This is a genomic window from Mesorhizobium sp. WSM4829 (genome assembly GCF_055811475.1).
Genome location: NZ_JBVVQJ010000024.1, coordinates 56,541 through 113,065, shown reverse-complemented (window position 1 = coordinate 113,065; position 56,525 = coordinate 56,541). Strand labels below are relative to the sequence as shown.

Genomic DNA, 56,525 nt, shown 5'->3' with positions numbered 1-56,525 from the left:
TCAAATCCTGTCCCCGCAACCAAATCCTCAAAACGGCCCGCTTCACGCGGGCCGTTTTGCGTTTGCAGCCTGGCGCGCACGCCTTCTCCGGCGCGGAAGCGATCAGGCGCTCGAGTTCAGGTCGCCAACGGAGCGGTTCGATTGCCGGAAGTGACGAAAGCGCCGCGATAGATGTTACCCATGGAACAATCATGCCTGCAGGCCGGGTCCGAAGGTTTGGTGGTAGATCGCCTCGATCCGCTCCGCCTCGTCATCCGTTAGAGCGGCGAATTCCCTTTCACGGGCGCGGTTCGAAAGGCGGCCGCCGTTCTGATGAAGCAAGCGAAAGAGCAGATCGGTTAGACGCTCGGGCATGTCGATGAAGGCATCGACCTGCTGCCGGAACTGATCGTAGCGGTGCAGGAAGGCGGTCTCGTCGGGAATATCCTTTTCTATCGTCCGCCGGACGCAGGCGTAGAGAAATTCGGCGTGGGGCGTCGCGTCGAAGAAGCGGTAGAAATCCCCAGTGTCGTTCAGGACGCGGACATTGAATTGCGGCGTCGGCTGCCATTCGATCAGCGGCAGCAGGCGCTGCGAATAACTCTCAAGCACGCCCCGGTACTCGTCGATTTTCTCCAGTATCGCGGCCGAAACAGGGGACACTACTCCTCGCGGGTTGAAGCCGCGCGCGGCAAGGACATGATGGATCAGGTAACGGTGAATGCGGCCGTTTCCATCTTCGAACGGGTGGATGTAGACGAATCCGAATGCGAGGATCGCCGCGACGATGACCGCATCGAGGCTCTGGGCGGGGCCGCGGTCGAACGCGACCATGCCGTCGATCAACGATTCCAGGTCCTCGGGCCGGGCGCTGATGTGATCGGGCAGCGGCATGCGGTTGTCGCGGTCATGCCCGCCGACGAAGCCGCCCTCCTGCCGAAAGCCGAGCTTCACGAAGCGGGCATCGCCGAGCACGATCCTTTGCAGGCGCAGCAGCTCATCGCGGTCAAGCGGCTGACGACCGGCCTCGCCGATGGCGCGGCCCCAGCGCTGGATGCGGTCCTGCGGCGGACGCTCGCCCTCTATCGCATAGCTTGATCGCGAGTCCTTGAGCAGAAGGAAAGTGGCCGTCCGAGCAAGCAGGTCGCGCGGCACGTTCGCGACGATCGCCTGCGCACGCCGACGCAGGTCGAGGCCGATGAATTCTTCAAGGGCTTTGGTGCGGAACACGAGCGGGCAGAAATACGGCGTGCCGGGCAGGTTGTCCTTCACGCGGTAGCGCGGAGCGGTCTTGTCCTGCGCCGCCCATTGCAGTTCGGGGTCGACAACAGGAACATAGCGTCCGGCGGTCGCGTCGGGGAGATCGAGGCGCGTGTCCGTCAGCCACTCATAGAGAAACCAGATCCGGCGGGCGTAGCTGCCGGTCGGGCTTTTGCGAACAAGCGCTTCAATCGGTGCGGTTCCGGTCGCCAGAAACAGCCGCTTGAGGATAGCCAGGTCCAGTCCTTCGTATTTGAGAGCGAAGGTCAGGTGGCCTTCAAGGGTTGAAGGCGGCGCATGCCGGGGCGTCATGATGCGCCAGCCGTCCCGCTCGGTGATGCGGTGATGCTCGCCGGTGGCGGAGAGAGTCCGCGGCAGAGGCACGGCAAGCCCATAGGCCCCGATCAGCGCGCTGTAGCCGGCAAGAGTCGCGGTTTCAGGAAGGCGCAGTTCCTGAAAAACGTTCACCGGCCCTGAAAATTGATGCTCCTGCGGAGCAGCCATGAAAACCGTACCTCGCACTCGAATTTTGGTACGATCCACCAAAATCCCTGAAAAATGATTCTAACTTATGAAAAATGATGCGTCAAATGCGTATCTCGCGAAAAGTGATTCTTAGGGTAGCTGAAAAACTGCTTGAAAATACTTTTTGCTGCGGGTGGGGTTCGTCTGTTCAGCCCGCGCCTCTACCGCAGGCCTTCCAACTCGCGGATGCGTTTGGCGCCGTCGGCCTCGAGCTGCCGGGTGACGGCGCCGATCAGCGTTTCGGCCACGACGAAAAGGGCCGCCGAAGAATCCCAGGCCGAGGGCACGGCGGTGCGCCCGGCGATGACATGGCGGGCAAAGCGGGCGATTGGCGACAGCCACTGGTCGGTGAACAGCACGATCTGCACGCCGCGCTGGTGTGCCGTCTCGGCGAAGCGGACCAGGCTGTCCTGGTAGCGCCTGATGTCGAAGATCACCAGCACGTCGCGCTTGCCCATGTCGATCAGCCGATCGCGCCAGACGCTTTCCTGTCCGGCGAGGTGAAAGACGTTGGGCTGGATGATGGCGAGGTGGGCGGCCATGTAGCGCGCCAGCGGATCGGTGAAGCGGCCGCCGATCAGGAAGGTTTTGCCGCGTCGGTCGGCAAGCTTTGCGACGATGTCGGCAAGCTGCTTGTCGGACAGGTGCCTGAACGTTTCGCGCATGTTGTCGAGCGTCGCCTCCAGCATCGGCGACCCCGCGCCGCCGTTCGGCGATGGCGGGTTGAGAGTGCGCGATGCCGGCGACTGCAGTTGCGCCGCCAGTTCGTCCTGCAGCGCCGACTGGAATTCCGGGTAGTTCTGGAAGCCGAGGCGGGCGACGAAACGCAGGATCGTCGGCGAGGAGACGCCAGCGGCAGCTGAGAATTCGGCGACCGTCTTCAGGCCGATCAGCGGATAGCTGGCGATCAGCGTCTGCGCTGCGCGGCGCTCGCCCGCCGGCATCGTGCCGATGCGGTCCGAGATCAGTTCGGCAATGCTCGAAATCATCTTTTCCCCATGCCCGGCCGTTTTGCCGAAATCGCATTTGACCCGAAATCGCGTTTGACAAAGCCGGACAAACTGTATGAAATCATCCACAGGGACGCAATGAGGCAAAATACGTAACATACGATACAGCGCTCCCCGGGGACGACAGGATAATGGAGACAGCACGGCCCGCCAGCCTTGCATCGCCTGAAACCGTAGGGGTGACGAACCCCGGCGGATCGAGCCCTTTCGTGCTGACCTGCGACCACGCCTCCAATTTCCTGCCGCCGGAATTCGGAACGCTCGGCCTTGCTGCCGAAGAGCTTTCCCGCCACATCGCCTGGGATCCCGGCGCGCTGCCGGTGGCCCGCCGCATGGCCGCGGCGCTTGACGCGACGCTGGTCGAGACCCGCATTTCGCGGCTTGTCATCGACTGCAACCGCCCGCTCGACGCACCCGATCTGGTGCCGCCGGTCAGCGAGACCACAACCATTCCGGGCAATGCCGGCCTGTCGCAAAAGCAGCGCGCCGCGCGCATCGCCCTGTCCTGGCAACCTTTTCACGATGCGGTCGCTGACATCATCGACACAAGGCTGGCGCGCGGGCTCGAGACGCGGCTGGTTTCAATCCATTCCTTCAACCCGGTCTACAACGGCAAGAGCCGGCCCTGGCACATCGGCGTCATCCATGACGAGGATCGTCGGCTGGCAGCGCCGCTCGTCGCCGCGCTGCAGCGGCTCGCCGGCGTCACAGTCGGCATCAACGAACCCTATTCGCCGGCCGACCGTGTCTATTTCACGCTGGAACGGCACGCGCGCCCGCAGGAGCTACCCTGCGCGATGATCGAAATCCGCAACGACGAAATATCCGACGAAGCCGGGCAGCGAAAATGGGCGGATCTGCTCACGGGGATTTTTTCCGATCTCGAGCCGTCATCCGGATCCCAGGGATCTGGCCGGCGCGGGCTCGGCCATCCGGTGGAACCGGTCAACTGACAAGAAGAAGGGGACTTTCAAATGGCAGGCGGTAATACGAAGCAAGTTGGCAGCGTCGCATACGCGAAGCGCGACAAATCTTATTTCGAGGACCGGCAACTGGTGCGTCACGCCAATGTCTGGCATCTGTGGGCGCTCGGCGTCGGCGCCGTCATATCTGGGCATTTTTCGGGCTGGAATTTCGGATTCGGGACAGGCGGCTGGGGCGGCATGCTGGTGGCCGGCATCATCATCGCCATCATGTATGTCGGCCTCGTCTTCTCGATTGCCGAGATGAGCCCGGCTTTGCCGCACACCGGCGCTGCCTACTCCTTCGCCCGGACGGCGATGGGGCCGTGGGGCGGCTTCATCACCGGGCTTTGCGAAAACGTCGAGTATGTGGTGACGCCCGCCGTCATCGCCTTCTTCATTGGCTCCTATATGGGAGGCATCTGGTCGGTCGCCTTTCCCGACTCCAGCGTCTGGCCGCCGCTCTGGTGGCTGGTGACCTATGGGCTGTTCCTGGCGTTGAATATTTTCGGCGTCGCGCTGTCCTTCCGCGTCACGCTGATCGTCACGCTGCTGTCGCTGGCCGTGCTGATTGTCTTCTGGATCAGCGCTATCCCGAGCATGGACTTTTCGCGCTGGGCGCTGAACATCGGCGTCGGCCCGGACGGAGCGGCGATGGAGCTTCCCGAAGGCAATGGCTCAATGTTCCCGTTCGGCTTCTCGGGCGTGCTGGCGACGCTGCCTTTTGCGGTTTGGCTGTTCCTGGCTATCGAGCAGCTTCCGCTGGCGGCGGAAGAATCGGTCGACCCCAAGCGCGACATGCCGCGCGGCATTATCGCCGGCATGCTGACGCTGATGGTCTCGGCCTTCATGATCGTGCTGCTCAACCCGTCGGTCATCGGAGTCGGTTCCTTCAAGCTCGCGACTTCCGGCGAGCCTTTGCTTGACGGCTTCCGGGCGATTTATGGCGACTCCGGTGCAGTGCTGCTTGGCGTCATCGCGCTGATTGGATTGATTGCAAGTTTCCACACCATCATCTTCGCCATGGGCCGGCAGGTCTATTCGCTGAGCCGCGCCGGCTATTTCCCGTCGGCGCTGTCGGTCACCCACAAATCCTACAAGACGCCGTATGTGGCGATGTTTGCGGGCGCTATCGTCGGCTTCGGCATCATGCTGATCATGTGGTTCGCGCTGGGCGGCGCTACGGCCGGTTCGCTCATCGGCTCGGTGTTGCTGAACATGGCGGTGTTCGGCGCCATGTTCTCCTACATCCTGCAGGCGGTGTCCTTTATCCTGCTGCGCCAGAACCAGCCGAACATGGAACGTCCCTATCGCAGTCCGCTCGGCGTCCCGGGCGCCGTGCTGACGATCATCATCGGCGTGGTCACCCTGCTCTATCAGATTCAGGACGCGAACTTCACCAAGGGCGTGGTCTGGGTGGCGCTGTGGTTCGCCATCGCGATCGTCTATTTCGGGCTGGTCGGCCGTCACAAGCTGATCCTGTCGCCGGAAGAAGAGTTCGCGCTGGAGCACGCGCAGAAAGCCTGACCTGTCTCGAACCCGAAACCTACCCGGCCGCTTCCCGCGGCCGGGTCCAGATTTGAACTCTCGAAGCGCCATAAGGGCGGCGGAGCTTGCAAGATGGCCGGAAATTTCTCGTTCGACCAGTTGAAGAAGGCGGTCTCCAGCGGTGAGGTCGACACCGTGCTGGCGTGCATTGTCGACATGCAGGGGCGGCTGGCGGGAAAGCGGTTCCTGGCACAGTATTTCGTCGATTCCGCCCATGACGAGACGCATGGCTGCAACTATCTGCTGGCCGCCGACATCGATATGGAACCGGTGCCCGGCTACAAGGCGGCGAGCTGGTCGAAAGGCTATGGCGACTTCGTCATGAAGCCGGATATGTCGACCTTGCGGCGCATTCCATGGCTGGAAAAGACGGCGCTGGTGATCTGCGACGTGCTCGACCATCACAGCCATGACGACTTGCCGCATTCGCCGCGCGCCATCCTGAAGAAGCAGGTCAAGCGGCTGACCGAGCGTGGCTATCTCGGCTATTTCGCCTCCGAGCTCGAATTCTATCTGTTCAGCGAAACCTACGATTCCGCCCGCAAGAAGCACTGGCAGGGCCTCGACACAGCCTCGCCCTATATCGGCGACTACCAGATCGGCATCACCACCAAGGAAGAAGGCGTCATGCGCCGGCTGCGCAACGAGATGCAGGCAGCCGGCATTCCGATTGAGAACTCCAAGGGCGAGTGGGGTCCGGGCCAGGAAGAAATCAATGTCCGCTATGCCGAGGCGCTCGAGATGGCCGACCGCCACGTCATCCTGAAGAACGGCGCCAAGGAAATCGCCGAGTCCGAAGGCAAGGCGGTCTCGTTCATGGCCAAGTACAATTACGGGCTGGCCGGCAATTCCAGCCATATCCACAACTCGCTGTGGAGCGCCGACGGCGAGACGCCGCTTTTTTACGACAGAAAGGCCGAATGGACACTGTCGACGCTCGGCCAGCAATGGGCGGCGGGCCAGCTCAAATATGCCAGGGAATTCACCTGGTTCCTGGCGCCCTACGTCAACTCCTACAAGCGCTTCCAGGCCGGCACCTTCGCGCCGACCAAGATCATGTGGAGCGAGGACAACCGCACCGCCGGTTTCCGCCTGTGCGGCGAGGGCACCAAGGGCATCCGCATGGAATGCCGCATCGGCGGCGCCGATCTCAACCCCTATCTCGCCTTCGCCGCGCTGATCGCGGCCGGCCTGGCTGGCATCGACGAAAAGCTTGAACTGCAAAAACCCTTCGTCGGCGATGCCTATCAAGCCTCTCAGCTGCCGGAAATTCCGAAGACCCTGCGTGATGCCACCGAGACGTTGGCAAAATCGGAGATGCTGAAGCAGGCGCTCGGCGACGGCGTGCTCGAGCATTATGTCCATACGGCGCACTGGGAGCAGTTCGAATACGACCGCCGCATTACCGATTGGGAACTGCACAGGGGGTTTGAGCGGTACTAAACTACGCCAGCGTCGCCGTTCAGCTTTGCTGCCGGACGGGCGGGCGGCTCAAAACCGAGATTGTCGTAAATTGCGAGGACTCAAGGAATGACCGAAACGGTCAAGATTAAATCTCCCGTCGATGGTTCGATCTATGCCGAGCGGCCCATCGCCACGGACCAGGCGATCAATGCCGCGGTCGAGCGTGCCAAGGCGGCGCAGGAGAAATGGGCTGAGACGCCGATCGTCGAGCGCGGCAAGTACATGCTTGCCATGCTGGAAGCGCTGGTCGCCATGACCGACGAGATCGTGCCGGAGATCGCCTGGCAGATGGGCCGCCCGGTCCGCTATGGCGGCGAGTTCGGCGGCGTCAGGGAACGCACCAGCTACATGGTCGAGATTGCGGAAGCGGCACTCAAGCCGGTGATGGCCTCCAATCCCAAGGACGGGTTTCGCCGCTATGTGAAGAAGGTGCCGCTCGGCGTGGTCCTGGTGATCGCGCCGTGGAACTATCCCTATCTCACCGCCGTCAACACCATCGTGCCGGCGCTGATGGCCGGCAGCGCCGTCATCCTCAAGCATGCGGCGCAGACGCTGCTGGTCGGCGAACGCTTTCAACAGGCGTTCGACAAGGCAGGCCTGCCCAAGGGTCTGTTCCAGAACCTCGTCATGAACCATGCGCAGACCGAAAAACTGCTCGGCTCGGGCAAGATCGACCATGTCAATTTCACCGGCTCGGTTGCCGGCGGCCGCGCCATCGAAAAGGCCGCAGCGGGCACCTTCATGACGCTCGGCTTTGAACTCGGCGGCAAGGATCCGGCCTATGTCCTGGCCGATGCCAAGATCGACCATGCCGTCGCCAACCTGGTCGACGGCGCCTTCTACAATTCCGGCCAGTGCTGCTGCGGCATCGAGCGCGTCTATGTCCACGAGAAGGTCTATAACGAATTCGTCGAAGGCTTCATCGCTGAAACCAGGAACTACGTCGTCGGCAACCCGCTCGACCAGGCGACGACAATGGGGCCGATGGCACAGGCGCGCTTTGCCGACCTGATCCGCGAGCAGAAGGCCGAGGCCCTGCGCAAGGGTGCCAAAGCGCATATCAACATGAGGGTGGCCAACGACGAGCAAGGCTCGCCCTATCTGGCGCCGGAAGTGCTGACCGAAGTCGATCACCAGATGAGCGTCATGCGCGAGGAGAGCTTTGGGCCGATCGTCGGCATCATGAAGGTGCGCAACGACGAAGAGGCGATCGCGCTGATGAACGACAGCCCCTACGGGCTGACGGCCTCGATCTGGACGCGCGACACCGAGCATGCGGCGGCGATCGGTGATCGCGTCGAGACCGGCACCGTGTTCATGAACCGCTGCGACTATCTCGATCCGGCGCTGGTCTGGACCGGCGTCAAGGACACCGGCAAGGGCGCGTCGCTGTCGGCCATCGGCTACGACAATCTGACGAGGCCGAAATCATATCATCTGCGTGAAGCCATCTGATTTTTTTGAAAGACAGAAATGACAAAATTGATTTCCAAATGGAACTATCCGACAACCGTGCGCTTCGGCGCGGGGCGCATCAAGGAATTGCCTGATGTGCTTGAAGCCACCGGCATCAAGCGGCCGCTGTTCGTCACCGATCCGGGGCTGGCCAAACTTCCGGTCGTCGCTTCGACGTTGAAGATCCTCGACGATGCCAAGGTACCCTATGGCGTGTTTTCCGAGGTCAAGCCGAATCCGGTGGACTCCAACCTGACCGCCGGCATTGCCGAGTTCAAGAAGGGCAAGCATGACGGCGTCATCGCCTTTGGCGGCGGCTCGGCGCTCGACCTCGGCAAGCTGATCGCTTTTCAGGCCGGCCAGACGCGGCCGGTCTGGGATTTCGAGGATATCGGCGACTGGTGGACGCGCGCCAACTCCGACGCGATCGCACCGATCATCGCCGTGCCGACCACGGCCGGCACCGGCTCGGAGGTCGGCCGCGCTGGCGTCATCACCAATGAAGCGACCCACACCAAGAAGGTGATCTTCCATCCGAAACTTTTGCCGGCCATCGTCATCGCCGATCCGGAACTGTCGGTCGGCATGCCCGGCTTCATCACCGCCGGCACCGGCATGGATGCGCTCGCCCATTGCCTCGAGGCTTATTGCGCGCCGGGCTATCATCCGATGGCCGACGGCATCGCCGTCGAAGGCGTGCGGCTCGTCTTCGAGAACCTGCCGAAGGCCTATACCAACGGCAAGGATCTCGTCGCCCGCGCCCACATGATGAGCGCGGCCGCCATGGGCGCCGCCGCCTTCCAGAAAGGGCTGGGCGCCATCCACTCGCTGTCGCATCCGATCGGCGCGCTCTACGACACCCATCACGGCATGACCAACGCCGTGTTCATGCCTTATGTGCTGGCCTTCAACCGCGACGCCATCGAGGCCCGCATCGCCCGGCTCGCGGCTTATTGCGGCATCAAGGGCGGCTTCGACGGCTTCGCCAAGGCCGTCACCAAGCTGCGCAAGGAATTGAAGGTGCCGCACGCGCTGCCGGGCCTGATCAAGGGGCTCGACATGGACAAGAAGCGCAAGGGCCTGATCGCCGACATGGCGGTGGTCGATCCGACCGCCGGCGGCAACCCGGTCAAGCTGACCAGGAAGGCGGCGCTGACGCTGCTCGACAATGCCATTGCCGGCACCGTCTGAGACAGTATTCGCGCCGGAAACTGATCCGGGAAATTAAGGGCAAAGAAAGGGGAAAGATGAAAGGTAAGACTGAAATTCATTAGCCGGAAAAATAGTCGCGAAGCGATTGCTACAGCCGGTTAAAAAGAGTTTACTTTTTCGTACTGCAGGGCATCGCTTTCACAAACCATTCATCGGGCTGTCATACGAAAACGATACCGCATCGCAGGCGTCCAACGGCGTCAGTTCAACGGAGAGAACACATGTTCAAATTCACGGGAAAAGTACTTTCCCTTACGGCCGTCGCCCTGATGGCGACCTCTGCCATCTCGTCGGCGCAGTCAATGGATGAACTGGTCGCCGCCGCCAAAGCGGAAGGCCAGCTCACCACCATCGCGCTGCCGCATGACTGGTGCGGCTATGGCGCGGTGATCGCCGGCTTCAAGGCGAAATATCCGGAAATCACCGTCAACGAGCTCAACCCCGATGCCGGCTCCGGCGACGAGATCGAGGCGATCAAGGCCAACAAGGACAATAAGGGCCCGCAGGCGCCCGACGTCATCGACGTCGGCCTGTCCTTCGGCCCGACCGCCAAGGCCGACGGCCTGATCCAACCCTACAAGGTGTCGACCTGGGACACGATCCCCGACAGCGCCAAGGATCCCGAAGGCTACTGGACCGGCGACTATTACGGCGTGCTGGCGATGATGGTGAACAAGGATCTGGTCAAGGAAGTGCCGACCGATTGGGCCGATCTTCTTAAGCCGGAATACGCCAACGCCGTCGCGCTTGCCGGTGATCCACGCGCCTCGAACCAGGCAATCCAGGCGGTCTACGCCGCTGGTCTTTCAGGCGGCGCCGCGGCCGGTGAAGCCGCAGGTACTGCCGGTCTCGAGTTCTTCAAGAAGCTCAATGCCGCCGGCAATTTCGTGCCGGTCATCGGCAAGCCGGCGACGCTTGCACAGGGTCAGACACCGATCCTGATCAACTGGGACTACAACGCGCTTGCCGGCCGCGACACGCTGAAAGGCAATCCGCCGGTCGACGTCGTCGTGCCGAAGACCGGTGTCGTCGCGGGCGTCTACGTGCAGGCGATCAGCGCCTACGCGCCGCATCCGAACGCTGCCAAGCTCTGGCTGGAATATCTCTATTCCGACGAAGGCCAGATCGGCTGGCTGAAGGGCTATTGCCACCCGATCCGCTTCAACGATCTCGCCAAGAACGGCAAAATCCCGGAGGACGTGATGGCCAAGCTGCCGCCGGCCGCATCCTATGAGGCCGCGGTGTTCCCGACGCTCGATGAGCAGGGCAAGGCCAAGGAAGTCATCACCAAGAACTGGGACGCCGTCGTCGGCGCCAACGTTCAGTAAGGTTGAAAACCGCCGGGCGGCTTCACCGCCGCCCGGTATTCCACTAGAGCGACGTGCGTCGGACGCACAAGGTACGCTCTAGAACTCAAATTTTCGCATCGTGCTTTCCGAAAATCGAGTTCGATTTTCGGGCCGATGCGATAAGACGGTAGCCGGCGCATGACCGATCTCTCGCTTTCCGATCACGCGATTGCCGGGAAGACGGCGCCGCCCAGCGAGGCGCGCGCGTTTCGGCTGCCGACGCAATGGCTGGGCGTGGCGCCGTTCTTCATCTTCGCCATCATGTTCCTGGTCCTGCCCACACTGTATCTGGTGCTCGGCGCCTTCCAGAACGCTGCCGGCACGTTCACCTTCGACAACATTGTCGGTATCTTCGACCCACCCAATCTGTCGAACTACATGCAGTGCCAATATGATTCCTGGATCTCCTGGGTCGACGGAAACTGCAGGCTGCCCACTATCCTTGCCGCCTACTGGATCTCGATCAAGATCAGCCTCGCTTCGTCGCTCATCGGGGCATTTGCCGGTCTGGCCATTGCCATTGCCATCGTGCGGGGCGGCCTGCCGAACTGGATACGTTCGGCGACGCTGACCTTTTCCGGCGTGGCTTCGAATTTCGCCGGCGTGCCGCTAGCCTTTGCCTTCCTCGCCACGCTCGGCCGGCTTGGCCTCGCGACGGTGATCCTGAACACCGTGTTCGGCCTCAACATCTACGCCCACGGCTTCAACATCCTGTCGTTCTGGGGCCTGACGCTGACCTATGTCTATTTCCAGATCCCGCTGATGGTGGTCATCATCACGCCGGCGATCGACGGACTGAAGAAGGAATGGGGCGAGGCGGCCGCGACGCTTGGCGCCACCACCGCGCAATACTGGCGCATGGTCGTCATCCCAGTGATATGGCCGAGTTTTCTTGGCACCGTCATCCTGCTGTTTGCCAACGCCTTCGGCGCTATCGCCACCGCCTATGCGCTGACCGGCTCGTCGCTCAACATCATTCCCATCGTGCTCTACGCACAGATCCGCGGCGACGTGCTGCACAACCCGCATCTCGGCTATGCCATTGCCTTCGGCATGATCGTCATCACCGGCCTCGCCAACGTCTTCTACATCTGGTTCCGGACGCGCAGCGAAAGGTGGCTCAAATGAAGAGCGGACGTTTCTGGGCCTGGGTCGTCTTCGCGCTGGGTGCGGCCTATTTCTTCATTCCGCTGATCGCGACCGTGGAATTCTCGATGCGCATGCGGCGCGGGGTCTATTCCTTCGACGCCTACGAGGTCGTGCTAGGCGACCCCCGCTTCCAGGCGACCTTCGGCTATTCGGTGCTTGCCGCCATCTTCACCATCATCCTCGGCGTGCTCATTGTTGTGCCCACCGCCTACTGGATCCGGCTACGGCTGCCGCAACTGAGACCGGTCGTCGAGTTCATCACTCTGCTGCCGCTGGTCATCCCGGCCATCGTCATCGTCTTCGGCTACATCAGAATGTACGGATCGAACTCGCCGCTGCCGTTCCTGGCGAGCGACACGGGCACCAACGCCTTGCTGGTCATCGGCTATGCGACGCTGGCGCTGCCCTATATGTACCGCGCCGTCGACACCGGGCTTCGCATTATCGACGTGCGCACGCTGACGGAAGCGGCGCAGATCCTCGGCGCCGGCTGGGGCACGATCATCGCCCGTGTCATTCTGCCCAATGTGCTGATCGCGGTATTGTCGGGCGCCTTCCTTACCTTCGCTATCGTCCTCGGCGAATTCACCATGGCCAGCCTGCTCAATCGGCCGGCCTTCGGTCCCTACCTGCAGAACATCGGCGCCAATCGCGCCTATGAGCCGGCGGCACTTGCCATCATCGCCTTCGCCATTACCTGGACGTGCATGTCGCTGATCCAGATCCTGTCGCGTTTTGCGCCGCGATCGGCGAACCGGCCAAACTGACCGAAAAGTACTGACCGAAAGAAAAAAAGCCATGGCCGAGCCATTCCTCTCCATCCAGCATGTGCGAAAATCCTTCGGCGCCACCACCGTCGTCCAGGATTTCAACCTCGACGTCGAGCCGGGCGAATTCGTCTCCTTCCTCGGGCCATCGGGCTGCGGCAAGACGACGGTGCTGCGTATGGTCGCCGGCTTCGAGGAGCCGAACGCCGGCAAGATCGTCGTCGCCGGCAAGGATATCACCCGGCTCAAGCCCAACCAGCGCAATGTCGGCATGGTGTTCCAGGCCTATGCGCTGTTTCCCAACCTGACCGTGGCGCAAAACATCGGCTTCGGGCTGAAGGTCGCGGGCATGCCCAAGGCCGATGCCGACAGGCGCGTTGCCGAGATGCTCGACCTCATCAAGCTGCCGCAGATGGGCGACCGCTATCCCTATCAGCTCTCCGGCGGCCAGCAGCAGCGCATCGCGCTGGCGCGGGCGATTGCGCCGAAGCCGAAGCTCCTGCTGCTCGACGAGCCGTTATCGGCGCTCGACGCCAAGGTGCGCGTGTCGCTGCGCGAGGAAATCCGCTCGATCCAGAAGAAGCTCGGCATCACCACCATCTTCGTCACCCACGACCAGGAAGAGGCGCTGTCGATCTCCGACCGCATCGCCGTCATGTATGGCGGCAAGGCCGAGCAGGTCGGCACGCCGTTCGAGATCTACAACCGGCCGGCGACCAAGTTCGTCGCCAATTTCGTCGGCACGCTGAACGTGCTCGAAGGCACCGTCACCGATGCAGCCTCGGGCAAGGTGCGCGTCAATTCGCAAGAGGTCTCGCTGCAGGGAAAGCTAAACGGCTCCAAGTCCGGCGACACGCTGTCGCTGGCGCTGCGGCCCGAGGCGATTTCGCTCGGCCGCCATCCCGGCCGCGACTCCAGTCTTTCGGGCGAGATCACCGAAGTGCACTTCCTCGGCTCGGTCATCCGGGTTCGCGTCGGCATCGGCGGCAGCACGGTGTCGCTCGACACGTTCAACAGCCCGGCCGCGCCGCCGCCCGCTGTCGGCGAGAAGGCCGAGATTTCGTTCTCGTCGGGCGACATGCTGGTGCTGCATTAGGGGAAGAGTGAATAGTGGATGGTGAATGGTGAATGGTGAATAGTGAATAGCAAGAAGGCGCTTTACGCGCCCGAGATTTCTCTGCAAGCGACCATTCACCATTCACCATTCACCATTCACCAGCCAAAGCCATCGCCGTTTTTTTGCCTGCCAATCGCCCGGCTTCGCCGCTACGATGAGGCATGGCGCTTTTCGAGCTGACCCTTGTTCTCCTGCTGATCGCCGTCGCGCTGACGGCGTTGTCGCGGCGTCTCCAGGTTCCCTATCCGTCGTTGCTGGCGTTGGCAGGCGCGGGCATCGCCTTTCTGCCGTTTGCGCCGACTATCGAGATCGATCCCGAGCTGGCGCTCGCCCTGTTCATCGCGCCGGTGCTTCTCGACGCGGCCTACGACACGTCGCTGCGCGATCTCAATCGCTACAGACTGCCGCTTGTCCTGCTGGCGCTTGGCGCCGTCGTTTTCACCACCGCTGCCGTGGCGCTCGTTGGATGGACGATGGCAGGCCTGCCGATCGCTGCGGCCATTGCGCTGGGCGCGATCGTGGCGCCGCCCGATGCCGTGGCGGCGTCGGCCGTGCTTGGACAGTTCAAGGTGCCGCACCGCGTCACCGCGATCCTGCAAGGCGAAAGCCTGCTCAACGACGCCACGGCACTGCTGATCTACCGCATGGCGGTTTCCGCAGCTGCCGGCTCCATCCTGGTGAGCAGCGCGGTTCCGATGATCCTGCTGTCGACGGTCGGCAGCCTTGCCGCTGGTTACGTGCTCGGCCGATTGTCTCTCGTCACCCTCAGCCGCATCAGAGATCCGGCAAGCGGCACGGTGGTGCAATTTGCCGGGACGTTCGGCGTCTGGATCCTGGCCGACAGGATCGGGCTCTCCGCCATTATAACAATCGTGGTCTATGCCATGACCATCGCACGTACCGCGCCGCGCCACATGCCGGCCAGAAATCGCGTCAGCTCCTATTCGGTCTGGGAGACGGCGGTGTTCGTGCTCAACGTGCTGGCCTTCGTCCTAATGGGACTTCAGGCACGATCGATCGTCGGCCGGCTTGCCGAGCAGGGGCAGGTCGAAGCGTTTGTCTTTGCCGCAGCCGTGCTGGCTGTCGTCATCGTCTCGCGTCTCGTCTGGGTGCTTGGATGCGGCGCGATCATGAGGTGGCTCGCCAGCTTCGGTGACGCGAAACGGCAGGCCGAGGCGCCGTCATTTCGTGGCGGCGTGCTGATCGGCTGGTGCGGCATGCGCGGCCTTGTCACGCTTGCAGCAGCATTTGCCTTGCCAGCTGACTTTCCCGGCCGCGACCCAATCGTGCTCGCCGCTTTCTCGGTCGTCCTCGGCACCCTGGTGCTGCAAGGCATCAGCCTGAAGCCGCTGCTGCGCCTGCTTCGTCTCGATCCGGACGGAACTGTCGACCGCGAGGTCGCGCAGGCACGCGTCGCCATCATGCAGGCCGCGCTGGATGTGTTGAGCGGCAAGACATCGAATGCCGCGGCCGTGGTCCGCGAGCAATTTGCCGCGCAGCGCACGATCGCTGAAAACCCGGAGGACGCCCAGGCAGCGACCGAGTACGACAGGCTGCGCCTCTATGCCATCAAGAGCCAGCGTGACGCGCTGGAGCAATTGCGTATCGACGGGACGATCGGCGACGAAGCGTATCATCGCCTGGAGGAGGAAATCGACTGGTCGGAACTGGCCGCTTCTCCGCCGGGACGATTCCAGCCGCTGACGACTTAGCTGCGCTATCTGGCCCAAGCTCTCTGCATCCGGCTGCACATTGCAACCAATCCGCCAAACCGCTACTGCCATCACGAAATTGAGCCGGTTAAGCAATGAAGCTGGTCAGCTACAACATCCAATACGGTTTCGGCAGCGACGGCCGCTACGATCTCGCGCGCTCCGCCGAGGTTGTCGCTGGCGCAGACATCATCGCGTTGCAGGAAGTGGAACGGCACTGGCTGCGCAGCAACGAGGATGACCAGCCGGAAATCCTTTCGCGACTGCTGCCCGAATACTATTGGGTTTATGGGCCGGCCTTCGACATGGACGCCAGCGAGCGGCGTGACGGCCGCATCGTCAACCGGCGGCGGCAATTCGGCACCATGGTCCTGTCCAAGCTGCCGATCGTCTGGTCGCGCCTGCACACGCTGCCGCTGCGCCGCACCGTGCGTCCGCTCAACACCCGCAACGCAGCGCTGGAATGCATGATCCACACCCCTGCCGGTCCGGTGCGGGTGCTGTCGCTGCATCTGGCGCATATCGCCGCCGAAGAGCGGCTGGAGCAGATCGACTATCTGCTCGCCGAGCATCGCCGCGCGCCGTCCGACGGCGGCCCGTGGAGCGGCGCCGACGATGAGCCCGTGCGCAACTGGAGCAATGGCGAGCCGGAGCCGGAAAACCCGCTGGCGGCGATCTGGCTGGGCGATTTCAACATGGAGCCGGGCAGCGCCGAGTACCGGCGCATCGTTGGCAGCACGCCGTACCATCGCGGTGCTGCCTATCTCAACGGTTTTGTCGATGCCGCCGCCGTCGCCAGCGACCCGACGGCGGATTTCCATACCCATGTGAAGACCATCGACGGCAAGCTGGCAAAGCGACGGCTCGACCATTGCTTCGTCGGCGGGATGTTGGCGGGACGGGTCCGCTCGGCCAGCGCCGATATCGACGAAATCGCCTCGGACCATTTTCCGCTGCGGGTCGAGATCGACCTGAAAACGCCGTTCGCGACGGGGGCCGAAGGCGCATGAGCCGCCGATGACCTTGTTCGTCTTCTTCGCGGTGCTTGCCGCCGCCGCCATGCACGCGATCTGGAACGCGCTGGTCAAGGTTCATCTCGACCGCTTTTTGTCGATCACGCTGATGACGGTCGGCATGGGCGCCGTGGCGCTTCTGGCGCTGCCTTTCGTCGAGGTGCCGAAAGCGGAAGCGTGGCCTTATGTCATCGCCTCGGTAATCTTCCACATGGGCTACAGGACGTTCCTGATCGCCGCCTACAGGGCCGGCGATTTCGCCCAGACCTATCCGCTGGCGCGCGGCACGGCGCCGCTGCTGGCTGCACTTGGCGGCATCGTGGTCGTCGCGGAAGTCCCGGCGCCGCTCGCCATCCTCGGCATTGTTCTCTTGTCGGCCGGGACGCTGTTGCTGTCGTTTCGCGGCGGCGCGCATCTGGAAAGGCTGAACCTGCGCGCCGTCGGCTTTGCGCTGGGCACCTCGATCTTCATCGCCGGCTATACGCTGTCCGACGGCAGCGGCGCGCGGCTGGCCGCGACGGCGTCGAGCTATGCCGCATGGCTGTTCGTCTGCGATGCGCTGTGGGCGCTGGTGCTGTGCCTGATCTTCCGCGGACCAAAGGCGCTGCCGGTCCTGGCGCGGGACTGGAAGGCGGGCGTGTACACCGGCGTGCTCAGCGGCGCCGCCTACTGGATCGTGATGTGGGCGATGACCAAGGCGCCGATCGCCTCGGTCGCGGCGCTGCGCGAAACCTCGATCCTGTTCGCCATGATGATCTCGGTGTTTGCGCTCGGCGAGAAGATGACGGCGTGGCGGGGTGCCGCCGTGCTCAGCATCGTTGCCGGCGTCGTCGCGCTGAGGCTTGGATAGGCTAAAGCGCGTCGCGTTCGACCGACCTCACGCGACGCGCTTTGGATTGTTGTTTTATGCATGTCGTTAACGCAAAACCGCTGCACACCCTCGGGTCAGTGCCCGAGGGCATGCTTTTGCGCGACATGCATTAAACGCCTATCTTGAGGTCGAACACCATCAGCCCGTCGGTTCCGCCTTCAAGCGCCGCGACCAGCCGAGCGCCGGCTCGGCTGTGAGCCTCATGCACCAGATAGGCGTCGCGTGCGGCGGCATCGCTGAAGTCGATGGTGAAGCCGTGCGTGAAGCCGCGCGCGAACGGTTCTGGGCTGACATTGGCGCTGAATTCGACCTTGGCCATGCCGTCGATCACCGACCGCAGCGCCTCAAGATCGGCATGGATTACCGCGCGCTCGTCGTCGGTGACGTCATTGCGGAATCGAGCGAAAACACAGTGCCTGATCATTCTTGGAATCTCATGCCGCTTGGTTGGTAGAAAACACGGCCGGCGGCAGCGGGTCGCGGCCAAGGATCAGATCGGCGCCCTTTTCGCCGACCATGATGGTTGGCGCATTGGTGTTGGAGGAGGGGATGCGCGGCATCACCGAAGCGTCGCAGACGCGCAAGCCCTCGATACCACGCAGCCTGAGATCGGGCGTCACCACGCTCATCGCATCATGGCCCATGCGGCAGGTGCCGACAGGGTGGTGGTCGGTCTTGGAACTGCGGCAGGCATAGTCGAACAGTTCGTCGTCGCTGGTGAGTGTCGGCCCCGGCAGCACCTCGCGCAGCACGTAGGGGGCCAGCGCTTTCTGCCGCATGATCTCGCGCGCCAGCCTGAGCCCCTTGATCGACATGTCGCGATCGTAGGGATCGGACCAGTAGTTCGGGTCGATCAGCGGGTGGTCGGCCGGGTCGGCGCTGTTCAGCCGCACCGTGCCGCGCGATCGAGGGCGCAGGAAGGCCGAGTTCAGCGTCACGCCCGGATTTTTCAGTTTTTCGACACCGGCCTCGATGCCGGAGCCGAGGCCGAGATGCAGCTGGATATCGGGCGAGGCGGCGGTCGGGTCGGCGTACCAGAAGCCGCCGGTCTCGAACAGGCTGGAGGCAACCGGGCCTTTTTTCAACAGCAGGTACTGCAGGCCGGCCCACACCGTCCGGTGCAGCTTGGCGTAGTTGTCGTAGGTGTGGTCGCCGGTGCATTCGGCAATGACGAACAGGTCGAGATGATCCTGCAGGTTGGAACCGACGCCGGGCAGGTCGTGCACCGGCGTCACGCCCACCGAATTCAGATGGTCGGCCGGGCCGATGCCCGACTGCATCAGCAGCTTCGGCGAGCCGATGGCGCCGGACGAGACGATGACTTCGCGCTCGGCGCGCAGGATTTTCTTCTCGCCGCCCGGCCTGTCGACGATCTCGACACCGACGGCGCGGCCCTTCTCGATGACGATGCGCGTCACCAGCACATCCGTCCTGACGGTCAGGTTTTTTCGCGCGCGGATCGGCCTGAGATAGGCGACCGAGGCAGAGGAGCGTCTCGCGTCCTTCTGCGTCAATTGGTAATAACCGACGCCTTCCTGGGCTACCCCGTTGAAGTCCGGATTGAAGGGAATGCCCATCTCCTGCCCAGCGCGGAAATAAGCCTCGCAGATCGGCAGCGGCGCAATCGGGTTCGACACGCCGAGCGGACCCTGGTCGCCGTGAAAATCATTGGCGTAGCGCTGGTTGTTCTCGGCCCGCTTGAAATAGGGCAGCACGTCGCGATAGCCCCAGCCGGCAAGGCCCTCTTCCTTCTCCCAGGCGTCGTAGTCGCGGGCATTGCCGCGTGTGTAGATCTGGGCGTTGATGGAGGAGCCGCCGCCGATCACCTTGGCCTGCGTGTATCGGAAGACCCGGTCCTTCATGTGCTTTTGCGACACGGTCGACCAGCCCCAGGCGGCGATGCCCTTGGTCATCTTGGCGAAACCGGCCGGCATATGGATCAGCGGGTGCCAGTCCTTGCCGCCCGCTTCGAGCAGCAGCACTGAATTCGATGGCTCTTCGCTCAGCCGGTTGGCCAGCACGCAGCCGGCCGGGCCGGCGCCGACGATGATATAGTCGGTCATGGCGTCACCTGTTCACAGCCTCGGCACCGACAGCGCACCGTCGACATTGATGATCGAGCCGGTCGAAAAGCCGAGCTTGCCGCCGGCGAGTGCCGCGACCGCGGCACCGACATCGGCGGCTTCGCCCCAGCGCTTGGCCGGCACCAGCCCGCCGTCGATCAGCGCGTCGTATTTGGCCATTACCCCTGCGGTCATGTCGGTGTGGATGATGCCCGGCCGCACCTCGAACACGCCGATATTTTCGGCGGCGAGGCGTAGCGCCAAGGTTTTCACCCACATCGAAAGTCCGGCCTTGGAGATGCAATAGTCGGCACGTTCCGGCGAGGCCATTTCGGCGCTGACCGAGGTGATGGTGATGATCGTTTTTGGAAAATCACCCGGCGCCGCAAGCATCGGCCTGGCAACGGCCTGGCTGAGGAAGACGGTGCCGCGCAGATTGATGGCGAGGATCCGGTCGAAGTTTTCCGGTTTCAATTCCAGCAGGTCGCCACGTACCACGGCGCCGATGCCGGCATTGTTGACCAGGCAGTCGATGCGGCCGAAGGCGCTTGTCGCGGCATCGACCAGTGCGGCATGGTCGTCGAGGTCGGCAATGTCACTGCTGTGGTAGGCGAATTTCGCGCCGCGGGCGGTGATGTCAGCGACAAGCCCGTCGCCGGCTTTTTCGGCAAGGTCCACGACAAGGATATCGAAGCCGGCATCGGCCAGCGCCTCGGCGCAGGCAAGGCCGATGCCGCGCGCGCCGCCGGTGATGATGGCTGCCGGACGGCTCATGTGAAGATGTTCCTTTGGACGTCAGCGCCGCCCCTCATCGCCCTGCCGGGCACTTCTCCCCGCATGGTGACGGGGAGAAGGACGCCTTCATCGCCTGCTTCGCCAATCGCCAGCGTTGCAAAAAAGGCGCCGAGGTTGCGGCCAGCGGGCTTCTCCCCGTTCACGGGGAGAAGGTGCCGGCAGGCGGATGAGGGGCGGCGCAGACCGATCATAGGACAAGCTCCGTCTTGCGGATGTGGTCGGCGACGCGCAGCGCTTGTGCGGCGATCGACAGCGCCGGATTGACCGCGGCCGAGTTCGGCAGGAAGCCAGCGTCGACGACAAACAGGTTCTTGTGGTCGAACGAGCGGCAGAACGGGTCGAGCGGCGAGGTTGCCGGATCGTCGCCCATCTTGACCGTGCCGCACTGGTGCGACGGCGTGCGCTTGTCGAAAGGCCGCGACAGGACGATCGGATAGCCACAGGCGCGGAAGTTCTCGCGCATCACCTTGGTCAGCCCGTCGAGCGACTGCATGTTGGAGCGCCGCCACTGCATGACGATGTCCTTGCCGTCGACCATGATGCGGCTTTCGGGGTCCGGCAGGTCCTCGCACATCAGGTACCAGTCGACGGCGTGGCCGGCCATGAAGTCCAGCGCGAATTTGGGCGCAAGCTTGACGTTGGCTCTCAGGATATGACCGTCGATCTTGCCGAGAAGCTGGACGTTGCCGAGCGGCCTGCCGCCCTTGCCGTCGGACAGGTAGTAGTCGTTGAGCATCAGCGTCTTCTGGTAGACGGAGGTGTTCCTGCGGCGTGGATCGATCGCCAGCATGGCGCTCGAATTGTGGTTCATGAAGTTGCGGCCGACCTGGTCGGAGCGGTTGGCAAGGCCGTTTCCGTTCGGGGACGGCGAACGCAGCAGGATGGCGGCGGAATTGACGGCGCCGGCCGAGAGGATGACCAGCTTCGGCGTCAATTTCTTCAGCGTGCCGTCCTGGCGATAGTGAACGGCGGCGATCGTTCTGGCATCCGATGAGGCTTCGAGACATTCGACATGGGCACCGGTCTCGATCTTGATGTTCTGGTCAGCCAGTGCCGCCGCGAGCGGCCCCGTTTGGGCGTCGACCTTGCCGGTCCCGGTGTTGGGAAACGCGTCCCAGCCCGTCTTGCCGTCCTTTAGCCAGGCATCGATGTCGACGCCGAGCGGCAGCGATGCCGGATGCAAGCCGAGGCCCATGAGTTCGGCGCGGGCGCGGGCGATCGGCGGCTCGTCCGGCACCGGCCCGAAGGGGTAGGGGATCGAGTGGAACGGCTCGGTCGGGTCTTCGCCGAGTGCGCCGCGCACGCGAAAAAGCTGCTCGGCCCTGGAATACCAGGGCTCGAATTCCTCATAGGAGAACGGCCAGGCCGGCGAGACGCCGCCATAGTGCTCCATGACAGAAAAGTCTTGCCTGCGGTAGCGGATCAGCACCGCGCCATAGAATTTCGAATTGCCGCCGACATAGTAATAATTGCCGGGATTGAACGCAGCACCCCCGGCCTCGCGCCACATCTCCTTCGGCCGGTAGTGGCCGTCGACGAAGATGGCGCGCGTGTCGCGCGTGTGCGGCGTCGCCGGCAATAGTTCGCCGCGCTCCAGCATCAGGATCGAGGCGCCACTGCCGGCAAGGCCGGAAGCGATCGTGGCGCCGCCGATGCCGGAGCCGATAATGACGATGTCCGGGTTTGTCATGGCTGTCAGAGGATGCGGTTCTCGGTCGCCGGATCGAAGAACACCGCCTTGGTCAGGTTGAAGGCGAGCGGCGTGACCGTGCCCGGCTGGATGTTGGCGTCGGCGCGCAGACGCGCCACCACCGCCTTGCCGCCGAGATTGGTGACGGCGAAGGTGTCGGAGCCGGCCGGTTCCACAACCTCGATGTGACAGTCGGCGGTGGCGATGTTCGATGCGTTGCGTTCGGCTCCTTCAGGATCGGTCAGGGCCTCGGGACGGACGCCAAAAATGATCGGCTTGTCGTGGAATGCCGACAGACCAGTCGGCGCATCGGCCAGCGGCAGCGAGATCGGCTCGCGCGCCTCGCGCTGCAGCACCACGGAAAGCGCCTTGCCATTGCCGCCGATCGTCGCCGGGATAAGGTTCATCGCCGGCGAGCCCATGAAGTCGGCGACGAACAGGTTGGTCGGGTTGTTGTAGATTTCGGCAGGCGTGCCGAACTGCTGCACCTCGCCGTCGCGCATCACCGCAATCTTGGTGGCCAGCGTCATCGCCTCGATCTGGTCGTGGGTGACGTAGACGATCGTGGTGCCGGTGGTTGCGTGCAGCCGCTTGATCTCGATGCGCATGTCGACGCGCAGCTTGGCGTCGAGATTGGAGAGCGGCTCGTCGAAGAGAAACAGCTTGGGGTCGCGCACCAGCGCCCGGCCCATGGCGACGCGCTGGCGCTGGCCGCCGGAAAGCTGGCTCGGCTTGCGCTGCAGGAGGTGGCCGATCTGCAGCACCTTCGCCACCTTGTCGATCGCCTTCTGGCGCTCCTGGGCCGGCACGCCGCGCATCTCCATGCCGAAGGCAATGTTTCCCGCAACGGTCATGTTCGGATAGAGCGCATAGCTCTGGAACACCATGGCGATGTCGCGCTTCGAGGGGTGGAGATCGTTGATCGTGCGGCCGTCGACACGGATTTCGCCTTCGGTGATGGTTTCCAGGCCGGCGATGGTGTTGAGCAAGGTCGACTTGCCGCAGCCGGACGGGCCGACCAGCACGAGGAAGCCGCCCTTTTCGAGATCGAGGTCGATTCCCTTCAGGATCTCGACCGATCCGAACCGCTTCCTCAGCCCATTGATTTCGAGAAAAGCCATTCGATTATCCTTTGACGGCGCCGGCCATCAGGCCACGCACGAAATAGCGGCCAGCGACCACATAGACGAGAAGGGTCGGCAGTGCGGCGATCATCGCCGCCGCCATGTTGACGTTGTACTCGACGACACCGGTCGAGGTGTTGACGACGTTGTTCAGCGCCACGGTCATCGGCATCGCGTCGCCGGTGCCGGCATAGGCCGAGGCGAACAGGAAGTCGTTCCAGATGTTGGTGAACTGGTAGATGACGGTGACGACGAAGATCGGCATCGAATTCGGCAGCATGATGCGCCGGAAAATCTGGAAGAAGCTGGCTCCGTCGACCTGTGCCGCCTTGACCAGTTCGGTGGGGAACGCCTCGTAATAATTGCGGAAGAACAAAGTGGTGAAGCCGAGCCCGTAGACGACGTGGACGAAGACCAGATTGACCGTCGGATTGCCCAGGCCGAATGAAAATCCCGTTGCGTTTCGCAGCGTCACGCCGAAGCGGCCGAGGCTGCCGAGGATCGTCGCCATCGGCAACAGCACCGACTGGAAAGGGATGAAGCAGGCAAACAGCATCAGCCCGAAAACCAGCGTGTGGCCGCGGAAGCGCCATTTGGTCAGCACATAGCCGTTGAGCGCGCCGAGCAGCGTCGAGATCAGCACCGCCGGAACCACCATCTTGATGGAATTCCAGAAATAGCCCTTGATGCCGGCGCAGGTCAGGCCGACGCAGGTCTCGCCCCACGCCTTCAGCCACGGCTCGAAGGTCGGCGCCTGCGGCAGCGCCAGCATGTTGCCGTTCTGGATCTCGTCCATGGTCTTGAACGAGGTCACCAGCATGACGAACAGCGGCATCAGGTAGAACAGCGCGAACAGCGCCAGCAGGCCGTAGATGACGATGCGGTTGACGGTCCTGGCGCTGATGCCGCCAGTGCTCTGGCGAGTGGGCGTGGCAATGACGCTCATCGCGGCCGCTCCCTGAGCTCGGAATAGAGATAGGGCACGATGATCGCGGTGATGGTCATCAGCATGATCACGGCGCTGGCCGAGCCGACGGCCATTTCGTTGCGCTTGAAAGTGTACTCATACATGAAGTTCGACGGCAGCCAGGCCGAGCCGCCCGGCCCGCCGCTGGTCAGTGCTACGACCAGGTCGTAGGACTTGATGGCGAGGTGAGCGAGCACGATGAAGGCCGAGAGGAACACCGGCCGCAGCAGCGGGATGACGATCCGGCGATAGAGCTGGAACGTGGTGGCGCCGTCGATCTGCGCCGCCTTCATGATCTCGCCGTCGATGCCGCGCAGGCCGGCGAGGAACATCGCCATGATGAAGCCCGAGGCCTGCCAGACGCCGGCGATCACCACGGTGTAGATGACGAAATCCTTGTTCTTGATCCAGTCGAAATGGAAGCTCGTCCAGCCCCATTGATGCAGCGTCTGCTCGAGGCCGAGGCCGGGATCGAGGAACCATTTCCAGGCGACGCCGGTGACGATGAAGGACAGCGCCATCGGGTAGAGATAGATCGGCCGCAACATGCCTTCGCCACGGATTTTCTGGTCGAGCAGGATGGCCAGGAAAAGGCCGAGCGCCAGGCAGATGAAGATGTAGAGAAAGCCGAAAATGCCCATATTGGTGATCGACGTGTACCAGCTCGACGGCGGGTCGCTCTCGAAGGTCCAGCGCCATAGCCTCTGATAGGCACGCGGCCCAGTCAGCGCATAGGACGGGAAGGTCTTGGAGTTGGTGAAGGACAGATAGACCGTCCACAGGATGAAGCCGTAGACGAAGACGATGGTGATCGCAAAGCTTGGCGCCAGCACGATCTTCGGCAGCGCGTCCTGCAGGCGCGAACGCACCGACGCGCCCGGGCGCGCATTATGCTCCGGCGTCAGCTTGATCTGGGTCGCGACCGTTGTCATGGGCTCCTCCCTCGCGGGTCCCTTCACCGCCAGGCGGGGAAGGATAGCCCCGTCGAGACGGGGCGTGTTGGTTGATCGCCGGCGCCATTCCGACCAGAAGCCGACCATCCTGGCTTGGTGGAACCTTCCCCACCGGAGCGGGGAAGGTCCTTTCATGCCTGGTTCTTATTTGGCGTCTTCGATTGCGTTGACCAACTGGGTCACGGCCTCGTCCGAGGTCTTGATCTGGCCGTGGACGAATTTCGAGACGACGTCCTTGTAGGCATTGGCGACGGCCGGCGGCGCGCCATAGCCCTGCGCCAGCGAACCGAACAGCGTGCCGCCTTCGTTGGCGGCCTTCAGGTCGGCCATGCCCTTCTTGCCGCAAGCGTCGAAGTCGGTGTCGGGCACGTCGGTGCGGGCCGGGACCGAGCCCTTGACGACGTTGAAAGCCGACTGGAAGCTCTTCGACAAAGTGGCGGTGGCCAAGGCGGCCTGCGCGGCCTTGCGATCGTCCGGAACGTCGAACATGCCGAACATGTCGGAGTTGTAAACCACGCTGCCGTCGGTGCCCGGGAAGCGATAGCACAGGAAGTCGGTGCCTGGGGTCTTCTTGGCGGCGTTGAATTCGCCCTTGGCCCAGTCGCCCATCACCTGCACCAGAGCATCGCCCTTGATGACCATGGCGGTGGCGAGGTTCCAGTCGCGGCCGGAGAAGTTCGGGTCGACATAGGTGACGAGCTTGGCGAGGTTGTCGAACGACTTCTTCATCGTATCGGATTTCAGCTGCTCTTCGTCGAGGTCGTTGAAGGCCTTCTTGTAGAACTCAGGTCCGCCGGTCGACAGCACGACCGAATCGAACATGGTGGCTTCCTGCCAGTTCTGGCCGCCAAGCGCGAGCGGGATGACGCCCGCAGCCTTGGCCTTGTCGAGCAGCGCGATGAATTCGTCGAAGGTCTTGGGCTCGGTGCCGCCGATCTTGTCCATCACCGCCTTGTTGATCCACAGCCAGTTGACGGAGTGGACGTTGACCGGAGCCGCGACCCACTTGCCGTCATAGACCGAGAATTTCTGCAGGGCGGCCGGAACGGATTTGTCCCAGCCTTCCTTTACCGCCGTCTCGGTCAGGTCGCCCATCACGCCGGCCGCGGCATAATCGAGCACGGTATAGCCGAGCATCTGCGAGGCGGTCGGGTAGTTGCCGGCCGCGACCATCGCCTTCAGCGCGGTCATGGCGGCGTCGCCGCCGCCGCCGGCCACGGGCACGTCCTTCCAGGCAAAGCCTTGCTTGGCCAGATCCTCCTTGAGCACGTTCAAGGCAGCCGCTTCGCCGCCAGACGTCCACCAATGCAGCATCTCGACTTCCTTGACGTCCTGGGCATGGGCCGCGAACGCAAGACCCGAGCCGAGAGCCGTTCCGATAAGCAGTTTGCGCAACATGTACTTCCTCCCTTGTTGCAGCTACACGACCGGCGGCTGTCCGCCGGGTTCTTCACAGCTCAGCCGACCCACCATCCGGTGCGCTGGCCGCGATGAAACTGGATTGTCTTTTCCTCGGTATAATCCTCGACGGCGCGCTTGCCGAGTTCGCGTCCGAGACCGGATTGCTTGTAGCCTCCGAAAGGCAGCTCGGGATAACCTTCCATGAACGTGTTCACCCAAACGGTTCCCGAACGCACACTCCACGCCACCGACATGCAGGTGTCGATGCTGGCGCTCCACACACCCGCCGATAGACCATAGGGCGTGTTGTTGGCGATGCGCAACGCCTCTTCAATCGATCCAAACGTCAGCACCGACAGCACCGGGCCGAACACTTCCTCACGTGCAATGGCCATGTCTTCGGTCACGCCGCGAAGGATGGTCGGATCGAGATACTGACCGGCATTGGAGGCGATCTGGTTGCCGCCGCTATAGACGCTGCTGCCGTCGTTTGCCGCCGCCGCCACGTAGCCGGTGACCTTGGAGAGGTGCTCGGAAGAGATCATCGCGCCGACTTTGGTGCTGTCGTCGAGCGGATCGCCAACGGTGACCCTGGCGGTAAGCGCCTTAACTGCGCCGAGGAAGTCGTCGGCGATCGCCTCATGGACGATCAGCCGGCTGCCGGCGTTGCAGCATTCGCCGGCGTTGAAGAAGCCGCCGAACACCGCCGCGTCGGCCGCGGCTTCGAGGTCGGCATCTGGAAAGACTATCTGGCCGTTCTTGCCGCCGAGCTCCATCGAGACCTTCTTCAGCGCGTTCGCAGCCGACGCCATGGTCACCTTGCCGACCCGGGTGGAGCCGGTGAACGACACCATCTCGACCAGCGGATGGCTGACCATCGGCGCGCCAACATCGGCGCCCAGTCCAGCGAGGATGTTGACAACGCCATCCGGCAAGCCGGCCTGCATCAGGATGTCGCCGAGCACGAAGGTCGAGGCCGAGGTCATCTCGCTCGGCTTGACCACGGCCGTGCAGCCGGCGGCGAGCGCGAACGGCAGTTTCTGGCTGACGATGAGGAACGGAAAATTCCACGGCGTGATGATCGAGACGACGCCGATCGGCTCACGCAGCACGACGCCCAGCATGGCGTCGCCGAGATTGGCGTAGGTTTCGCCATGGAGCGTGCGGGCAAGTGCTGCGGCATAGCGCCAGATGTCGACGGCACCGCCGATCTCGCCGCGCGCCTGGGCGATCGGCTTGCCGGATTCCAGCGCGTCGAGCCGGGCAATCTCCTCGAGCCGCGCCTCGATCAGGCCCGCCGCCTTGAGCAGGATTGCGGCGCGCTCGCCGGCCTTCATACGCGGCCAGGGGCCGGTCTCGAAAGCCTTGTGCGCGGCCTGCACCGCCGCCTCGACTTCCGCCGCGCCGGCTTGCGCATAGCGCGAAACGGTGAAGCCGTGGCCGGGGCTGTTGCGCTCCAGCGTGCGGCCGTCGCGGGCATCGACGAACTTGCCGTCGATCAGCAGCCGGTAGGTCTTCGGTGCTGCGGATGCCTCAGCGGGCATGGCGATCTCGAGGGGCAAGTTCATGTGGGCTTCCGTTTGCAACTACGATCTTGAAAACGTTGGTTTCTGCTTGGCCTTGAAGGCGTCGACACCGGCCTTAAGATCGCCGGTCAGCGCGATGAAGCCGCTGGCCAGCGCCTCTGTCGCGGCAGCACTGTCCTCGCCTTCGGCGATCGCGATCATCAGCTTGGCGGCCTCGGTTGCCAGCGGGCCGCGCTCGGCGATCTTGCCGGCCCAGGCCCTGGCCTCGGTGAATGCGTTGCCCGTTTCGACCACCCGGTCGACGATGCCCAGAACGAGTGCTTCGGCAGCCACGAACAGTTCTCCGCCAAGCGCCATGCGCCGCACCGTCTGCGCGCCGAAGCGGCGCACCGCGCGTTGCGTGCCGGACCAGCCGGGCACCACGCCGATCGAGGTTTCCGGAAAACCTAATTTCACCTGCGCCTCGGCGACGCGGAAGTCGCAGGCGACCGCCAGTTCCAGCCCGCCGCCCAGTGCATGGCCGGACAAAACGGCGATCGTCGGCTGCCGCAACCGCGCCAGCCGATCGAAGACGCGGTGGCCGTAGCGAACCCATTGCACCTGGAAATCGGCGGCGCTCATTTGCGACCAGGCTTCGACGTCGCCACCGGCGCAAAAGCCCTTGCCTTCGCCGCACAGCAGCACGACGCGGACGCCGTCCGCGGCCTCGGCCGTATCGAGTGCGGCTTCCAGCGCGCGCAGCATCGCGATGTCGAGCGCGTTGAATTTCTCCGGCCGGCGCAGCGTGACGATGCCGATGGCACCGTCTTTTTCAAAGCTGACGAGACGCTCAGCCATGCGCGCCTCCAAGCGAGGCGCCGCCATTGAGCGACAGTCCAATCGGCCGGTCACGGTAGAGCGCATCCGGCGTGACCTTCAGGTCGTTGGCGACGGCGAGCGGGATCTCGGCCTGCGCCAGCACGTCGCGCTCGAGGTCGATGCCCGGTGCCAACTCAGTCACCATCAGCCCATCCGGCGTCAGCTCCATGACGCAGCGCTCGGTGACATAGGTGATGTCCTGTCCTTGCGCGACAGCGCGCTTGCCCGAGAAGGAGATGTGCTCGACCTCACCGACCAGCTTCTTGACCTTGCCTTCCCCGTCGATGCGGATGCCGCCATCGGCCAGCGACAGTTTGGCGCCGGCATTGAAGAAACCGGAAAAGACGATCTTCTTCGCCCGCGCGGTGATGTCGACGAAACCGCCGGCGCCGGCGGTGACATGCGGCCGCGCCGAAAGCTTCGACACGTTGACCGAGCCGTGGCGGTCGATCTGCAGGAAGGACAGCAGCGACGCGTCGAAACCGCCGCCCTGGAAGTAGGTGAACTGGTGTGGCGAAGGCATGAAGGCGTCGGCGTTCGACGAGCAGCCGAACTTGAAATCGAGCAGCGGCACGCCGCCGACCGCGCCCTGTTCGATCACCCAGGTGACCTTGCCGTGCTGGCCTTCCTCGATAAGGATGCGCGGCACGTTGGCCGAGATGCCGAAGCCAATGTTGACGGCCATGCCGTCGGCAAGCTCCATGGCGACGCGTCGCGCGATGACCTTCTGGACACTCATCTCGGCGTTGCGGAAAGTCGACAGCGGCCGGAAGATCTCGCCGGAGATGGCCGGGTCGTAGGGTGTCAGCGTCGTCTGCAGCTGGTCGGGCGCCGCCACGATATGGTCGACCAGCACACCGGGCACGCGCACGTCATGCGGCTTCAGCGTGCCATTCTCGACGACGCGCTTGACCTGCGCGATGACGATGCCGCCATTGTTGCGGGCGGCGAGCGCCTGCTCCAGCCCGCCGAGATAAGCGCCCTCGTGCTCATAGGTGAGGTTGCCGCGCTCGTCGGCGGTGGTGGCGCGGATGATCGAGACATCAGGCACGATCGAGCGGAAATAGAGCCATTCCTCGCCGTCGAACTGCTGCACCGAAACGATCGGCTCGCTGGCCGCCGCATTCATGGCGCAGCCCTGATGACGCGGGTCGGCGAAGGTGTCGAGGCCGACCTTGGTCAGCACGCCGGGGCGCTTGGCAGCGGCCTCGCGATGCATGTCGAACAGGATGCCTGAGGGCACATTGTAGGCAGCGACCGAATTGTCACCGATCATCTTCCAGATCTGCGGCGGTTCAGAGGATGAAGGGCCGGACGGATAGGAGCCGCACAGCGTGCGCTTCAGCAGGCCGGGCTTGGCCAGGTGGTCGATACCCCTGATGCCGTACATGTCGCCGGCGGCGATTGGGTGCAGCGTTGTGATGTCCTTCGGATGGCCTTGCGCGTCGAAGCGCTCGCCGATCGCGGCGAGCACCGCATCCGGGCAGCCGAGACCGCTCGACGACGATACCGAAACGACCATGCCGTCGCCGATCAGGCTGGCGGCTTGCGCTGCGGAGACGAGTTTGCTCACGCTGCGCCCCCGAGATTCGGATCGATCGCGACCGATTTTCCGGACTTCGCGGATTGCAACGCGGCTTCGGCTGATGTCAGCGACCAGACGCCGTCCTCGCCGGTGGCCGACGGCTGGCCTTCGCCACCGAGCGCCGCATGGAACTGGCGCAGGGAACGGACATAGAGATCTTCGCGGTCGAAGCTCAATTCCTCTTCGCCCTTTGCCGTGCGCAGCAGCACGGAGCCGATCGGCTTCTGCGTCATCACATCTTTCGCGATCAGCGAGCCTTCGCTGCCATGCACCTCGAAGCCGGTGCCGGCGAATTTGGTGGTGAAGCCTTCATGCGACTGGGCGATGATGCCCGATCTGAAGCGCCAGATGCACATGGCGCCGTCTTCCAGCCCGCCGCTGGCCATGCCTGCGGCCTGGGTGAACGCCGAAACCTCGAGCGGATCGTCGCCGAGCACGAAGCGCAGCGTGTCGGCATCGTGCACGGTGATGTCGAGCACCACGCCGCCGCCGGCTTCCGGCCTGGTGATCCGCCAGCCCTGCAGATTTTCGGGCAGATAGACCGAGTGGAAGACGCGCGCGGCAATCGGCTTGCCGATGCGGCCGGCGGCAATGGCTTCGCGCATCGCCCGGTGCGAGCCGGCATTGCGCAAATGATGGTTGGTGCCGAGCACGAGACCGGCCGCCTTGGCGGCGGCGACCATCTTGCGTGCATCGGCGCTGGTCAGCGCCAGCGGTTTTTCGCACAACACATGTTTTCCCGCAGTGATGGCGGCCAATGCCTGTTCGAGATGCAATTCGTTGGTGGTCGAGATGTAGACGGCGTCGATGTCGGAGCCGAGCAATGCATCGAGCGTCGAGACGGCGAGCGCAATGCCGTTCTCCTTGGCATAGGTCGTAGCGCGCTCCGGGCTGGAACTCATCACCGCCGTGATCTCGCTGTTCGGTTGCGCGCGAATGGCGTTGATCACGAATTGCCTGGCGATCGTGCTTGCGCCGATCAGCCCCCATTTCACGGTCATGCCGCGTCCCCCATTCCGGCACGGCGATCAGGACCGCAACTGTCCCTGACGACGAGGTTGACTGCGCCGATATGATCCTCGGCGCGCGTGGTGCGCGACTGGATCATCTTCAGCATGACATGGGCGGCGCGCTCGCCGAGGCCTGCCGAATCCACCGCGACACTGGTCAGCGCCGGCATGTAGTGCTGGGCTTCGATCACGTCGTCGAAGCCGACAACGGCGAAATCCGCGCCGGGCTCGAGGCCGCGCTTGCGCAGCGCCAGCATGACGCCGAAGGCAACCGCATCGTTGAAGCACAGCGCCGCGCTCGGCGGCTCGGCCATGGCGAGGGCCGTCTCCAGGCAGGCAATGCCGCCCTTGCGGCTGGTTTCGCCTTCGACGACCAATGTATCGCGCTTGGCGATGCCGAGCCCCTCGCAGGCCTCGCGAAAACCGCCCAGCCGCTCGTGATAGACTACCAGATCCGATGAGCCGCCGAAGAACGCCAGCCGGCGATGCCCTTTGCCGATCAGATGGGCGGTGGCGAGCCAGGCGCCGCGATGATTGTCGGGCGCTATCACCGGGATGCGGCTTTCAGGAAGGCGGCGCATGGTGAAGACGATCGGAAGGCCCGCCATCTCGATGCGGCGGAAAGCACCAGGCGTCGTGCCGCGCGCCGGCGACACGATCAGCCCGGCGACACCTTGCTCCATCAGCGATTTCAGCACCTCTTCCTGGCGCACCGGGTTTTCCGCCGTGTTGGCGATGAACGGCACGATATCAGCCGACTGGAACACACGCTCCATGCCGACCGCCATTTCGGCGAAGAACGGGTTGGTAAGGTCGTTGATGACCATGCCGATGACGTTGGAATGGGCCTTGCGCAGATTGGCGGCGCCGCGGTTGTAGACATAGCCGACATCCTCGATCGCCTTGCGAACCTTCAGCGCGGTCTCAGGCCGGATGAGCCCGCTGCCCTGCAGCACCAGCGACACCGTCGACTTGGACACGCCCGCCTCACGGGCAATGTCGAGTATCGTCGCCTTGGGCCTGCTGGCCATTCAGATACGTCCTCCGGTTTTTTCTGGCCGAATTTATTGGAACGTTCTAATTCTGAGCCGGATTTGAGTCAATCAGGATTTTTCCCGAATTCGAAAAATCTGGCAATCGGCGCTTAAATGCCGCTCTTTAGACGGATTTCTTCGCTGCAATGCAGCATTCTAGGGTATAGATCGAGAATCCAAAGGTCCTTGATTTGTTGGAACGTTCCATTTAATAGCGCGACCAAGGGAGAAATCGATGGAAATTGCCTTGCCCGGGGAGGGCGGTCGCAGCACTCGCTACCGCCTTGTCGGCCAGCCGGCACAGCCGGTGATCGGCGCGCGGTTTTCGCGTATCGCCTATGCCGCCGCCCATGTCGTTGCCGATCCTCTCGTGATGACCGATCCGTGGGCTCATCCAGCGGTCGACTGGGAGCGCACGATGGCGTTCCGCCATCATCTGTGGCGGCTCGGCTTCCGCATCGCCGAGGCGATGGATACTTCGCAGCGGGGCATGGGTTTCGACTGGACAAACGCCAGGGAATTGATCAGCCGCTCGATCGCCGAGGCGCGCACCGTCGAGGGCGCCGACCTCGCCTCAGGCGCCGGAACAGACCATCTGGCGCCAGGCGCCGCCAGGACGCTCGACGATGTCATCGCGGCCTATGAGGAGCAGTTCGGTTTCATCGAAGGCCTCGGCGGCAAGGCGATCATGATGGCCAGCCGCGCGCTTGCGGCTGTCGCCAAGGGTCCCGAAGACTATGCCAGCGTCTATGACCGCATCCTGTCCCAGGCATCCGGCAAGGTCATCCTGCACTGGCTGGGCGACATGTTCGATCCGGCGCTGAAGAATTATTGGGGCAGCCATGATTTCGAGACTGTGCTCGATACGGTCGTCGCCATCATCGAACGCCACGCCGGCAAGGTCGAGGGGATCAAGATATCGCTGCTCGATGCCGGCAAAGAGGTTGCCCTGCGCAACCGGCTGCCGGAAGGGGTGGTCATGTTCACCGGCGACGATTTCAACTATCCCGAGCTGATCGCCGGCGATGGCGAGAGACATTCGCACGCGCTGCTCGGGATTTTCGACGCTATCGCGCCGGTCGCTAATGCCGCGCTGGCGAAACTGGCCGCTGGCGACCGTTCAGGCTATGACGCGCTGATGGCGCCGACGGTACCGCTGTCACGGAAAATCTTCGAGGCGCCAACCGAGTACTACAAGGCCGGTATCGTCTTGCTGGCGTGGCTGAACGGCCACCAGGACCATTTTTCGATGGTCGGCGGCATGCAATCGGCGCGCGGCATTAGCCACTATGCCGATGTGTTCCGCCTTGCCGACCAGGCCGGATTGCTGGCCGACCCGGAGCTTGCCATCGCCAGAATGAAGAGCCTGTGCGCCGTGGCGGGTGTCTGACCGCCATACCACAAGAAGAGCTCGCCCGAATCTCCGATTTGCCTTGTCTCGGCAAATCTGTATGCGCTATGCGTCCGACGCAGGACCATCCGGCACGCCGACGCAAGATGGTCATAGCGGCCGTTCTGCATAGGGATACGCCAATGGATTTCGACCTAAGGGGCAAGCGCGTTTTCGTGGCCGGGCATCGCGGCATGGTCGGCTCGGCCATATTGCGCAGGCTGGCGGACGAGGACTGCGAGGTCCTGACCGCATCCCGCGATGAACTCGACCTGATGGACCAGGCCGGTGTGCGGCGCTGGATGGCTGGCCACAGGCCGGATGCGGTGGTGATGGCGGCGGCCAAGGTCGGCGGTATCCTGGCAAACAACAAATTGCCGGTCGATTTTCTGCAGGACAATCTCATCATGCAGACCAATGTCATCGAGAGCGCCTTCCGCAACGAGGTGCAGAAATTGCTGTTTCTCGGTTCATCCTGCATCTATCCGAAGTTTGCGGCGCAGCCGATCGCCGAGGATGCCTTGCTGACCGGTCCGCTCGAACCGACCAACGAATGGTACGCGATCGCCAAGATCGCTGGGCTGAAACTCTGCCAGGCCTATCGGCGTCAATATGGTGTCGAGTACATCTCGGCGATGCCGACCAACCTCTATGGCCCCGGCGACAATTTCGACCTCTCCACCAGCCATGTCGTACCAGCCCTGATGCGCAAGGCACACAAGGCCAAGCGCGCCGGCGACAAAACCCTGGAGGTCTGGGGATCGGGCACGCCGATGCGCGAGTTCCTGCATGTCGACGACGCCGCCGACGCTCTGGTCTGGCTGCTGAAAAACTATGCCGGCGACAGCCACGTCAATGTCGGCTCGGGCGAAGACATCACCATTGCCGAACTGGCCCGCACCATGCTCGCCGTCGTCGGCGCCGAGGCGGCGCTCACATTCGATGCGACCAAGCCGGACGGCACGCCGCGCAAGCTGATGGACGTGTCGCGCCTGTTTGCCACGGGCTGGCGGCCGCGGTACTCGCTTCAGAGCGGATTGGAGCAGACCTATGCCTGGTTTCTCCAGCATATTGACACGGGTGACCTCCGCCTCGGCGCGGCGTGATCGTCGACGCTGATTGATGCCAGCATGACATGACGGCTTGGGCGTCGTCGCTTGGCCAATGCAAATCGCAAAACTATTTGCTCTGCAACAGGGGATTTGGTTCTTTGACTGTCGGTCGCTGCCGGCCGGCCTGCAGCCGCCGATCCAACGCCACAGGCCACCACACCTTCGTCAACCTAGGGCGGAGCAGGAGCGAAGCGACGCGGCGCAGACCCTGGGGATCCATTCCGTGACATCAGAATGTCACGACGGTGCAGAATTTTTGATGGCGGAGCGAGGCGCCCCCCTCTGTCCTGCCGGACATCTCCCCCACTTGGGGGGAGATTGGCAGCTTCGGTGACGGCGCCTGTTCTTCAACTTTGGATATTGGCGAAAGCCGCAATGACGGCCGATCTCCCCCCAAGTGGGGGAGATGTCCGGCAGGACAGAGGGGGGCGCGAAGGATCACTACGGATCAGCATTTATCCTGGGCCGCAGTAATGGGTGTCGCCTCGATCTCGCCGAAATAGCGGACCTCGCCATTGCGCGGTGCTCGGCAATCGCAATCGCGTGCTTGGCTTTCGACACATCGACACCGAGTAAGAGCATTGGCTTCTGTCATGGCCCGTCCTTCCCTTTCCCTTGCCTGGGGATAGGCTCGGCATTCCTGGGCACGAGTGGCGGCGGATTGTCTGGATGGTGGGCGTGACAGGGATTGAACCTGTGACCCCTGCAATGTCAATGCAGTGCTCTCCCGCTGAGCTACACGCCCATCCGAAGCCGCGCATACACCATTTTTGCCACGGCGCGTCAATAGCAGGAAAAGGGAAAGAAAGCTTCGTCTTGCCGCACCGTCGAAGGCGCGCCGGAAGCCGGCGGCGGAAAACGTGTCAGGCTGCCTGCAGCATCTTTTCGACCTCGTTGACGAGGTCGCGCAGATGGAACGGCTTCGACAGCACCTTGGCGTCTTTCGGCGCCTTGGAATCCGGATTGAGCGCAACGGCGGCGAAGCCGGTGATGAACATGACCTTGAGGTCGGGATCGATCTCGGTGGCGCGGCGGGCGAGCTCTATGCCGTCCATCTCCGGCATGACGATATCGGTCAACAGCAGCGAGAAAGGCTCTTCGCGCAACCGCTCATAGGCGCTGGCGCCATTGTCGAAATCGCTGACCTGGTAGCCGGCACGCTCCAGCGCCTTGACGAGGAACCGGCGCATGTCATCGTCGTCTTCCGCCAGTAGAATGCGTGCCATCTTATCCCGTCCGAATCACCCGCCCGAGACTGCCGTAGGGCAGCCCGTTAACCATCCTGTATATGAGGAGGTGAGGGTAAACATCAAGTGAACGATAAAGGCCCGATCCGGCTTTAACAAAGCGGTCCGGACGCCGAAACGCTGGACATGCGGCCGGGGAGGTGGCACCTTTCCAACCATGATGCATTGGTGTTTCCGGGTACGTTCAAATTGAAAACGGCAGCCGAGGATTTTTCGGTCGTTCCCCCCTTCGAAATCCGGTCGGGCGCCGAACAGCGTGTCCCCTTCCTCTTCAACTCACCGCATAGCGGCCGACACTATCCGGACCGGTTCCTGGCGATGGCAAGGCTGGACCGAAACGCCATCCGCCGCTCCGAAGATTGCTATGTCGACGAGTTGTTCGGCGGCGCCGTCGCTCTCGGCGCGCCGATGCTGGCGGCAAACTTCCCGCGCGCCTATCTCGACGTCAACCGGGAGCCGTGGGAACTCGATCCGCGCATGTTCGCCGAACCGGTGCCGTCGTTCTGCAACATCCGTTCGGCGCGCGTCGCCGGCGGGCTTGGCACCGTGCCCAAGCTGGTGGGAGAAGGGCTCGACATCTATGCCGGCCGCTTGCCGCTGGCGGAAGCCGTCGCGCGTATCGAGGCCGTCTACAAGCCTTATCACGAGACGCTGAAACGGCTTTTGACCAGGACCCATGCGCAGTTCGGCTTTGCCGTGCTGATCGATTGCCATTCGATGCCGGCGAGCATCAGGGTCGGCGACAGCGGTGTCAGGCCCGACTTCATCGTCGGCGACCGTTTCGGCATGTCCGCTGCGGCAGCGTTGACCGAGACGGCGATCGGCCTGCTCATCGGCATGGGCTATACCGTCGCCCATAACAAGCCCTACGCCGGAGGCTTCATCACCGAGCACTATGGCCGCCCCGTGCGCCATCTCCATGCGCTGCAGATCGAGGTCAATCGCGGGCTCTACATGAACGAGCGGACGTTCCAGAAATCCGCCGGCTTCGATGCGCTCGCCGACGATCTGGCGCAATTCTCGGCCGACCTGATGGCAATGCCCGACCACAATTTTATCGACCTGCCGCTTGCCGCCGAATGATTGCCGAAAAACGAAACGAGATCTTGCGCCAGGTAAAGGCATCGGCGTGCGGGTCGGGACGCGCAATCGGCTGAGTGCCGCGCCGAAAAAAAGACCGCATCGTTTGCACGACACGGTCGAAGTCTAGGGAGGAAACGCCCAAGGAGGGCATGGACAGGAGAACCTGTCCGAGAACAAATCTATTGTGCGATGCACAAATGTCAAGCCGCCGTGCGGCGTTTTTAATTCACTATGATGTGGAATTGCATATCGAGGGCGCCAACGTTGCATTTTAGCAACAGTTGTCGATGCGGAAATGTCCGCGCGCCCTTGTCTTGACGCAATACCGCAGGCAAACGAGTTCCAGCAGGCTGCAGCGCGGGGAGAATCAGTTGGACATCAGCATCGATTTCATGCGGCGCATTGCGGATGCCGCCGCAGCCGAAACCTTGCCGCGCTTCCGCAGCCAGGGCGCAGTCGCCAACAAGGAGCAAGGCAGCTTCGACCCGGTCACCGAGGCCGACCGCGAGGCCGAGCGGGTCATCCGGGCGCTTATTTCAGCGGAATATCCCGATCACGGCATCCTCGGCGAGGAGCATGGCAGCGAGAACATTTCCAGCAGGCATGTCTGGGTGATCGATCCGATCGACGGCACCCGTGCCTTCATTTCCGGCCTGCCGGTGTGGGGAACCTTGGTTGGGCTGACGGTCGACGGCGATGCCGTCGCCGGCATGATGTCGCAGCCCTTCACCGGCGAGCTTTTCTACGCCAACGCGTCCGGCGCCCATTATGAAGGCCCGGGCGGACCGCGTAGGCTGACGACACGCAAGACGACAAGCCTCGCCGAGGCGACGCTGTTCACCACCACGCCGGCACTGTTCAAGGGAGACGCGCGCCTGCGCTACGACCTGTTCGAGCGGCAGGTCCAACTCGCCCGCTACGGCACCGACTGCTATGCCTTCGCCATGGTCGCGGCGGGAAGCGTCGACATCGTCGCCGACCCCGGTTTGAAACCCTACGATATCGTCGCAATGATCCCGATCATCGAGAAGGCCGGCGGCGTCGTCACCACCTTCGAAGGCGGACCGGCGGAAAGGGGCGGCGACATCCTGGCTGCGGCGACGCCGGAGCTTCATGCCGCCGCGATGGCGGCGTTGCGTGGCTGAACCGGCTGGGCAGCTGGCCATTACGCACTGAGGTGCCCACGGCGACCACACCCAATGCTCCTGACGGCAGGGTGTCAGCAGCTCTCGGCTATGGAGACAATGTCACGGGAGGGAATCACATGCCGACGCAGTCAACAACCAGCCGTTCCGAAGATGCTCCAGCAGAAAATGCGCCGGCGGAAAATGCCCTGGGAGATGGGCGGGCCGATTTCGATTTCTTCTTCGGACGCTGGAACGTCAACCATCGAAGGTTGCAGAAGCGCCTGCAAGGCGACTTAAACTGGGACGTGTTTGGCGGGACATGCGAGGTGCGCCCGATCCTTGGCGGGCTCGGCAATGTCGATGACAATGTGATTGAATTGCCCGGCGGCGCCTATCGCGCCGCCACGCTGCGGACCTTCGATCCGCCGACGAGACAATGGTCGATCTGGTGGATCGACGGCCGCAATCCGGCGACCATCGATATTCCGATGCGCGGCGCCTTCCAAGCAGGCGTCGGCACGTTCCTGTGTGAAGACGTTTTTGACGGACGCGCTATCCAGGTTCGCTTCCTGTGGTCGCGGATCACTGAAAAATCGGCGCGCTGGGAGCAGGCTTTTTCAGCGGATGGCGGCAAGACCTGGGAGACCAACTGGATCATGGATTTCGCCCGGCAAGTGTAGGCCGACGATCGACCTGGAAGGCATTTTTTCAAGCCAGGTTCGTTTCCAGGCCAAGTCATTCTTTCAAGCCAAGTCATGGATTTCAATGATTTGGAGCGGTCTTTTGCGCGTCCGGAGGAGCACGGCACTCAATCAGGAGTTGTCGTCGCTTCCCGGAATGAAGGCATCGAAGGCGGCAAAGAACTGCTCGCGATAGAAGTCGGTCTCCTGCAATATCTCATGGCGCGCACCATCGATCACCAGCAGCGAACCGAGACGCAGGCGTCTGGTGTAGGTTTCCACCGCTTTCGTCGAGACGACCTGGTCGGCGCCGGCGGCGACCACCAGCAAGGGAACCCGGATCCTGGCCATGAAGTCGGGATCGCTGATGACCTCGGAGGCCTGCGCTGCCGCTTTCAGCCAGCGGATCGTCGGACCGCCGAGCGCCAGTTGCGGGTAGGTTTCGTAGAGCAGCGTGTTGCGCCGATACCGCTCGGGATCCGATGTCACCTTGTTGACGGCAAAGGGTATGGTTTTTCTGGGCCGCGGACCCCAGGCGGCGTAAAGCTTGCCAAGACCCAGCAGACAGAACAGCGAGCAGAGGCGGCGAACGGTGGCTGTCGAGACCGGCAGGTCGGGCACCGCCAGGAAGGGCGCGATCAGCACCATGCGCCGTACGCGGTTCACCATCGACGGCCCGGCAAGCAGCGTGATCACCGCCCCGGCCGAATGGGCCAATATGTAGTACGGCCCCCGGCAGTCGGGCAGTACAATTTCCCCAAAGAACTGTTCCAGGTCGCTGGTGTAGTCGAAGAAACTGCGGACGTAGCCGCGCTCGCGATCGCTGATCAGCCGGTCGGAACCGCCCTGGCCGCGCCAGTCAAAGGTGGCGACGCCAAAACCGCGGTCGGCGAGGTTGCGGATGGTCTCGAAATACTTTTCGATGCACTCGTTGCGGCCGGTCAAGAGGACCACGGTGCCCTTCATCGGGCGGGCAACGGCGGGAAAGAGGCCATAACGGATTTTCTTGCCGTCGCGCGCGGTGAAGAAACCACCGGCCGCATTTTCCGGCAGCGGATTGCCCGGAATTTCGTGGAACAGGGGAGTTTTGGCGAGGAGGTCCGTCATTCGGCGCTGCGTTTCAAGTGTCGCTGCCTGCATGGCGCAAGCTGTGGTAGGCATAGACGCCCCATGCAGCAAAAGCAAAGGGCAGCAAAAGCAAAGGAATTCCGGACGCGTTGGAAAGGCTGAACGAGCCAGCCGGCGAGTGAGGCCGAAAGCAGCTTGCGGCATGCTTCCGGCCCCCCGTCGATCCGGGAGGAAGGGACGTTACACCCGGTCGGCCCCGTTGCGGCATCTCGCGCATAACCGCGAAAACCGCAGCCGATTTCGCCGTGAATCATGCGCAATCAAAGTGTTACAGCTTCCTTTTGCGTGTCCGAGAGGACGCGCAACGCCGTAACCGCCGCCTGTTCCTTGATCCTGGAAGCAGTCTAGCGCGACTTAGCTGAACGTCCGCCGAAGCCGCGGTTCATCTGCCGTTCATCGAGGCGGCAGAATCTTGAAATGCCTTCTCGTGCTCCCCAAATGTCTGTTGCGGCCGCCAATGTCGGGGCCGCTGGCCTATCCGGAACGCCGTCACGGGTTTCGCACCGGCCATACGCAAACCTTGTTGCTCAACAGGAGAACACACTATGCGTCACGTTGATTTTTCCCCGCTTTATCGTTCGACCGTCGGTTTCGACCGGCTGTTCACCATGCTCGATTCGCTTGCGCAGCCGGAAGGTGCACAGACCTATCCGCCCTACAACATCGAGCGCACCGGTGAGGATTCCTATCGCATCTCGATGGCGGTCGCCGGCTTCTCGGACGATGAGCTCTCGATCGAGGCTCACCGCAACGTTCTGACTGTCAAGGGTGAGCGCAAGGAGGGCAATGGCGAAGGCTCCGAACTGCTCTATCGCGGTATCGCCAGCCGGGCCTTTGAGCGCCGCTTCCAGCTTGCCGACCATGTTGATGTCGTCGGCGCCTCGCTGAAGAACGGCCTGCTCTTCGTCGACCTCAAGCGCAATATTCCCGAGGAACTGAAGCCGCGCAAGATCGCGATCACCGCGTCTTCGGCGAAGGCCAAGCAGATCGAGGCCAAGACCACCGCGTAAGCTGCGTCACAAAGACGACCTAACAGACGAGGGCGGCGCCTGGCGCCGCCCTTTTTGAATTAGGTGCCGCTATCCAGCAATTAGCTCGCCAAAGCGGTCGACCTCTTCGGCCGTGGTCGCAAAGCTGGTAACGAAACGATAGAGCGCTTCGTCCTCGCCGATATGGCCATCAAAGTCGTGCGGCTTGTGCCAGTCGTAGAAGGCGGCACCGGCCAAATGCGCCCGTTCAGCCTTGGCCTTTTTCATCACCGCGAACACTTCGTTGGCTTGCGGCAGCCAGGCCAGACGCGCCGACGCGGAATCCTCGATCAGTGCTGCGAGGCGTGCTGCCATGGCGTTGGCATGCCGGGCCGTGGCGAGCCACAGGTCGTCCTTGAAATAGGCTTCGAACTGCGCTGCGATGAAGCGCGATTTCGAGAACAATTGCGCCGCGCGCTTGCGCAGGAAGGCCAGTTCCCTGGCGCGGTCGAGGTCGAACAGCACTATAGCCTCGGCGCACCAGCAGCCGTTCTTGGTGCCGCCGAAAGAGAGGATGTCGACGCCGCCCTTCCAGGTCATCTCCGCCGGTGTTGTCTCGAGCGCGACCAGCGCATTGGCGAAGCGGGCGCCATCCATGTGCAGCGGCAGTTTGTGATGCTTGGCGATCGCCGAAATCCTGGCAATTTCGTTCAGTGTGTAGATGGTGCCGACCTCGGTCGACTGGGTGATCGACACCGCCATCGGGCGCCCGGAATGGACGATTTCTGGCGCGAACCGGCCGACCGCCCTGTCCAGCCTATTCGGATCGATCTTGCCCAGCGCGCCGTCGACGGCATGGAGCCGTGAGCCGCCGGTAAAGTATTCCGGGGCGCCGCATTCATCCTCGATGACATGCGACTCTCGATGGCAGAAGGAAATGCCGCCCGATTTGTTGTAGGCGGTCAGCGACAGGGAATTGGCGGCGGTGCCGGTGGCCACGAAAAACACCGCGACCTCGCGCCCGAAGATTTCGTTGAAGCGCTGGTATGCCGCGTCGTCGAGGGCGCCGTCGCCATAGGCGGCGGAAAACCCGCCGGCATGGGCCGACAGGCCCGCGGCGATGCTGGGATGGGCGCCTGCCCAATTGTCGGAAGCGAAATTCATGCGTTTGCCTGTGCTGGGAAAATCAAGTGCTGGGAAAATCGGGGCGACCTTGGCCGCTTTCGCATGCCGCTCGCAAGTGCCAAGCGCCGGAAAAGCGGTAAAGCCAGCGAGAGGCCGGAGACCTAAAGCGCGTCGCGTTCGGCCGGCCTCATGCGACGCGCTTTAGGTTTTTGTTTTCATGCATATCGTTATCGCAATACCGCTGCACACCCTCGGGTCAGGCCCGAGGGCATGCTTTTGCGCGACATGCATTAAGGCGGACGACTGAAGGTTGCGTTTTGGCCGGGTGGCGCGTAATTTTCTGTCTCTGGATGCCCACAATTGTTGTGAATCGGTCTTGTGCGCATCCGCAATTTCTGTCATAAAAATTTAGGACAGTAGTGCTGTCTTATTTTGTCGCACAAAACAGGCTGGATTGGCGTATCATTGGGCCTCTCCGGCCGTTGCCGCGAGCGACAGGTAGACAGCCCGGCTCTGGCCTGTACGATTGCCGGATGCGAACCAGGCCGCCTGGTTCGGCAAGGATTTCGCAAGACGGGATTTCGCAAGACGTGCCGCAAGGATGAAAGGGAAGCTCATGCGCTTCCCAACGGAAACCAGCGCCCTAAGGGCTGGGATGGAGGACAGGACGATGACGGAAGTGACGCCATCTGCGACGAACGGCCCGGCCGCGCAGACGAAAGCGCCAGCCGTCAAAAATCCGTCCATCGCCACTGGCCTGGCCAGGATCGGGCGGACCCCTACCGGGTTCGCCGCCCACGGCCTTTACGATCCGCGCAACGAGCACGATGCCTGCGGCGTCGGCTTCATCGTCAATATGAAGGGCGTCAAGTCGCATCAGATCGTCACGGACGGCCTGGCGGTGCTCGAAAATCTGACGCATCGCGGCGCCGTCGGCGCCGACCCGCTGATGGGCGACGGCGCCGGCGTGCTGGTGCAGCTTCCCGACCGCTTCTTCCGCGAGGAGATGGCCAGCCAGGGCGTCGAACTGCCCAAGCCCGGCCATTACGCCGTCGGCCATGTGTTCATGCCGCGCGATCCTGAGCTTCAGGCGCATATCGAAGGCATCATCGCCGAGGTCGCGCAGCTGGAAGGCCAGCCGCTGCTCGGCTTTCGCGACGTGCCGGTCGACAATTCATCGCTGTCAAAGGCGCCTGATATCGCTGCCTCAGAACCGGTCCAGCGGCAGGTGTTTTTGGGTCGTGGCGCCGAGATCGAGAGCGACGACGATTACGAGCGGCGGCTCTACATCCTGCGCAAGGTCATTTCCGGTCGTATCCACGAAGAGACCAAGGGCGTCGACAATGGCTTCTACGTCGTGTCGATGTCATCGCGGACCATCGTCTACAAGGGCATGTTCCTGGCCTATCAGGTCGGCGCCTATTACAAGGATCTGACCGATCCGCGCTTCGAGACGGCGCTGATCCTCGTCCACCAGCGTTTCTCGACCAACACCTTCCCGTCGTGGAAGCTGGCGCATCCCTATCGCATGGTCGCCCATAATGGCGAGATCAACACGCTGCGCGGCAACGTCAACTGGATGGCGGCGCGGCAGGCCTCGGTCGATTCCGAACTGTTCGGCAACGACATCTCCAAGCTGTGGCCGATCTCCTATGAGGGGCAGTCGGACACCGCCTGTTTCGACAATGCGCTCGAGTTCCTGACGCAGGGCGGCTACTCGCTCGCCCACGCGATGATGATGCTGATCCCTGAGGCCTGGGCCGGCAACAAGCTGATGGATCAAGATCGCAAGGCCTTTTATGAATACCACGCCGCCCTGATGGAGCCGTGGGACGGGCCGGCGGCGGTGGCCTTCACCGACGGCCGCCAGATCGGCGCCACGCTCGACCGCAACGGGCTGCGCCCGGCGCGCTACATCGTCACCGACGACGATCGCGTCATCATGGCCTCGGAAGCCGGCGTGCTGCCGGTGCCGGAGGAAAGGATCGTCAAGAAGTGGCGGCTGCAGCCCGGCCGCATGCTTTTGATCGACCTGGAGAAGGGCCGCATCGTTTCCGACGAGGAGATCAAGTCGGAGATCGCGACCAGGCATCCCTACAAGAGCTGGCTCGCCAACACCCAGCTCATCCTCGAAGACCTGAAACCGGTCGAGCCGCGGGCGCTGCGCAGGGACGTCAGCCTGCTCGACCGCCAGCAGGCGTTCGGCTTTACCCAGGAAGACACCAAGCTGTTGATGTCGCCGATGGCGACCACCGGCCAGGAAGCGGTCGGCTCGATGGGCACCGACACGCCGATTTCGGCGATGTCGGACAGATCGAAGCTGCTCTACACCTATTTCAAGCAGAATTTCGCCCAGGTCACCAACCCGCCGATCGACCCGATCCGCGAGGAACTGGTGATGAGCCTGGTGTCGTTCATCGGGCCGAGGCCGAACATCTTCGACCTCGTCGGCAATTCGCGTCGCAAGCGGCTCGAAGTGCGCCAGCCGATCCTGACCAATGGCGATCTTGAGAAGATCCGCTCCATCGGTCATACCGAGGACCGTTTCGACACCAAGACGATCGACATCACCTATGCTTCGAACGAAGGCGCGGCCGGCATGCAGGGCGCCATCGACCGGCTGTGCGAGCGCGCCGAGGCGGCGGTCGCCGGCGGCTACAACATCATCATCCTGTCCGACCGTCAGCTCGGGCCGGACCGCATCGCCATCCCGGCATTGCTGGCGACGGCGGCAGTCCACCATCATTTGATCCGCAAGGGATTGCGCACATCGGTGGGGCTGGTGGTCGAGTCCGGCGAACCGCGCGAGGTGCATCATTTCTGCTGCCTTGCGGGCTATGGCGCCGAGGCGATCAATCCCTATCTCGCCTTCGACACGCTGCTCGACATGCACAAGCGCGGCGAGCTGCCGGCCGAAGTCGACGCCAATGAGGTCGTCTCCCGCTACATCAAGTCGATCGGCAAGGGCATTCTCAAGGTGATGTCGAAGATGGGCATCTCGACCTACCAGTCCTATTGCGGCGCGCAGATCTTCGACGCCATCGGGCTGAAGACCGATTTCGTGCAAAAATATTTCACCGGCACCGCGACGCTGATCGAAGGCGTCGGGCTGGAAGAGATCGCGGCCGAAACGGTCAGCCGCCACGCCGACGGCTTCGGCAACGACCCGGTGCTGCGCAACAGCCTCGAGGTCGGCGGCGAATACATGTTCCGCATGCGCGGCGAAGCGCATATCTGGTCGCCCGATGCGGTGGCCACCCTGCAGCACGCCGTGCGCCAGGGATCGTCGCAGACGTTCAAGGACTATTCCGCTCAGATCGACAGCGAGACGGCGCGGGCGCAGAGCATTCGCGGCCTGTTCAAGATCAGGCTGGCCGAAGAAACCGGACGCAAGAAGGTCGCGCTCGACGAGGTCATGTCGGCTGCCGATATCGTCAAGCGGTTCTCGACCGGGGCGATGTCCTTCGGCTCGATCTCCAGGGAAGCGCACACCACGCTGGCGCGCGCCATGAACACCATCGGCGGCAAGTCGAACACCGGCGAGGGCGGCGAAGAGGCCGACCGTTACCTGCCGCTGCCGGACGGCGGCAAGAACCCCGAGCGTTCGGCGATCAAGCAGGTCGCTTCCGGGCGTTTCGGCGTGACGGCGGAGTATCTGGTGAACTCCGATGTGATGCAGATCAAGGTCGCGCAAGGCGCGAAGCCCGGCGAGGGCGGTCAGCTGCCCGGTCACAAGGTCGATGCCACCATTGCCAAGGTCAGGCATTCGACGCCCGGCGTCGGCCTGATCTCGCCGCCGCCGCATCACGACATCTACTCGATCGAGGATCTGGCGCAGCTCATCTACGACCTCAAGAACGTCAACCCGGCGGCTGATGTCTCGGTCAAGCTGGTCTCGGAAGTCGGTGTCGGCACGGTTGCGGCCGGCGTCGCCAAGGCGCGCGCCGACCACATCACCATTTCCGGCTATGACGGCGGCACCGGCGCATCGCCGCTGACCTCGCTCAAGCACGCCGGCAGCCCGTGGGAGATGGGCCTTGCCGAGACGCACCAGACGCTGGTGCTCAACGGCCTCAGGTCGCGCGTCGCGCTGCAGGTCGATGGCGGACTGCGCACTGGCCGCGACGTCGTCATCGGCGCACTGCTTGGCGCCGACGAATTCGGCTTCTCGACCGCGCCGCTGATCGCGGCCGGCTGCATCATGATGCGCAAGTGCCATCTCAACACCTGCCCGGTCGGCGTCGCGACGCAGGATCCGGTGTTGCGCAAGCGCTTCAAGGGCACGCCGGAACATGTCATCAACTTCTTCTTCTATGTGGCGGAAGAGGTGCGGGCGCTGCTCGCCGAGATGGGCTACACCCACCTCGACCAGATCATCGGCGACACCGACCTCCTGGAGAAGCGGGCGCTGATCCAGCACTGGAAGGCGCGCGGGCTCGACTTCAGCAAGATGTTCTTCAAGCCGGATGCCCCGCATGAGGCGGTGCACTGGACCGAGCGGCAGAAGCATCCGATCGACGACGTGCTCGACCGCAAGCTGATCGAGTTGGCCAAGCCGGCGCTGGACGCCAGGCAGCCGGTCAGCATCGAGCTGCCGATCCGCAATGTCGACCGTTCGACCGGCGCCATGCTGTCGGGCGAAGTGGCAAAGCGCTTCAAGCACAAGGGCCTGCGCGAGGACACGATCTCGGTGAAGCTCACCGGCACCGCCGGCCAGTCCTTCGGCGCCTTCCTGGCGCGTGGGGTTTCGTTCGAGCTGGTCGGTGCCGCCAATGACTACGTCGGCAAGGGCCTGTCGGGCGGACGCATCGTCATCCGCCCGCCTGAGAACACGAAGATCGTCGCCGCGGAGTCGATCATCGTTGGCAACACCGTGCTTTACGGCGCGACCGAGGGCGAGGCCTATTTCTGCGGCGTCGCCGGCGAGCGTTTTGCGGTTCGCAATTCGGGCGTGGCCGCCGTCGTCGAAGGTGTTGGCGACCATGGCTGCGAGTACATGACCGGCGGCATTGTCGTCGTCATCGGGCAGACCGGCCGCAACTTTGCCGCCGGCATGTCGGGCGGCGTCGCCTATGTGCTCGACGAGGTGGGAGATTTCGCCGAGCGCTGCAACATGGCGATGGTCGAACTGGAACCCGTTCCCGAAGAAGACGACCTGATGGAGAAACTGCTCCATCATGGCGGCGACCTCGATCACAAAGGCCGCGTCGATGTATCCGGCGACATGACCAGCCATGATGAGGAGCGGCTCTATCAGCTGATCTCGAACCACGTCCATTACACGGGTTCGGTGCGCGGCCGCGAGATCCTCGACACCTGGGCGACTTTCCGGCCGAAATTCCGGAAGATCATGCCGGTCGAATACCGCCGTGCGCTGATCGAAATGGAACGCATGCGCATGGGCGTTGCAGCGGAATAGATTTTTGCGATGGCCGGGAAGCCTGGCTTCCCGGCACGGGTCTCTTCAACAATCCTGACCTCGTGCTGAAGGTTGCCATGGCTGCCTCAAGAGGTTAACGGGTGCGGCGAAAACCGCACCATCTGGACAGCAGGAACTGGACTATGGGCAAGGTAACAGGGTTTCTCGAGATCGACCGGCAGGTGCACAAGTACCAGCCGGCTTCCGACCGCATCCGGCATTTTCGCGAGTTCACGCTGCCGATGTCGGACAAGGAGGTCGAGAAACAGGCCGCGCGCTGCATGGATTGCGGCATTCCGTACTGTCACGGGCCGACCGGCTGCCCGGTCCACAACCAGATCCCGGACTGGAACGACCTCGTCTACAATGGCGACTGGGACAATGCGATCCGCAACCTGCATTCGACCAATAATTTCCCGGAATTCACCGGCCGCATCTGTCCGGCACCCTGCGAGGAAGCCTGCACGCTGAACCTCGAGGACATTCCGGTCGCCATCAAGACGATCGAGCAGGCGATCGCCGACAAGGCCTATGAAACCGGTCATATCCGGCCCTATCCGCCGGAAAGGAAGACCGGCAGGCGCGTCGCAATCATTGGCTCGGGGCCGGCCGGCATGGCGGCCGCCCAGCAGCTTGGCCGCGCCGGCCACGACGTTCACGTCTACGAGCGCGAGAGCCGGCCGGGCGGGCTGATGCGCTACGGTATCCCCGACTTCAAGATCGAGAAGCACTACATCGACCGGCGCATCGAGCAGATGCAAGGCGAGGGCGTGAGTTTTCACTGCGGGATCAATGTCGGCGTCGACAAGCCGGTTGCGGAGCTGCTCGCCGAATATGATGCGGTGCTCTATTGCGGCGGTTCGGAAACGCCGCGCCCGGCCAACATTCCCGGCGACGATCTCGACGGCGTGCATGACGCGATGCCTTACCTGGTGCAGCAGAACAAGCGCATCGGCGGCGAGCCGATCCAGTCGGTGGCGTGGCCGTCGCCGCCGATCGTCGCCGGCGGCCAGCATGTCGTCGTCGTCGGCGGCGGCGACACCGCGTCCGACTGCGTCGGCACCGCCTTCCGCCAGGGCGCCGTGCGCGTCACCCAGCTCGACATCCGGCCGCAGCCGCCGGAAAGGGAAGACAAGCTTTCGGTCTGGCCCTACTGGGCGACGAAGATGCGCACCTCGTCCTCGCAGGCGGAAGGCGCCGAGCGCGAGTTCCAGGTGGCGACGCTCGAATTCATCGGCGAGGACGGCGCGTTGACCGGCGTCAAATGCTGCGAGGTCGATGAAAAGCGCAAGCCGATCGCCGGCACGGAATTCGTCATCCGCGCGGATCTCGCCTTCATCGCTATCGGCTTTGCCGGGCCGGCCGCCGTCGGGCCGGTGTCGGAATTGGCTGGCCAGATGAAGATCGCCATCGACAGCCGCCGCTCGAACAACGTCGAGGCCAACGATCGCGACTACAAGACCAGCGTCGAAAAGCTCTATGCAGCGGGCGATGTGCGCCGCGGTCAATCGCTGGTCGTCTGGGCGATCCGCGAGGGCCGTCAGGCAGCGCGTTCGATCGACGAGGCGCTGATGGGATCGAGCGTGCTGCCGCGCTGAGACCGTCTCCTACTTGTGCGGCCGCCCGGCAGGTTTACGGAGTGATCGCCGTGGTCGTTTCGGGCACGGCCGCCGCCGCAGGCTGCTTCCTTGGCGGCCAGGAAAAATCGTCGGCGCGTCCGGGCGAAGCAGCTGATACCTTGCCCTCGACCACGAGTTTTTCGACCGGCCCGTCCGCCTGTGCCGGGGCTGCGGCGCCGAGAAGTTCCGAACCGCCGTCGAGTGCCGGATCGCTGAGCAGCATCGGCACCGTGCGATCGACGGGCATGGGTGTCGGTGTCGGCGCCCCGACCGGAGCGCCGGCTGGTGCATAAGCTGCCAGTGTGCCCGGAGGCGAGGTCATTCCAAGGATCTTCAGCAAGGGTTTTTCGGCATAGAAGGCGAGCTTGCGTTTGCCGGCTTTCGACACACGGATGCCGTCGTCGGTGCGCAGGCGCACCGGCTGGCCATTGATGTCAGGCCCGCTGGTGACAAAGGCGCCTTCCTCGTCGACGAAACCGTCCCAGATGTCGACGAATTCGCCGCCATGGCTCTCGGCCGTCGAGCGGTAGATGTCGTTGAAAGCCAGCATGTCGGAGGTCATCTTCGGCGCCTTGAAGGCCGGCATGCCGACCCACAGATACGGCACCTTGGCCGATGCGATGGCCCTGCCGAACGCTTCGGTACGGCGTTCGTATTCCTTGGTCCACGCTTCGGACCGTGGCTGTTCGCGTTCACCGTTCACGCGCATCTGCTGCCGATCGTTGGAACCCAGCATGACGATCACGGCCGCCGGCTTTTCGGCCTCGATCAGCGACTTGATCTGTTCGGGCCAGTTGTAGAAATCGTCACGCACGAAACCGGACGAACCATTGCTGCGAACGACGATCCTGACCTTGTTGTTTTCGGCGAAGGCGGTGTCGAGACCCTCGGCGAGGCCGGTCGCCATGAAATCGCCGACCACCAGAACGGTGCGGGCATCCGGCGCCTTCTCGACAATGGGGGCTGCCGGCTCAGCCGGCCGGCGCGGCGCAGCACGCGACTTTCTGACTTTTGGCTTGCGTGGCCCGATCCTCTGAAGCCGTCGCGGCTCAATCAGTCGTGGCGGCTCCATCCGCTCGCTTCGGCGCAGAAACAACAGGTCGCGCAGCGACCAGCCACGCCTTTGTTCTTCCTGCGCCACGGCCGGCGTGTGAAAGACGGCGGCAGTGCCGACGGCCAGGACGGCAATAGCCAGAATCACGATCGGCACGCGACGAAGGATCGCACGGATACGCGCAGCCGAAACCAATTACCGTCTCCATCCCTAAAGAGCGCCGGACTCTGATACAACCGTGCCGCCGCTCTACCTTAAGTTGAGCATCGGATTTCCTCAAAACCGGTTTGGGTCCGATGCTCCAGGTCTGCCCTATGCGAGGCTAGTTCTGCCTGAGCCATTTGAGCACTTCCATGCTCGGATGTCCGTCCTGGGTCAAGCCAGCCTTCGCCTGGAAGGCCATGATGGCGGCTTTCGATCCCTCGCCGATCTTGCCGTCGAACTTGCCGTCATAGTAGCCGTACTGGGAAAGCCGTTGCTGAAGCTCCTGCCTCTCCTCGAAGGAGAGCTTCGTGAAAGGCCGCTTCCAGTCCTGCACAAGCCCACCATAACCGGCGATTTCGTCGGCAAGAAGGCCAACGGCAACCGCATATTTGTCGGCATTGTTGTAGCGCTTGATGACCGAAAAATTCTTGACCATCAGGAAAGCCGGGCCGCCACGGCCGCCTGGCACCTTCAGCGTGGCCTTCTCCCCACTCTTGAACGGCTTGCCGTTGGCACGCGTGACACCCAGCGCTTGCCATTGCGACAACGACTTCGATCCGGCCGGGAACTTCTTTCCGTCGGGAAGGCTGACTTCATAGCCCCAGGTCTTGCCGGCCTGCCAGCCGTTCTTCCTGAGCAGATTGGCGGCCGTTGCCAATGCATCGGGAATCGAATTCCAGATGTCACGCTTGCCGTCGCCGTCCATGTCGACCGCGTAGGCCTGGTAGCTGGTGGGAATGAACTGGGTATGGCCCATGGCGCCGGCCCATGAGCCGCTGAGGTGGCTTTTATCGATGTCGCCCCTTTGCAGGATCTTCAGCGCCGCGATCAACTGCGTGCGGGCGAATTTCGATCGTCTCGAATCGGCATAGCCAAGCGTGGCCAGCGAACGCACGACATTGCGCATGACATCGTCGCGCTTGAGGATTTCGCCGTAGTTCGATTCCATCGACCAGATCGCCAGCAGGATGTGACGGTCGACGCCGTATCTTGCCTCGATCCTGTCCAGCCACGGCTTCCACTTCCTGGCCATCTGCTTGCCAACAGCGACCGACTGGTCATGGACGCGGTTGTCGAAATAGTCCCAGGCGGGCGCGGTGAATTCGGGTTGATAACGCGCTTTTTCCAGCACGACCGGGTCGGCATCGCTGATGCCCTCGAATGCGCGGTCGTAAACGGCGCCGGAAACGCCGCTCCGCACCGCGGTGGCGCGGAAGCTCGCCACCCATTGCCGAAAACCGGCGTCGGCAAAAGCCGATCCGGTGGGCATCAGCAAGGCAAGCGACAGACTGGCGGCCGCAACGATGCTGGTGAAGCGCTTTGCGGCGTCGCGAACGGACATCTTTTCCTCCTTCTTCATCACAGGAAGATCATTCATCGCCGAACCCGGTTAGCATTTAGTTTACCATAGGTGCCGTTGGGAACGAAAAGGCGGGTTGGTGCTTTACGGACTACAGATTTTTTCTGACCAGCCGTTCCATAATCCCAGATTCCGGCACGAAAATGTCTTGAAGCGGGATTGCCGAACAGCCTTAGAAGCGGATATTTGACAGCATGAAGAGAGTTCGCAAGGCAGTTTTCCCGGTCGCTGGCCTCGGCACGCGTTTTCTCCCGGCCACCAAGGCCATACCCAAGGAAATGCTGACCGTCGTCGACAGGCCAGTCATCCAGTATGTGGTCGACGAGGCCCGCGAAGCCGGCATCGAGCATTTCATCTTCGTGACCGGACGCAACAAGGCGGTCATCGAGGACCATTTCGACGTTCAGTTCGAACTCTATGACACGCTCGCCCAACGCGGCAAGGACGACGAGCTCGCCCGCCTGCAGCGGCTGCAACCTTCGCCAGGGCAGACCAGCTTCACCCGCCAGCAGGTGCCGCTTGGCCTTGGCCATGCCGTCTGGTGTGCCCGCGAGCTGGTCGGCGACGAGCCCTTCGCGCTGCTTTTGCCCGATATGATCATGCAGTCCGAAAAAAGCTGCATGAAGGAGATGGTCGAGCTTTATGCCGAGACCGGCAACAACATCGTCGCGGTTCAGGAATGCGACCCCGCGGAGGCCCATAAATACGGTATCGTCGGCCGCGGCGAGGATACGCATCACGGTTTCCGCATTACCGGCATGGTGGAGAAGCCGAAGACCGGCACGGCACCCTCCAACCTATACATCAACGGGCGCTACATCCTGCAGCCGGAGATATTTGGGATACTCGAAGGCCAGGAGAAGGGCGCCGGCAACGAGATACAACTCACCGATGCGATGCTGAAGCTGGAGAAGCAGCAGCCCTTCTATGGCTGCCACTACCGAGGGCGCACCTTCGATTGCGGATCGCCGGAAGGCTTTGTCGAGGCCAACGTCGCCTTCGCGCTGTGGCGCAGCGACATGAACGGACGCATGGCGGGCGTTATCAGCAAGCTTCTCGACGAGATGAAACCGTCAGAGCAGCGGGGCGCGGCGTTCTAACCCCCGGGCTAATGCATGCGCGCAAAGGCATGCCCTCGGGCCTGAACCGAGGGTGCGCGGCGGCTTGGTTTACGGCTGCAGCGTCACCCCGACAAAGATGCTGTGGGCGGTGTAGTCGCGGCCCTCGATGTTGCTGGTCTGTTTTTCAGTTCTGGCGCGGGTGGTCAGTCCGGCATATCGGTTCAGCCACCATGTCAGTCCGGCCTCGGCGCTCAGCGTCAGATCATGGCCGTCCGACCCGATGTAGTCGCGCCAGTCTGCCCCGAGAGCTGCGTTGCCGATCAGGTTGGCACGGATTTCCCGCTCGGCGGTGAGGCGGCCGGAGTAAAGGATGGTGCCGCTTTCGCCGGCGGTTGTCGTGCCCTCGACGATCGTCTGCCCGGTGAGGCCGATCGTGGTGCCGCGTTGCGGCGACCATCTGAGGTCGGCGTTCACCGTGGCGCCCGAAATTGCCGGCAGGCGGTCATCGTCGATCGCCTCGCGCAGCCAGCCGGCGGAGAACTCGCCGGCAAGCTTCTCGCCGAGGTCGAGCTCGGCGCCGGCCCGAACCCCAAGCCGCGTCGAGGATCGTTCGAAACCATTGCTGTCGACGCGCAAATCATAGACCCGGCGGCCGATTTCGACCTCCGTGAAAGGGATGATGGCGGGCGAAATCTCATAGCCGGTGCGCAAGGTGGCGGTATAGAGCGTCGAGTCGCGGTCTTTCTGCGACAGCGTTCCGCCCGTCGAAAGCCTGGCGTCGCCGTAGATGTCATGTTCGGCTGCGCCGGTCAGGGCGAAGCGCATCTTGCCGGCATCCTTCTCGACCGCCAGGCTGCCGTCGATGGTCTGGCGCACCGGCTGCTCGGCGGTGCCTTCGATGACGACCGGCGAGGAAGCCGATTCCGGCGCCGCCTCGTAACCGAGCCTGGCGATGGCGCGCAGATCGTTGTCGAAGTCGACATTGAGCGTGCCTTCGACACGGCCGCGCGCCTCCTCAACCTCGTCGCCTGATAGGGTCTTGAGAAAGGTGCCGTAGCCGTCGACGGTAGCCGAATTCTCCCGCCAGTCGGAGATGGCGTTGAAGCGCAGCGTCGTTTCCGACAGCAGGGCCGGCTTGCCTTCGCTGCTTGAATCGGCATTCGATGAGGCCTTCAGGCCTTGCTCGAGCGTCGGCCTGATCACGAAGGAGCCGAGTTTGATGCCGGTGGCGGCGAACGGGTCGTCCTCGGCCCTCCTGTCCCGGCCTTCGATGGCTTCGGCGCGCTCGGCGCCCGGATCGAGTTGCTGCCTGTCGGCGGAATCGATGGTCACGGCACGGGAATTGATTGGGTCCGTCTCGGCGGTGTCCTCGTCATCCGTCGGGGCCGTCGTCGCAGCGGCGGCCTGTGTCTCGGCGGCTTCGTCCTGATCGGCTGCGCCCTGGGTTGTGCTCGATGGCCGGCGCGGCGGGACGGGAACGGGGGCGTCCGCAAACGGATCGTCGGTTGCTTCCGGCGGATCAAAAATGCTTCCGGTCGCCGGTGCCGCGTCGTCGTCCTGCACGGCGCCCGGGCTGGCCGGCTGATAGGTGGGCGTCGGCGCAGTGCTCTGGGTGGTTGCACCGGCCTGCGCCGTCTGATCCTGGGCGATGCTCAATTGCCTGGTTTTGCGCTGCTGGTCGTCCAGAATCGCCGATTCCGAAACCTCGCCGCGCAGCTCGGTTACCTGGGCATAGGGCTGCGCAGGCCGCAGCAAGGCGAAGACGCTGGTCGCCAGCAGCAAGGCGCAGACCGCCTTGCCGTTTCGTCTTCTTTTCTTTTCAGGCGGGGCCCCGGACATCGCTACCACTGCTTGCGCGGCGCACGCGCGCCATACTTACCGAACCGTAAACGGGGATGGTTAACGGAGGGTTGAGCGGGGGTCGATCAAAGCCCACTTGACGGCTAACGGATGGCAATTCCGTTGGACAGGCGTGCAGCAAAGCGCTAATCGCATCAGCCATGCATGCGGGATCCCCAGACAAGAAGCGGCTCGATGGGCAGGCTTCGATCGCCTCGGCGCTTAGAACGGTAGCGACCGAGCAGGCCGGTGTCGCGGCGCTGGCGGCCGCGCTCGAGAACGGGTTGACCGAACCGTTCGCGCGCGCCGTCGATATTGTGTCGCATATCGCCGGCCGCGTCATCGTCACCGGCGTCGGCAAGAGCGGCCATATCGGCTCAAAGATCGCGGCGACGCTCGCCTCAACCGGCACGCCGGCTTTCTTCGTCCATTCTGCCGAAGCCAATCATGGCGACCTCGGCATGATCGCCAGGGACGACGCCATCATCGCCATATCGTGGTCGGGCGAGAGCCGCGAGCTCAAGGGCATCATCGCCTATTCCAGGCGCTTCTCGATTCCGCTGATCGCAGTCACCGCCGGAGAGCGATCGGCGCTGGCGCGGGCGGCCGATGTGGTGCTTTTGCTGCCGCGTGCGCCGGAAGCCTGCCCGCACGGCCTGGCGCCGACGACATCGACGCTGCTGCAACTGGTGATCGGCGATGCACTGGCCATCGCGCTGCTCGAAGCGCGCGGCTTCACGCCGGATCATTTCCGCACCTTCCATCCCGGTGGGCAACTTGGCGCCAATCTGACGCAGATCCGCGAGATCATGCATGTCGGCGACAGGCTGCCGCTGGTGCCTTCCGGCACTGGAATGCAAGAAGCGATCCTCGAATTGTCGCGCAAGGGGTTTGGCTGTGTGGCGATAACCGCTGCGGATGGTGCGCTGATCGGCATCATCACCGACGGCGACATCAGGCGCCACATCGGCAGCAATCTTCTGGAGATGAGCGTCGATCAGGTCATGACCAAGGAGCCGAAGACGGCCGGACCGGATACGCTGGTGGCGACGGCGCTGCAGACGATCAACAGTTCGACCATCTCCAGCTTGATGGTTGTCGAAGGCAGACGGCCGGTCGGACTTGTCCATCTGCACGATCTGCTGCGCATCGGCGCGGCCTGAGCTCGCCAGAGCGAATTTCGAAACAGTCTCTGAGAGACAGCAGGCCAGTTTGAAAAGTCGCCCGCCGAGATGGTCGGATCAGTCCAGGACCGCCTCGACCGTCAGTTCCAGATCGGCGTCGGCCGCGCCCGTCACGCGCACCTGCGTGCCGGCCGGCAGGTCCGGGCCGGAGATGCGCCACAGCGTGTCGCCCAGCTTTATGCGGCCGCGGCCGTCCCTGATCGGCTCGTCCAGGGTGGCCATCCTGCCGATCATCTGTGCGCCGCGGCGGTTGAGCAGTGGCTGATCGGTGCCATCATCGCGCCCACCCACCAGTCTCTTGCCGACATAGGTTGAAACCAGCGACATCGCCAGGAAGGCGAGAACCTGGATCTGCCAGGTCCAGAAGTCCGCGTCCCAGATGAGCAGGGACACCACGCCGATCAGCAGCGCGGCGATGCCGATCCACAGCATGAATATGCCCGGTGCGATGACCTCCATCACCAGGAGGACGAAGCCGAGAACCATCCAAACCCAGGGGCCGAGTTCGGAAATGATGCGTTCGAAC

The 56,525-nt window shown here is 63.2% G+C and carries 44 protein-coding genes and 1 tRNA gene (1 of these 45 only partly in view); 22 read left to right on the top strand and 23 right to left on the bottom strand.

Going from position 1 to position 56,525, the window contains the following annotated elements; translation table 11 throughout:
* Positions 1-189: 189 nt before the first annotated feature.
* On the bottom strand, positions 190-1,743 hold the full coding sequence (locus AC0L17_RS22265) for a Fic family protein (protein WP_473517419.1): 1,554 nt from the start codon (positions 1,741-1,743) through the stop codon (positions 190-192).
* A gap of 182 nt (positions 1,744-1,925) precedes the next feature.
* Positions 1,926-2,753 (bottom strand): MurR/RpiR family transcriptional regulator, encoded by an 828-nt coding sequence (locus AC0L17_RS22260; RefSeq protein ID WP_473517418.1) that lies wholly within the window; start codon positions 2,751-2,753, stop codon positions 1,926-1,928.
* A gap of 152 nt (positions 2,754-2,905) precedes the next feature.
* On the opposite strand from AC0L17_RS22260, the gene AC0L17_RS22255 reads away from it, so the two are divergent.
* From AC0L17_RS22255 to AC0L17_RS22200, 12 genes are all read left to right on the top strand, one after another.
* Entirely contained in the window at positions 2,906-3,727 is an 822-nt protein-coding gene (locus AC0L17_RS22255) for an N-formylglutamate amidohydrolase (protein WP_473517417.1), read from the top strand.
* A gap of 21 nt (positions 3,728-3,748) precedes the next feature.
* Entirely contained in the window at positions 3,749-5,263 is a 1,515-nt protein-coding gene (locus tag AC0L17_RS22250) for an amino acid permease (RefSeq protein WP_473517416.1), read from the top strand.
* Between the two features lie 93 nt (positions 5,264-5,356).
* Positions 5,357-6,727, top strand: a complete 1,371-nt coding sequence (locus tag AC0L17_RS22245) for a glutamine synthetase family protein (RefSeq protein WP_473517415.1) — start codon at positions 5,357-5,359, stop codon at positions 6,725-6,727.
* Between the two features lie 87 nt (positions 6,728-6,814).
* Positions 6,815-8,203 carry an aldehyde dehydrogenase family protein gene (locus AC0L17_RS22240; protein WP_473517414.1) on the top strand — a complete coding sequence of 463 codons (1,389 nt, stop codon included), beginning with the start codon at positions 6,815-6,817 and terminating at the stop codon, positions 8,201-8,203.
* Positions 8,204-8,221: 18 nt separating this feature from the next.
* The gene (locus AC0L17_RS22235) at positions 8,222-9,394 is read left to right on the top strand and encodes an iron-containing alcohol dehydrogenase (protein ID WP_473517413.1); all 1,173 of its coding nucleotides are present in this window, start codon (positions 8,222-8,224) and stop codon (positions 9,392-9,394) included.
* Between the two features lie 242 nt (positions 9,395-9,636).
* Positions 9,637-10,743, top strand: a complete 1,107-nt coding sequence (locus AC0L17_RS22230; RefSeq protein ID WP_473517412.1) for an ABC transporter substrate-binding protein — start codon at positions 9,637-9,639, stop codon at positions 10,741-10,743.
* Between the two features lie 159 nt (positions 10,744-10,902).
* On the top strand, positions 10,903-11,892 hold the full coding sequence (locus tag AC0L17_RS22225) for an ABC transporter permease (RefSeq protein ID WP_287343856.1): 990 nt from the start codon (positions 10,903-10,905) through the stop codon (positions 11,890-11,892).
* Complete coding sequence (locus AC0L17_RS22220; RefSeq protein ID WP_473517411.1) at positions 11,889-12,680, top strand: ABC transporter permease; 792 nt, start codon at positions 11,889-11,891, stop codon at positions 12,678-12,680. Before AC0L17_RS22225 ends, AC0L17_RS22220 begins: the two co-directional genes overlap by 4 nt.
* Positions 12,681-12,711: 31 nt before the next feature.
* On the top strand, positions 12,712-13,776 hold the full coding sequence (locus AC0L17_RS22215) for an ABC transporter ATP-binding protein (RefSeq protein WP_473517410.1): 1,065 nt from the start codon (positions 12,712-12,714) through the stop codon (positions 13,774-13,776).
* A 182-nt stretch (positions 13,777-13,958) separates the two neighbouring features.
* Complete coding sequence (locus AC0L17_RS22210) at positions 13,959-15,509, top strand: cation:proton antiporter (protein WP_473517409.1); 1,551 nt, start codon at positions 13,959-13,961, stop codon at positions 15,507-15,509.
* Positions 15,510-15,604: 95 nt separating this feature from the next.
* Positions 15,605-16,519, top strand: a complete 915-nt coding sequence (locus tag AC0L17_RS22205) for an endonuclease/exonuclease/phosphatase family protein (RefSeq protein WP_473517408.1) — start codon at positions 15,605-15,607, stop codon at positions 16,517-16,519.
* A gap of 7 nt (positions 16,520-16,526) precedes the next feature.
* A complete protein-coding gene (locus AC0L17_RS22200; RefSeq protein ID WP_473517407.1) occupies positions 16,527-17,372 on the top strand; it encodes an EamA family transporter in 846 nt (281 codons plus the stop codon).
* Positions 17,373-17,502: 130 nt separating this feature from the next.
* Here AC0L17_RS22200 and AC0L17_RS22195 read toward each other — a convergent pair whose 3' ends face one another.
* The 13 genes from AC0L17_RS22195 to AC0L17_RS22135 all read right to left on the bottom strand — a co-directional run bounded on the left by AC0L17_RS22195 (position 17,503) and on the right by AC0L17_RS22135 (position 32,396).
* Entirely contained in the window at positions 17,503-17,817 is a 315-nt protein-coding gene (locus AC0L17_RS22195) for a Dabb family protein (protein ID WP_473517406.1), read from the bottom strand.
* Between the two features lie 10 nt (positions 17,818-17,827).
* A complete protein-coding gene (locus AC0L17_RS22190; protein ID WP_473517405.1) occupies positions 17,828-19,456 on the bottom strand; it encodes a GMC family oxidoreductase in 1,629 nt (542 codons plus the stop codon).
* A 12-nt stretch (positions 19,457-19,468) separates the two neighbouring features.
* A complete protein-coding gene (locus AC0L17_RS22185) occupies positions 19,469-20,230 on the bottom strand; it encodes a 3-ketoacyl-ACP reductase (protein WP_473517404.1) in 762 nt (253 codons plus the stop codon).
* A gap of 208 nt (positions 20,231-20,438) precedes the next feature.
* Positions 20,439-21,941, bottom strand: a complete 1,503-nt coding sequence (locus AC0L17_RS22180) for a GMC oxidoreductase (protein ID WP_473517403.1) — start codon at positions 21,939-21,941, stop codon at positions 20,439-20,441.
* Between the two features lie 5 nt (positions 21,942-21,946).
* Positions 21,947-23,062 carry an ABC transporter ATP-binding protein gene (locus AC0L17_RS22175; RefSeq protein ID WP_473517402.1) on the bottom strand — a complete coding sequence of 372 codons (1,116 nt, stop codon included), beginning with the start codon at positions 23,060-23,062 and terminating at the stop codon, positions 21,947-21,949.
* 4 nt (positions 23,063-23,066) lie between these two features.
* Entirely contained in the window at positions 23,067-24,011 is a 945-nt protein-coding gene (locus AC0L17_RS22170; protein WP_091600410.1) for a carbohydrate ABC transporter permease, read from the bottom strand.
* Positions 24,008-24,964: a carbohydrate ABC transporter permease gene (locus AC0L17_RS22165; RefSeq protein WP_236392586.1), complete on the bottom strand. Its 957-nt coding sequence runs from the start codon at positions 24,962-24,964 to the stop codon at positions 24,008-24,010. The genes AC0L17_RS22170 and AC0L17_RS22165 overlap by 4 nt, the downstream gene beginning before the upstream one ends.
* A 165-nt stretch (positions 24,965-25,129) precedes the next feature.
* Positions 25,130-26,383: an ABC transporter substrate-binding protein gene (locus AC0L17_RS22160; protein ID WP_473517401.1), complete on the bottom strand. Its 1,254-nt coding sequence runs from the start codon at positions 26,381-26,383 to the stop codon at positions 25,130-25,132.
* 59 nt (positions 26,384-26,442) lie between these two features.
* Entirely contained in the window at positions 26,443-27,954 is a 1,512-nt protein-coding gene (locus tag AC0L17_RS22155; RefSeq protein ID WP_473517400.1) for an aldehyde dehydrogenase family protein, read from the bottom strand.
* An 18-nt stretch (positions 27,955-27,972) separates the two neighbouring features.
* Positions 27,973-28,749, bottom strand: coding sequence for an enoyl-CoA hydratase/isomerase family protein (locus tag AC0L17_RS22150; RefSeq protein ID WP_473517399.1), 777 nt, complete (start codon positions 28,747-28,749; stop codon positions 27,973-27,975).
* Positions 28,742-30,343 carry an acyl CoA:acetate/3-ketoacid CoA transferase gene (locus AC0L17_RS22145; protein WP_473517398.1) on the bottom strand — a complete coding sequence of 534 codons (1,602 nt, stop codon included), beginning with the start codon at positions 30,341-30,343 and terminating at the stop codon, positions 28,742-28,744. The genes AC0L17_RS22150 and AC0L17_RS22145 overlap by 8 nt, the downstream gene beginning before the upstream one ends.
* Positions 30,340-31,356 (bottom strand): Gfo/Idh/MocA family protein, encoded by a 1,017-nt coding sequence (locus AC0L17_RS22140; RefSeq protein WP_473517397.1) that lies wholly within the window; start codon positions 31,354-31,356, stop codon positions 30,340-30,342. Before AC0L17_RS22140 ends, AC0L17_RS22145 begins: the two co-directional genes overlap by 4 nt.
* Positions 31,353-32,396 (bottom strand): LacI family DNA-binding transcriptional regulator, encoded by a 1,044-nt coding sequence (locus tag AC0L17_RS22135; protein ID WP_473491118.1) that lies wholly within the window; start codon positions 32,394-32,396, stop codon positions 31,353-31,355. The genes AC0L17_RS22140 and AC0L17_RS22135 overlap by 4 nt, the downstream gene beginning before the upstream one ends.
* Before the next feature lie 238 nt (positions 32,397-32,634).
* Between AC0L17_RS22135 and AC0L17_RS22130 the strand changes: the two genes are divergently transcribed.
* Both AC0L17_RS22130 and fcl read left to right on the top strand, forming a co-directional pair.
* Positions 32,635-33,789, top strand: a complete 1,155-nt coding sequence (locus AC0L17_RS22130; protein ID WP_473517396.1) for a dihydrodipicolinate synthase family protein — start codon at positions 32,635-32,637, stop codon at positions 33,787-33,789.
* Between the two features lie 143 nt (positions 33,790-33,932).
* Positions 33,933-34,895 (top strand): GDP-L-fucose synthase, encoded by a 963-nt coding sequence (gene fcl / locus AC0L17_RS22125; RefSeq protein ID WP_473517395.1) that lies wholly within the window; start codon positions 33,933-33,935, stop codon positions 34,893-34,895.
* Between the two features lie 676 nt (positions 34,896-35,571).
* Here fcl and AC0L17_RS22120 read toward each other — a convergent pair.
* Both AC0L17_RS22120 and cpdR read right to left on the bottom strand, forming a co-directional pair.
* Positions 35,572-35,646, bottom strand: a tRNA-Val gene (locus tag AC0L17_RS22120).
* Between the two features lie 118 nt (positions 35,647-35,764).
* The gene (gene cpdR, locus AC0L17_RS22115; protein ID WP_006199474.1) at positions 35,765-36,127 is read right to left on the bottom strand and encodes a cell cycle two-component system response regulator CpdR; all 363 of its coding nucleotides are present in this window, start codon (positions 36,125-36,127) and stop codon (positions 35,765-35,767) included.
* A gap of 147 nt (positions 36,128-36,274) precedes the next feature.
* On the opposite strand from cpdR, the gene AC0L17_RS22110 reads away from it, so the two are divergent.
* The 3 genes from AC0L17_RS22110 to AC0L17_RS22100 all read left to right on the top strand — a co-directional run bounded on the left by AC0L17_RS22110 (position 36,275) and on the right by AC0L17_RS22100 (position 39,038).
* Entirely contained in the window at positions 36,275-37,231 is a 957-nt protein-coding gene (locus AC0L17_RS22110; protein WP_473517394.1) for an N-formylglutamate amidohydrolase, read from the top strand.
* A gap of 371 nt (positions 37,232-37,602) precedes the next feature.
* On the top strand, positions 37,603-38,376 hold the full coding sequence (gene hisN / locus AC0L17_RS22105; RefSeq protein ID WP_473517393.1) for a histidinol-phosphatase: 774 nt from the start codon (positions 37,603-37,605) through the stop codon (positions 38,374-38,376).
* Positions 38,377-38,495: 119 nt separating this feature from the next.
* Positions 38,496-39,038 carry a DUF1579 domain-containing protein gene (locus tag AC0L17_RS22100; protein WP_473517392.1) on the top strand — a complete coding sequence of 181 codons (543 nt, stop codon included), beginning with the start codon at positions 38,496-38,498 and terminating at the stop codon, positions 39,036-39,038.
* A gap of 132 nt (positions 39,039-39,170) precedes the next feature.
* Here the strand turns inward: AC0L17_RS22100 and AC0L17_RS22095 are convergent, their stop codons facing one another.
* Complete coding sequence (locus tag AC0L17_RS22095; protein WP_473517391.1) at positions 39,171-40,145, bottom strand: alpha/beta fold hydrolase; 975 nt, start codon at positions 40,143-40,145, stop codon at positions 39,171-39,173.
* A 566-nt stretch (positions 40,146-40,711) separates the two neighbouring features.
* On the opposite strand from AC0L17_RS22095, the gene AC0L17_RS22090 reads away from it, so the two are divergent.
* Complete coding sequence (locus tag AC0L17_RS22090) at positions 40,712-41,176, top strand: Hsp20 family protein (RefSeq protein ID WP_023798077.1); 465 nt, start codon at positions 40,712-40,714, stop codon at positions 41,174-41,176.
* Positions 41,177-41,245: 69 nt separating this feature from the next.
* Here the strand turns inward: AC0L17_RS22090 and AC0L17_RS22085 are convergent, their stop codons facing one another.
* Positions 41,246-42,298, bottom strand: coding sequence for a threonine aldolase family protein (locus AC0L17_RS22085; protein WP_473517390.1), 1,053 nt, complete (start codon positions 42,296-42,298; stop codon positions 41,246-41,248).
* Positions 42,299-42,929: 631 nt separating this feature from the next.
* Between AC0L17_RS22085 and gltB the strand changes: the two genes are divergently transcribed.
* Both gltB and AC0L17_RS22075 read left to right on the top strand, forming a co-directional pair.
* Positions 42,930-47,678 (top strand): glutamate synthase large subunit, encoded by a 4,749-nt coding sequence (gene gltB / locus AC0L17_RS22080; RefSeq protein WP_473517389.1) that lies wholly within the window; start codon positions 42,930-42,932, stop codon positions 47,676-47,678.
* A 143-nt stretch (positions 47,679-47,821) separates the two neighbouring features.
* Complete coding sequence (locus tag AC0L17_RS22075; RefSeq protein ID WP_292595424.1) at positions 47,822-49,276, top strand: glutamate synthase subunit beta; 1,455 nt, start codon at positions 47,822-47,824, stop codon at positions 49,274-49,276.
* 34 nt (positions 49,277-49,310) lie between these two features.
* Here the strand turns inward: AC0L17_RS22075 and AC0L17_RS22070 are convergent, their stop codons facing one another.
* Positions 49,311-50,546 (bottom strand): SGNH/GDSL hydrolase family protein, encoded by a 1,236-nt coding sequence (locus AC0L17_RS22070; protein WP_473517388.1) that lies wholly within the window; start codon positions 50,544-50,546, stop codon positions 49,311-49,313.
* A gap of 127 nt (positions 50,547-50,673) precedes the next feature.
* On the bottom strand, positions 50,674-51,897 hold the full coding sequence (locus AC0L17_RS22065; RefSeq protein WP_091594951.1) for a lytic murein transglycosylase: 1,224 nt from the start codon (positions 51,895-51,897) through the stop codon (positions 50,674-50,676).
* Between the two features lie 212 nt (positions 51,898-52,109).
* On the opposite strand from AC0L17_RS22065, the gene galU reads away from it, so the two are divergent.
* Complete coding sequence (gene galU / locus AC0L17_RS22060) at positions 52,110-53,015, top strand: UTP--glucose-1-phosphate uridylyltransferase GalU (RefSeq protein WP_023798070.1); 906 nt, start codon at positions 52,110-52,112, stop codon at positions 53,013-53,015.
* A 69-nt stretch (positions 53,016-53,084) separates the two neighbouring features.
* On the opposite strand, the gene AC0L17_RS22055 is transcribed toward galU, so the two are convergent.
* Positions 53,085-54,815: an outer membrane beta-barrel protein gene (locus tag AC0L17_RS22055; RefSeq protein WP_473517387.1), complete on the bottom strand. Its 1,731-nt coding sequence runs from the start codon at positions 54,813-54,815 to the stop codon at positions 53,085-53,087.
* A 161-nt stretch (positions 54,816-54,976) separates the two neighbouring features.
* Between AC0L17_RS22055 and AC0L17_RS22050 the strand changes: the two genes are divergently transcribed.
* Entirely contained in the window at positions 54,977-55,978 is a 1,002-nt protein-coding gene (locus tag AC0L17_RS22050) for a KpsF/GutQ family sugar-phosphate isomerase (RefSeq protein ID WP_473517386.1), read from the top strand.
* A 78-nt stretch (positions 55,979-56,056) separates the two neighbouring features.
* Here the strand turns inward: AC0L17_RS22050 and AC0L17_RS22045 are convergent, their stop codons facing one another.
* A protein-coding gene (locus AC0L17_RS22045) for an NfeD family protein (protein WP_023798067.1) crosses the window boundary here: on the bottom strand, positions 56,057-56,525 show its 3' portion. Its footprint extends 2 nt past the window's final position; 469 of the gene's 471 nt are visible here — the last part of the coding sequence; the start codon is cut by the window's right edge — 1 of its three bases falls inside, at position 56,525; it ends in the stop codon at positions 56,057-56,059.

Excerpts from the sequence above, each read along its gene's own strand:
- AC0L17_RS22265 (WP_473517419.1), bottom strand. The coding sequence starts at position 1,743 with ATGGCTGCTCCGCAGGAGCATCAATTTTCAGGGCCGGTGAACGTTTTT.
- AC0L17_RS22260 (WP_473517418.1), bottom strand. The coding sequence starts at position 2,753 with ATGATTTCGAGCATTGCCGAACTGATCTCGGACCGCATCGGCACGATG.
- AC0L17_RS22255 (WP_473517417.1), top strand. The coding sequence starts at position 2,906 with ATGGAGACAGCACGGCCCGCCAGCCTTGCATCGCCTGAAACCGTAGGG.
- AC0L17_RS22250 (WP_473517416.1), top strand. The coding sequence starts at position 3,749 with ATGGCAGGCGGTAATACGAAGCAAGTTGGCAGCGTCGCATACGCGAAG.
- AC0L17_RS22245 (WP_473517415.1), top strand. The coding sequence starts at position 5,357 with ATGGCCGGAAATTTCTCGTTCGACCAGTTGAAGAAGGCGGTCTCCAGC.
- AC0L17_RS22240 (WP_473517414.1), top strand. The coding sequence starts at position 6,815 with ATGACCGAAACGGTCAAGATTAAATCTCCCGTCGATGGTTCGATCTAT.
- AC0L17_RS22235 (WP_473517413.1), top strand. The coding sequence starts at position 8,222 with ATGACAAAATTGATTTCCAAATGGAACTATCCGACAACCGTGCGCTTC.
- AC0L17_RS22230 (WP_473517412.1), top strand. The coding sequence starts at position 9,637 with ATGTTCAAATTCACGGGAAAAGTACTTTCCCTTACGGCCGTCGCCCTG.
- AC0L17_RS22225 (WP_287343856.1), top strand. The coding sequence starts at position 10,903 with ATGACCGATCTCTCGCTTTCCGATCACGCGATTGCCGGGAAGACGGCG.
- AC0L17_RS22220 (WP_473517411.1), top strand. The coding sequence starts at position 11,889 with ATGAAGAGCGGACGTTTCTGGGCCTGGGTCGTCTTCGCGCTGGGTGCG.
- AC0L17_RS22215 (WP_473517410.1), top strand. The coding sequence starts at position 12,712 with ATGGCCGAGCCATTCCTCTCCATCCAGCATGTGCGAAAATCCTTCGGC.
- AC0L17_RS22210 (WP_473517409.1), top strand. The coding sequence starts at position 13,959 with ATGGCGCTTTTCGAGCTGACCCTTGTTCTCCTGCTGATCGCCGTCGCG.
- AC0L17_RS22205 (WP_473517408.1), top strand. The coding sequence starts at position 15,605 with ATGAAGCTGGTCAGCTACAACATCCAATACGGTTTCGGCAGCGACGGC.
- AC0L17_RS22200 (WP_473517407.1), top strand. The coding sequence starts at position 16,527 with ATGACCTTGTTCGTCTTCTTCGCGGTGCTTGCCGCCGCCGCCATGCAC.
- AC0L17_RS22195 (WP_473517406.1), bottom strand. The coding sequence starts at position 17,817 with ATGATCAGGCACTGTGTTTTCGCTCGATTCCGCAATGACGTCACCGAC.
- AC0L17_RS22190 (WP_473517405.1), bottom strand. The coding sequence starts at position 19,456 with ATGACCGACTATATCATCGTCGGCGCCGGCCCGGCCGGCTGCGTGCTG.
- AC0L17_RS22185 (WP_473517404.1), bottom strand. The coding sequence starts at position 20,230 with ATGAGCCGTCCGGCAGCCATCATCACCGGCGGCGCGCGCGGCATCGGC.
- AC0L17_RS22180 (WP_473517403.1), bottom strand. The coding sequence starts at position 21,941 with ATGACAAACCCGGACATCGTCATTATCGGCTCCGGCATCGGCGGCGCC.
- AC0L17_RS22175 (WP_473517402.1), bottom strand. The coding sequence starts at position 23,062 with ATGGCTTTTCTCGAAATCAATGGGCTGAGGAAGCGGTTCGGATCGGTC.
- AC0L17_RS22170 (WP_091600410.1), bottom strand. The coding sequence starts at position 24,011 with ATGAGCGTCATTGCCACGCCCACTCGCCAGAGCACTGGCGGCATCAGC.
- AC0L17_RS22165 (WP_236392586.1), bottom strand. The coding sequence starts at position 24,964 with ATGACAACGGTCGCGACCCAGATCAAGCTGACGCCGGAGCATAATGCG.
- AC0L17_RS22160 (WP_473517401.1), bottom strand. The coding sequence starts at position 26,383 with ATGTTGCGCAAACTGCTTATCGGAACGGCTCTCGGCTCGGGTCTTGCG.
- AC0L17_RS22155 (WP_473517400.1), bottom strand. The coding sequence starts at position 27,954 with ATGAACTTGCCCCTCGAGATCGCCATGCCCGCTGAGGCATCCGCAGCA.
- AC0L17_RS22150 (WP_473517399.1), bottom strand. The coding sequence starts at position 28,749 with ATGGCTGAGCGTCTCGTCAGCTTTGAAAAAGACGGTGCCATCGGCATC.
- AC0L17_RS22140 (WP_473517397.1), bottom strand. The coding sequence starts at position 31,356 with ATGACCGTGAAATGGGGGCTGATCGGCGCAAGCACGATCGCCAGGCAA.
- AC0L17_RS22135 (WP_473491118.1), bottom strand. The coding sequence starts at position 32,396 with ATGGCCAGCAGGCCCAAGGCGACGATACTCGACATTGCCCGTGAGGCG.
- AC0L17_RS22130 (WP_473517396.1), top strand. The coding sequence starts at position 32,635 with ATGGAAATTGCCTTGCCCGGGGAGGGCGGTCGCAGCACTCGCTACCGC.
- fcl (WP_473517395.1), top strand. The coding sequence starts at position 33,933 with ATGGATTTCGACCTAAGGGGCAAGCGCGTTTTCGTGGCCGGGCATCGC.
- cpdR (WP_006199474.1), bottom strand. The coding sequence starts at position 36,127 with ATGGCACGCATTCTACTGGCGGAAGACGACGATGACATGCGCCGGTTC.
- AC0L17_RS22110 (WP_473517394.1), top strand. The coding sequence starts at position 36,275 with ATGCGGCCGGGGAGGTGGCACCTTTCCAACCATGATGCATTGGTGTTT.
- AC0L17_RS22100 (WP_473517392.1), top strand. The coding sequence starts at position 38,496 with ATGCCGACGCAGTCAACAACCAGCCGTTCCGAAGATGCTCCAGCAGAA.
- AC0L17_RS22095 (WP_473517391.1), bottom strand. The coding sequence starts at position 40,145 with ATGACGGACCTCCTCGCCAAAACTCCCCTGTTCCACGAAATTCCGGGC.
- AC0L17_RS22090 (WP_023798077.1), top strand. The coding sequence starts at position 40,712 with ATGCGTCACGTTGATTTTTCCCCGCTTTATCGTTCGACCGTCGGTTTC.
- AC0L17_RS22085 (WP_473517390.1), bottom strand. The coding sequence starts at position 42,298 with ATGAATTTCGCTTCCGACAATTGGGCAGGCGCCCATCCCAGCATCGCC.
- gltB (WP_473517389.1), top strand. The coding sequence starts at position 42,930 with ATGACGGAAGTGACGCCATCTGCGACGAACGGCCCGGCCGCGCAGACG.
- AC0L17_RS22075 (WP_292595424.1), top strand. The coding sequence starts at position 47,822 with ATGGGCAAGGTAACAGGGTTTCTCGAGATCGACCGGCAGGTGCACAAG.
- AC0L17_RS22065 (WP_091594951.1), bottom strand. The coding sequence starts at position 51,897 with ATGTCCGTTCGCGACGCCGCAAAGCGCTTCACCAGCATCGTTGCGGCC.
- galU (WP_023798070.1), top strand. The coding sequence starts at position 52,110 with ATGAAGAGAGTTCGCAAGGCAGTTTTCCCGGTCGCTGGCCTCGGCACG.
- AC0L17_RS22055 (WP_473517387.1), bottom strand. The coding sequence starts at position 54,815 with ATGTCCGGGGCCCCGCCTGAAAAGAAAAGAAGACGAAACGGCAAGGCG.
- AC0L17_RS22050 (WP_473517386.1), top strand. The coding sequence starts at position 54,977 with ATGCATGCGGGATCCCCAGACAAGAAGCGGCTCGATGGGCAGGCTTCG.